Consider the following 54,788-nt stretch of genomic DNA (forward strand, 5'->3'; position numbering starts at 1 on the left):
TGCTGGATGACCAGGCCGGCGGCCAGGCTGCCGAGCCGGCCGCAATCGGCGAACGACCGGCCGGCCGTGTAGCCATAGAGGAAGCCGGCAGCATAGAGATCGCCCGCACCCGTCGTGTCGACGACGCTTGGAATCGTGATCGCATCCACCTTCGTCCGCTCGCCCTTCGTCAGGATGACCGAACCTTCCTCGCTCATCGTCACCGCCGCAAGCCGGCAATCCTGTGCAATCTTCGTCAGGGCCTCTTCGAAATCGTCTGTCTCATAGAGCGCCAGCGCTTCCGCCTTGTTCGCAAAAACGATGTCGATGGTGCCCGAGCGCATCAGGTCCAGAAACTCGCCGCGATAGCGGTGCACGCAGAAACTGTCGGACAGCGTCATCGACATTTCGCGGCCATGGGCATGGGCGATGCGGGCGCATTCGCGGATCGCATCCTTGGCACGCGGCGGATCCCAGAGGTAGCCCTCGAAATAGGTGACCTTGGCGTCCGCGACGACCTGTTCCTCGACATCCTCGGGGCCGAGCTCGACGCAGGCGCCGAGATAGGTGTTCATCGAGCGCTCGCCGTCGGGCGTGACGAAGATCATCGAGCGGGCGGTCGGCGGCGTGCCGGCGAGCGGCTTCGTCTCGAAATGCACGCCCTGGGCGCGGATGTCATGGATGAAGATATCGCCGAGCTGGTCGTTCGCCACCTTGCCGAAATAGGCGGCCTTGCCGCCGAAGCTCGCCACGCCAGAGGCGGTGTTGCCGGCACTTCCGCCGGAGGCTTCGAGCGCCGGGCCCATGCGGGAATAGAGCAGTTCGGCCCGTTCGGCGTCGATGAGGTTCATCGCGCCCTTGATGATGCCATTGTCCGTGATGAAGTTTTCGTCGCAGCGCGCGATGATGTCGACGATGGCATTGCCGACCGTCAGCACGTCGAATTTTGTCATGCGGGGTATCCGTCTCGATTGGGTAAGAGCCGGTATTCGGTCTTAACGGATTTTCCGGCAGTTGGAAGAAAAAAAGCCGCCGCGCCGTTTCCGGCGGGCGGCTTCGCTGTCCGCAATGCGGATCAGTCCTTGGCGCGCTCGACGTAGGAGCCGTCTTCCGTCGCGATGACGACGCGGGTGCCGGCCGAGATGTGCGGCGGCACCAGCGTGCGGATGCCGTTCGACAGGATCGCCGGCTTGTAGGAGGAGGATGCCGTCTGGCCCTTCACGACCGGTTCCGTCTCGGCGATTTCGAGCGTGACGTGGCGCGGCAGGTCGATGGCGATGGCGACGCCTTCATGCACCGACAGGATGACGGTCATGCCTTCCTGCAGGTAGGCCTTGAGGTCGCCGATGTCGTCGATCGACATGGTCAGCTGGTCGTAGCTTTCCGGGTTCATGAAGTGGTAGCCTTCACCATCCTCGTAGAGGAAGTTGTGCTCGCGGTCTTCGACGAAGGCGCGCTCGACCTGCTCGGTCGTGCGGTAGCGTTCGGAGACCTTCACGCCGTCGGAGATGCGGCGCATGTCGACCTGCGTGACCGGCGTGCCCTTGCCGGGGTGGAAGTTCTGCGCCGTCAGCACGACATAGAGCTTGCCTTCGACCTCGAGGACATTGCCCTTGCGGACGGAAGAGGCGATGATCTTTACCATAAGTCTTCCTTGTAAGTGAATGGTTCGCGTCGTAGAGGACCGCCTGAGGACGCTTCCCGAACGCTGAAAATGCGTATTCGGGGCCGCAACTATCCTATATCCCGGCAAAAGACCAGTCTTCCCGCCGGTAAGGCCCAAGAAACCTGTCATATGAGCGCAGCAAGCCAAAAACCCTCGCCCTGGTGGACGCCAGACGTCCATGCCGACCGTCGGCCGTTCCTGATGGCGCGGAACCGCATCCAGGCGGCGCTGCGCGGCTGGTTTGCCGCGCGCGATTTCATCGAGGTCGACACGGCGACGCTGCAGGTTTCGCCCGGCAACGAGGCGCATCTGCACGCCTTCCAGACCGAAGCCATCGGCCATTCGGGCGAAAGAACGCCGCTCTACCTGCACACCTCGCCGGAATTCGCCTGCAAGAAGCTGCTGGCAGCCGGAGAGCAGCGCATCGCCTGCTTCGCCCATGTCTATCGCAACCGCGAGCGCGGGCCGCTGCACCATCCGGAATTCACCATGCTCGAATGGTATCGCGTCGGCGAGGCCTATGACGTGCTGATGGCGGATTGCGGGGACATGCTGGCGCTTGCGGCGCAGATCACGGGTGTTTCCACGCTGACCTATCGCGGCGCCACCTGCGATCCGCAGCTCGCGCCGGAGCGGCTGACGGTGGCCGACGCGTTTCGGCGCCATGCCGGCATCGACCTGCTTGCCACGATCGATCCGGACGGGTCGACGGACCGGGAATGTCTCGCCGCGGCCATGCGGGCGGCGGGCTTGCGTGTTGCCGGCGACGATACCTGGGCCGACCTCTTCAGCCGCGTGCTGGTGGAAAAGATCGAGCCGGAACTCGGCTTCGGCCGCCCCGCCATACTGTGCGAATACCCGGCCGCCGAGGCAGCGCTTGCCCGCCCCGCGCCGCACGACCGACGCGTCGCCGAACGCTTCGAGCTCTATGCCTGCGGCGTGGAACTGGCCAATGCCTTTGGCGAACTGACGGATGCCGCCGAGCAGCGCCGCCGCTTCGAACTGGAAATGGTAGAGAAGGCACGCGTCTATGGCGAGACCTATCCGCTCGACGAGGACTTTCTCGCCGCCCTTGCCGCGATGCCCGAGGCGAGCGGCATCGCGCTCGGCTTCGACCGGCTCGTCATGCTGGCGACGGGGGCGTCGCGCATCGACCAGGTGATCTGGGCGCCCGTCGCGGAGACGGCGCCGTGACGGCCGCGCGCAGCCTCTCCACCGTGGACGAACTCGTCGCCGCCGGCCTTGTGCGGGAAGACGAGCGTGCGCGGGCGGCGGCCGTCGCCGAACGATACGCCGTGGCCGTCACGCCGTCGCTCGTCGCGCTCATCGATGCCGATGATCCATTCGATCCCGTCGCCCGCCAGTTCGTGCCCGACGCCGCCGAATTGCTGACGCTGCCGGAGGAGCGGGCCGACCCGATCGGCGATCTCGCGCACAGCCCCGTCGAAGGCATCGTGCACCGCTACCCGGATCGCGTCCTGCTGAAGGCCGTGCATGTCTGCCCGGTCTATTGCCGCTTCTGTTTTCGCCGCGAGATGGTCGGGCCGGACGGTCTTGGTACGCTGTCGCCCGCAGCGCTCGATGCGGCAATCGACTATATCGCCGGTCGCCCGGAAATCTGGGAAGTCATTCTGACCGGTGGCGATCCCCTCGTGCTCTCGCCGCGCCGCCTGCGCGACATGATGGAGCGGCTGGCCGCGATCACTCATGTGAAGATCGTGCGCTTCCATACCCGGGTGCCGGTTGTTGATCCTATCAGGATCGATGCCGCACTCATCGAGGCGTTAAGAGCCTCCGGCAAGACGACATATGTGGCGCTGCACGCCAACCATCCGCGCGAGTTCACCGCCGATGCTTGCGCCGCCATCGCCCGCATCGTCGATGCCGGCATGGTCATGATCAGCCAGACGGTTCTGTTGAGGGGCGTCAACGACGATGCCGACGTGCTGGCAACCCTGATGCGGACCTTCGTCGAGAACCGGGTGAAACCCTATTACCTGCACCATCCGGACCTTGCGCCCGGCACGGCGCATTTCCGTCTGACGCTCGCGGAGGGCCGTGCGCTGGTGGAGCGCCTGCGCGGCCGTGTTTCCGGGCTCTGCCAACCGGCCTACATTCTCGATATACCCGGCGGGCACGGCAAGGTGCGGGCGGATTCGATGGCCGTGGAAGAGGCGGATGACGGCTGTTTTCGCCTGCGCGACTTCCGTGGCGGGTCGCATCCCTATCCGCCGGAGGCGAGTTAGGCCAGACGGCCTCTCTCAGAACTCCTCCCAGTCCCCGTCATTGCCCTTGTCCTGCCGCACGCCCAGCGCTCCGGCGAGCTTTTCGCTGAGGGCAAGGGCGGGTGAGCCGACCGGGCGAGACTTGGTGGAAGCGGCCTTGATGTTCCACTGGCCCACGGATTTGCGGGTGACCGTCGCCTCCGGCACGACCGGCGGTGCCGGCGTGGAGGGGACGATGTGGAGATGCGGCGCCTGCATCGAGCGGCCGGCCGCCGTGCTGCCGCCGACATTGAAGCGGCCGATCAGCGCGTTCAGCGCCTGCACTTCCGAGGCGAGGCCGTGGCTTGCCGCCGTCGTCTCCTCGACCATGGCTGCGTTCTTCTGCGTGCCCTGGTCCATGGCGTTGACGGCCGTGTTGATCTCCTGAAGGCCGGTCGACTGTTCGCGTGCCGCCTCGACGATCGCCACGACGTGGCTGTTGATCTCCTGCACCTCGGTGACGATGGTCTGCAGCGCGCGGCCGGTATCGCCGACCAGAGACACGCCGGTGCGCACCTGATCGCCGGAAGTGTTGATCAGCGCCTTGATCTCCTTGGCCGCCTTGGCGGAGCGCTGCGCCAGTTCCCGCACTTCCTGTGCGACGACGGCAAAACCCTTGCCCGCTTCGCCGGCACGCGCCGCTTCCACGCCGGCGTTCAGCGCCAGAAGGTTGGTCTGGAAGGCGATCTCGTCGATGACGCCGATGATGCTGGTGATCTCGCTGGAGGACTTTTCGATCTCCTGCATGGCCGAAACGGCGCGGCGCACGATCTCGCCGGATTTCTCAGCCCCCGTGCGGGTGCGGCCGACCAGCGCGCCGGCCTCCTCCGCCCGCCTGGTGGAATCCTTGACGGTCGTGGTGATCTCCTCGAGTGCCGCGGCGGTTTCCTCGACGGCGGCGGCCTGCTGCTCGGTGCGGCGCGACAGGTCGTCTGCGGCCGCGCGGATCTGGCTGGCACCGGCATCGATGGCACGGGCGTTTTCACCGACTTCGCGCAGCGCATCGCTGAGGCGTGAGACCGAGGCGTTGAAATCCTCGCGCAGGCGGTCGAGATCGCCGTCGAAGGGCTTTTCGATCCGGCAGGTCATGTCGCCGGATGCGAGCTTGCCGAGCGCGTCGGCGAGGCTTGCGACGGCCTCCTGCACGCGGCCGCTGTCGCGGGTGCGCTCGGCATCGCGCGCCTGGCGCTCGCCATCGGCGCGGCGGCGATCGTCCTCGCTCTGGCGCTCCAGGCGCTGGCGGTCGGCCGCATTGTCACGGAAGACGGCGACGGTGCCGGCCATCTCGCCGATCTCGTCGGTGCGGTCGGCATGCGGAATGGTGACGGCCGTGTCGCCTTCGGCCAGCCGCTTCATCGCGGCGCCGAGAGCGTTGAGCGGCGTCACGACGCGGCGGTTGACGAGGAAGATGGCGGCAATGGCGAGGCCCATGGCCGCGGCAAGCGACGCCCAGGTCAGGGCGAAGGCCGAGCCTTCCTCGGCGCGGGCGGACAGGATCGTCTCGTCCGTCACCTTCTGGGTGCGGGCGACAAGGTCGTTCAGCGCGGCGGTGATCGCGTCGGCGCTCGCCTGCATCGCCCCCTTGTAGACTTCCAGCGCCGGCCCCTTGGCGGCGATGGCGGAGAACTGGATGAGCTTTGCGGAATCGTCGAGATAGGTCTTCAGCGTCGCCTTGATGCCGTCCACCTCCGTCTTCGTCGCCGCGTCGCCCGTATTGGCGGCGCCGTAGCTGTCGACCATGCCGGCAAAGGCGTCGCTGCGCTCTTTGATGCGCGCCTCGATACGGCCGATCTCGTCCGGATCCATCGATAGCAGGTGTTCGGAGTATGTCGCGTTCAGCTCGGAAAAGGCGTGGCTCAATTGCAGGATACGGCTCATCTGCGGCATGCGATCCGTGCCGATGCGTTCGATATGGCCGGTCATCGCCGAAAGCGAGCGAAAGGCGACGGCGCCCTGCAGGCCACCCAGCACCACCATGAGGACGAAGAGGGCGGGCAGGAGCCTGCTGATCCGAACATTACGCATGACAGTTCCCTGGCTGTTGGGGGCGACGGCACGGCTTCGTGCGGGTGCGCAAAAGTCTAGGGACGGTCTTTTAACGTCCGCTTAATGCGACGTTCCGACCTCCTGCCTTGCCGGGTGCTTTTCCACACCCTACATGCGGTGGCGAACAGGAGTTTGCGATGATCTTCGACGCTGCCAGGCTTTCGCTGGCCAATCTTTTCGCCCCGGAAACGCGCGGCGTCTTCTGGAAGGTTCTGGGCCTTACGCTGCTTGCCCTTGTCGTCATCTGGTTCGGGCTTCGCGAAACCTTCATCGCCTTTGCCTGGCCGTGGCTGCAGGGTGCCTTCATGCCCGACCTGCCCGATTGGGCTGGCTGGCTCACCATCGTCTTCGGCCTCATCGCCAGCATCGGACTGGCGCTTGGCCTTGCGCTCCTGCTCGCTCCCGTCACGGCCATCATCGCCGGCTTCTTCCTCGACGATGTCGCCGAGGTTATCGAGAAGCGCGACTATCCCACGGAAAAGCCCGGTATCGCCCTGCCGATGGGTCAGGCGATATCGGGTTCGATCAAGTTCCTCGGCATCGTCCTTCTCGGCAACCTCGTCGCACTGTTCCTGCTGTTCATTCCGGGCGTCAACCTCGTCGCCTTCTTCGCGGTCAACGGCTACTTGCTCGGCCGTGAATTCTTCGAATTTGCCGCTATGCGTTTTCGCTCGCCGGCCGAGGCACGGCTGTTCCGGTCCAAACATGCCGCGACGGTGCTGCTGGGCGGCCTGCTGATCGCGGCCTTCCTGGCGATTCCCATCGTCAACCTGCTGACGCCGCTCTTCGCGGCCGGCCTCATGGTGCATCTCCACAAGGCCCTGAGCCGCAAGGACCGGGATTTCTCAGTGCGGCAGAACTGACGCGTCGTACAGCGCCGCATAATCGGCGCTCGGCGGGATCGGCTTGATCACGTCGAGCATCACGCCGTTCGGATCGGCGGTGATGAAGTGGCGCTGCCCGAAATCCTCGTCCCTGATCTCGCGCAGGATCGGCAGGCCGGCGGCGCGCACGGCATCGTAGACGGCGTCGACATCCTCGACCTCGAAGTTGAGCAGCAGGCCGGAAACCTTGCCGCGCCCGATGGCGGGGATCGTCTCGTGGCTGCCGTCGAGCACCGCGAGCGTCACCTTGTCGTCCTCCTTCGACTGGAGATGGATGTACCAGTCGCTGGTGAAGAGGGCTTCGAACCGGAAATGCGTTTCATAGAACGCTGCCGTGCCGGCGACATCGTCGGTCATGATCACGGGATAGTAGCTGGTCGTCTTCATCTCTTTCCCTTTCGTTCGAAATAACATACAGTCTGTATGTTTTTATCAATTAACATACATTCAGTTTGTATGTAAAGAGGCGAGATGGTACGCAGCAACAAGGAACGCACCGAGGCGACGCGGCTCGCCCTGATCGAAGCGGCGCGGCGGCTTTTCGTGCAGAAGGGCTATGCGGAGACGGCGACGCCGGACATCGCGGCGGAAGCCGGCGTGACGCGCGGCGCGCTCTACCATCATTTCGAGGACAAGCGGGCGCTGTTTCGCGCAACGCTGGAGCGCGAGGCCGAGGCCGTGGCCACGCATATCGAGACGGTTTCGATGCCGGCGGGCTCGCCCCGCGAGGCGCTGCTATCGGGTGCTCGCGCCTATTTCGACGCGATGGCCGAGCCCGGCCGTACACGCCTGCTGCTGTTGGAAGCTCCTGCTGTCATCGGCTTTGACAGCACCGTCGCCATAGACCGGGAAAATGCCGAGGGCACGCTGAAAGCGGGCCTTTCCGACCTGCTCGGACCGGATGTCGGTGCCGGAAAACTCCAGGCGCTGACGGATCTGCTCTCCGCCGCCTTCGACCGTGCGGCCATCGCGATCGAGGGAGGCGCGGACCGCAAGGCCTATGAAGCGGCGATATCAGGTCTCATCGACGGCCTCAGGGCGTAGGGCCGTAAAGCTGCGGCGGCAGCTCGACGAGGGCTGCGGGCACGTCACAGGTCTTTTCCGGCGATCGACAGAGATCGGCGATGACGCAGTGCTCGCATTCCGGCCGGCGTGCCTTGCAGCAATAGCGGCCGTGCAGGATCAGCCAGTGATGGGCGTGGTAGAGATACTCGTCCGGGATGAGCTGCATCAGCTTGCCCTCCACCTCGTCGGGTGTCTTGCCCGGGGCGAGGCGCAGGCGGTTGGCGATGCGGAAGATATGCGTGTCGACCGCCATCGTCGCCTGCCCGAAGGCCATGGAGAGCACGACATTCGCCGTCTTGCGCCCGACGCCTGGCAGCATCACAAGCTCCTCGCGGGTGCGGGGCACCTCGCTGCCGAACTGCTCGACGAGCATCCGGCTGAGCGCGATGACGTTCTTGGCCTTGTTGCGGTAGAGGCCGATCGTCTTGATGTAGTCGCGCACCTTCTCCTCGCCGAGCGCGAGCATCTTCTCCGGCGTGTCGGCGACTGCAAAGAGCGCGCGCGTCGCCTTGTTGACGCCGGCATCCGTCGCCTGGGCGGAAAGGGCGACGGCAACGACGAGCGTGAAGGGGTTCACATGTTCGAGTTCCCCCTTCGGCTCCGGCCGCTGGATGGAGAAGCGACGAAAGATCTCCCTCAGATCGTCCTGCGAGTAGAGGCTTTTCGGCCGGGTTGGAGCCTTGCGGCGAGGCGTCACCGCCTTTTTGATCTTTCCGTTTTCCATGATGCTTCCGCAGGGCGCATGTCGTCGCCGCAAAACCGCTACACACTTTTGCGCGACATGCTTATAGTCTTGGCGCATGACGCAAGGCAACGCCGACATCACGATGAACGACCTGCCGGTCTTCTCCGCCGAGCTGCACCCCTACCGGTCGCTCGGGCGCAACGGGCATCGCATCTTCTTCCTCATCGCGGGCGCGCTGAGCTTCGCCCATATGGCGGTGTTCCTGATATCGGGTGCCTGGCCGGTCGTGCTGTTCTTCGGCCTCGATTTCCTCGCGCTGTTCGGCGCCTTCTGGCTGAACAACAGGGCGGCCAAGGCGCGTGAGGTGGTGTCGCTGTCGCGGACCAATATCTCCATCCGCAAGATCAGCCCGTCGGGCCGCGAGACGGAGCACATTTTCAACCCGTTTTGGGCGCGCTTCCTCGTCTCGCGCAAGGCCAAGATCGGTATCACCGCCATGCATGTATGCGGCAACGGACGCCAGACCGATGTCGGTACTTTCCTGCCGCTCGACGATCGCGAGCGCTTCGCCTCGGCCTTTTCCGGCGCATTGGCCCGCGTTAAACGCGGCTACTGAGCTTTGCGTTTCGCAATTCCGGACGCAAAACGCTTCATACCTTGGCTGGAATTGCTTGAAGGCAGGAATCGGGTGGCGAGCGCGCGTGCGCCATGCTTTTCTGGCGGCACAGGAGAAGAACGATGAACATTGCCGCGACGTTGCAAACCGACATCACCCCCGAGGGCGACGACTACACGACCGTCCGCCGGGTCATAGAGATGATCACGGACGATTATCGCGAGCAGCCGGGTCTGGAAGACATTGCAGGCCGGCTCGGCCAGTCGCCGACGCAGCTCCAGAAGACGTTTACCCGCTGGGCCGGCCTTTCGCCAAAAGCCTTCCTGCAGGCCGTGACGCTCGACCACGCCAAGCGCCTGCTGCGCCAGGAAGAGCTGCCGCTGCTCGAAACCAGCTTCGAGGTCGGCTTGTCCGGCCCCGGCCGTCTGCATGATCTGTTCGTCACGCACGAGGCGATGTCGCCGGGCGAATGGAAGGCGCGGGGCGCGGGACTGACGATCCGCTACGGCTTTCACCTGTCGCCGTTCGGGCGGGCGCTCGTCATGATCACTGACCGTGGCCTTGCCGGCCTCGCCTTCGCCGACGAGCCCGGCGGCGAGGATGCGTTCGAGGACATGTCCTCGCGCTGGCCGAATGCCGCCTATGTCGAGGACAGCGAGGCGACCGCCGCCTATGCCGAACGCATTTTCGACCCCACCCGCTGGGACCCCAAGGCGCCGCTCAGGATCGTGTTGATCGGCTCGGATTTCCAGGTGCGTGTCTGGGAGGCGCTGCTGCGCATTCCTATGGGCTGCGCCGTCACCTATTCGTCCATCGCGCAAACGCTGGGGCAGCCGACCGCCTCGCGTGCCGTGGGCGCTGCCGTCGGTCGGAACCCCATCTCCTTCGTCGTGCCCTGCCACCGGGCGCTCGGCAAAAGCGGGGCGCTCACCGGGTACCATTGGGGCCTGACGCGCAAGCGGGCGATGCTCGGATGGGAATCGGGCAAGGCGTGACAACAAAAAGGCCGGCGAAACGCCGGCCTTTTGTCTGGTCTGCCGAGAAGGCTCAGTGCGCGCCCGACATGTCGCCGAGAACGTCCTTGGTCTTGACCGTGGAATCCGCATTCAGCGTGTAGACCATCGGCACGCCGGTCGCGAGGTTGAGCTTCAGGATCTCTTCCTTGGTGAGCTTGTCCAAGACCATCACCAGCGAGCGTAGCGAGTTACCGTGCGCGGCCACCAGCACCTTTTCGCCGCGCAGCACGCGGGGCAGGATTTCCGTGAGGTAGTAGGGCCAGACGCGCGCGCCGGTGTCGCGCAGGCTTTCGCCGCCCGGCGGCGGAACGTCGTAGGAGCGGCGCCAGATATGGACCTGCTCCTCGCCCCACTTTTCGCGGGCGTCGTCCTTGTTGAGGCCGGAGAGATCGCCGTAGTCGCGTTCGTTGAGCGCCTGGTCGCGGATCGTTTCCAGGCCCTGCTGGCCGATCTCGTCGAGGATGATCGTCAGCGTCTTCTGGGCGCGCGAGAGATCGGAGGTGAAGGCGATGTCGAATTTGATGCCGGTTTCGGCAATGGCCTTGCCGCCGGTCTTGGCTTCCTCGACGCCAAGCTCCGTAAGATCAGGGTCGCGCCAGCCGGTGAAGAGGTTTTTCAGGTTCCATTCGCTCTGGCCGTGGCGAACGAGGACGAGGGTTCCGCTCATAGGGTCTGTCTCCCGATTAGCATCGTTCCGAAAAGTGGATACCGGTTTTCGGAGCAAACGATGCGCTGTTGAACAAAGGTTTCAATTGAGCCCGAGCACGTCGAGCATGGAATAGAGGCCGGGCTTTTTGTCGCGCGCCCAGAGTGCCGCCTGCACGGCGCCGCGCGCGAAGATCGCGCGATCCGTCGCGCTGTGCGACAGCGTTACCAGTTCGCCTTCGCCGGCGATCACGACCGAATGTTCGCCGATGACCGAGCCGCCGCGCAGCGTGGCAAAGCCGATCGTACCCGTGGGACGCGCGCCGGTATGGCCGTCGCGCACGCGCACGGAATTGTCCGCAAGCGAGATGCCTCGACCCCTGGCGGCGGCCTGGCCGAGCAGCAGCGCGGTGCCGGAGGGCGCATCGACCTTGTGCCTGTGGTGCATTTCCAGCACCTCGATGTCCCAGTCTGCCGGGCCGAGCGCGCGGGCGGCGGTTTCCGCGAGAACGCCCAGCAGGTTCACGCCGAGGCTCATATTGCCCGACTTGACCACACGGGCATGGCGGGCGGCCGCCTTGATCTTCTCGTCGTCGTCAGCCGAGCAGCCGGTGGTGCCGATCACATGCACGATGCGGGCCTGCGCGGCGAGCCCGGCAAAATCGACGGTCGCGGCGGGCGCGGTGAAATCGAGCACGCCTTCGGCGGCGACGAAGGCTTCGAGCGGCTTGTCGGTGATGGCAACGCCGATCGGGCCGAGACCGGCCAGTTCCCCCGCGTCACGGCCGATAAAGGGCGAACCTTCGCGCTCGATGGCGGCGAAGACTTCAGCGCCCTCGATGGCGTGGATGGTGCGGATCAGCGTCTGGCCCATCCGGCCGGCGGCGCCGACGACGACCAGCTTCATTGCGGTGCCGCTCATGTCTTGTCCCTATTCTGCATTCTTGCCGGTATTTGCCGCGGGGGCCTGCAGGCTGTTGAGGCGAGCGTAAAGACCGTTTTCCCGGTCTGCAAGCGCCTGGTGCGAGCCTTCCTCGACGACCATGCCGTCCTGCATGACGATGATCTTGTCGGCGCGCACGACCGTCGACAGGCGGTGCGCGATGACGACGACGGTGCGCCCGCTCATCGCTTCGTCCAGTGCCTTTTGCACGGCCTGTTCCGATTCGGTGTCGAGCGCGGACGTCGCCTCGTCGAGCAGCAGGATCGGTGCGTTGCGCACCAGCGCCCGCGCGATCGACAGCCGCTGACGCTGGCCGCCGGAGAGCGTCACGCCGTTTTCGCCGACGGGCGTCTCGTAGCCGAGCGGCTGGGCGAGGATGAAGTCATGCGCATAGGCGTGGCGCGCCGCCTCCTCGATCTCTGCATCCGTCGCCTCGGGACGGCCGTAGCGGATGTTGTCGCGGATCGTGCCCTCGAAGAGATAGGGCTGCTGCGAGACATAGGCGATGGCGTTGCGCAGCGACTGCTTGGTCACATGGGCGATGTCCTGCCCGTCGATCAGGATCTCGCCCTCGGCCGGATCATAGAAGCGCGGAATGAGGCTGATGACGGTGGATTTGCCCGCACCCGAGGGGCCGACGAGGGCCGTGGTTTTGCCACCCTCGGCGGTGAAGTTCAGGCCCTTGAGGATCGTCTCGGTTTCCGAATAGCCGAAATGCACATCCTTGAAGGTGATCGTGGCATCGGAGACGACAAGCGCCTTGGCATCCGGCCGGTCGGCCTGGCGGGGCGCCAGGTCGAGGATTTCGTAGATCATGCGGGCATTGACGACCGCGCGCTCCAGCGAGACCTGCAGGCGTGCAAGGCGCTTGGCCGGCTCATAGGCCATCAGGAGCGCCGTGACGAAGGAGAAGAAGGCACCGGGCAGGATGCCGCCATAGATCGAGCGGTAGGCGGCGTAGCCGAGCACGCCCGATATGGCGAAGCCTGCAAAGGCTTCCGTCATCGGCGCGGTGCGTTCCGACAGGCGGGCAATGCGGTTCGAGCGGTTTTCCGCCCGCGCGATGATGCCCTCCACCTTGTCCCTCAGCTGGGCTTCCATGGTGAAAGCCTTGACGATGGTGATGCCCTGTACCGTCTCCTGCATCGCGCCAAGCACGTGGCTGTTGAGCTCGACGGATTCGCGCGTGGCGCTGCGCAGGCGCTTGGAGACATAACGCAGGCCGATGAGCAGCGGCGGTGCGACGAAGAAGACGATCAGCGTCAGGATCCAGTCCTTCGACAGCATTACCGCAATGAGGGCGATGAGCGTCAGGAAGTCGCGCGCGACCGACGTCACCGTCATGTTGAGCACGTCGCGGATGCCGGTGACGTTCTGGCTGATCTGGGCGGCGAGATAGGCCGAGCGCGATTCCGAGAAAAAGCCGACGCTGAGCGCCATCAGATGCGAATAGAGGCGGCGCTGGTAGCGCGCGACGATATTGTTGCCGATCTTCGCGAGGATGACGGCCTGGAAATATGTCGCAAAGCCGCGCAGCACGAAGGCGACGAAGATCGAGCCGCAGATCAGGATGACGAGGTCGGCGCGTTTGTTGGCAAACGCCTCGTTGACCACCGATTCCATGATCCAGGCGGTAAAGGCCGTGGTGAGGGCGACGATCGCGAGGCTGATCACGGCAAGGCCGTAGCCCTTGATGTGGTCACGGCCGTTCTCGGCGATGACGCGCTTCAGCACGGTGGTGACGGTGTCGGAGCTGACGTGGGGGCGCTCGGGACGACTCTTATCGGCCAATAGACTGACTTTCCTGCACGATCTCGCGGGCAGCCGGCCTAAACCGGCGCTGTGGCCGCTCTATAGGGTGTCGGTCGGCCTTTGGCGAGTCCGGGAGGGCGTCGAGCACCGCCGAAGGCTTCACCTTTTCCAGTGGCGTCCCTCGGTTGCAACACCGAACCTGTCGGGCATGCGCGCAAAGGCGGCAAGGCCGGCAAGGGCCGCGACCGGATGGGTGACCACATAGGTCGGGATGGATTTGAGCAGCGCGCTGTGCGGCGCCTTGTCCTCGAAGGCGGCGCGAAATTCCGGACCGCGCAAGGCGGGAAGGATTTTCTGCGAGATGCCGCCGGCCAGGAACACGCCGCCCTTGGCCATGAAGATCATCGCCATGTCGCCAGCAACGCGGCCGAGATAGGTCGAAAACAGCGAGACGGTCTCGACGGCCGCGCGGTCGTCCTGCGCCAGCGCCCTGGCCGTCACATCGGACGGTTTGCCGAGTGTCGCATCGACGCCGTCGGCGGCGCAGACGGCGCGGTAGATGTTCATGATGCCGCGCCCGCACAACAGCTGCTCGGCGGAGATGCGACCCTCGATCGGCTCCAGGAAGGGCCAGATCCGGTAGTCGCGCTCGCTGCGCGGGCCGACATCGACATGGCCGCCTTCGCCTGGCACCGGAATCCAGCTGTGGCGGGCATAGACCAGGCCGGCGACACCAAGGCCGGTGCCGGGTCCGAGCACTGTGCGCGAGGCGGCGTTACGCTCGATACCGGGGCCGATCTTTTCCCGGTCGGTATCGCCGAGCGAGGCGACGGCCAGCGCCTGCGCCTCGAAATCGTTGACGAGCAGCACGTCCTCGAAGCCGAGATTGGCGATCATGTCGCGGGGACGCACCACCCAGGGGCAATTGGTCAGCGGCACCTCGTCGCCCTGGATGGGTCCGGCCAGCGCCAGGATCGCCGAGCGCGGCTGGACCGAGCTCGTGTCGAGGATGCATTTTTGCAGGGCGTCGTCGATATTGGCGAAGTCGGCCGTCTGAACGATCGGGAATTGCCTGGGTTCGGCAAAGGCATCCACCAGCAGCGCGAAGCGCGCATTGGTGCCGCCGATATCGCCGACGAGGATGGGGAAGGGGAGGTTGGTGTCGTTATCGCCTGGCCTTGCCATCAAGCTATCCCGTTCTTTCGCGTGCCCGTATGTGTGTGGTGGTTTTGCTTTTCGCCTATCCGGGGCAGAGAGTGCCGTCAATCGGCTGCGAAGTCGAGCAGGTGTTCCGCCGTGGCGCGGTTCAGCGCCATCGGAATGTCGTAGACGATGGCAAGCCGCATCAGGGCTTTCACATCGACATCGTGCGGCATGGGGGTGAGCGGATCGACGAAGAAGATCAGGACGTCCACCTCGCCGGTGGCAATCAGCGCGCCGATCTGCTGGTCGCCGCCGAGCGGGCCGCTCTTGAGCCTGACGACGTCGAGGCCGGGGCAGGCTTCCAGCACGCGGCCGCCCGTCGTGCCCGTCGCGACGATCTTCGCCTGCGACAGCACCTTCTCATTGCGCAGCGCGAAATCCGCCATGTCGTCCTTCTTCTCGTCATGCGCGATCAGCGCAATGCATCTGGGGCGTGACATGGGCGTTCCTCGCGGGTTCGACGGGGAAATTTAAATCGATTTGATCGCCTTATACAAAAGCGGCGGGGCCTTGAAAAGCCCCGCCGTCAGGCGCCTGCCTATTGGAAGGGGCGCGGGATGGGAATCGGCACGATAGCCGGCAGAGCTGTGTCGTTGGCAATGACCGATTCGATGCTGTTTGCCGGCGTGTCGCCGCCGCCGGAGAAAGCAAGCGCGGTTGCGGAGACGCCGCCATTGCCCTGATAGGTGACCTCCTGTTCGGAGGCCGGCGAAGCGCTGGCGAGAACCGTGCCGCAGGCCTTCGGCAGGTCGGACAGCATCATGTAGCGCGGCTTGACGGGCTTCGCATCCGCCTTGGGCTTCGGCTTGGCCCAGGGCTCCTTGGTGAACCACCAGGCGAGCGATGCGTCGCAGCCGTCGCCGGCCGCGACCTTCGCCTGCGGCTTGCAGCCGGGCGCGCCCTCCGGGCATTTGATCCGGATATGGAAGTGTTCGTCGTGGCCATAGATCGGCCGCACCTTGCCGAGCAGCGCGCGGTCGCCCTGCCAGGTGTCGCAAAGCTTCTTCTTGATCGCCGGATTGACGAAGACGCGCTCGACCTGCGGATAACTCGCCGCCTTCATGACGAGCCTGGCATGGGTCGAGGTCCAGCGGCGCGAATCGACCGTCAGGAACTTGCTCTTGTCGAGCATGGAGGTGAAGGGCAGCTTTTCGCGCTCTTCGGCCGACAGGCGGTGATCCGGCATCGGCGTGAACCAGATGTCGGCGTCGAGGCCCACCTGGTGCGAGGCATGGCCCGACAGCATCGGTCCGCCACGCGGCTGCGAGATGTCGCCGAGCAGCAGACCCGGCCAGCCGAGCTGCTGCGCGTCCTGGGAAAACTCTTCCAGCAGCGCGATCATCTGCGGGTGACCCCAGCGCCGGTTGCGCGTCAGGCGCATCGCCTGCCAGGCGGGGCCATCCGTCGGGATCGCCACGGCGCCGGCAATGCAGCCCTTGGCATAGGAACCGTAGGGGCTCGCCGCCATCTTTGCCGGCAGGCGCTTGGCGCCGAACAGTTCCTTGGCCGGCCGGTCTTCGGCGGCGGAAGGGGCGGTCAGCGCGAGGCTGGCGGCCATCAGGCACGGGATCAGGCGGGTAGGCTTGGGAGGCAGGGGCATTGTCGGGTCTCGAAGTCGCAATCGTTGCGAAAGGTTAAAGGATCATTCTTTCGCGGAAGTGAATCGTCCTGACCGATAGGGATGGCAAAAACCGCCGCTTTCATGGCAGGCCTGTCAATTGCCCGGATTTTGCCTATTCTCCGCTGCATGCTTCGGCAAACGCATTGGAAAGGGAATTGGCATGCAGGCAGCCTTCGGGAGAATTTTGGTCACGGCGGCTCTGTCGCTTGCGCTGACAACGGGTGTTGTCGCGCAGGAAACCGCAAGCCCCGTCTGGCGCAGCGGCATCTCCACCATCGGCGAGCTGAAGCGTCCAAACGGTTTCGAACGCTTCGACTACGTCAATCCCGATGCACCGAAGGGCGGCGAGCTGAAGCTGTCCGAAACCGGCACCTACGACACGTTCAACCTTATCCTCTCCAAGGGCGAGGCGGCCACGGGTGTCGGCTCGCTCGTCTTCGATACGCTGCTGAAATCGGCCGAGGACGAGATCACCGCCTCCTACGGCCTGCTCGCCGAGGGCGTCTCCTATCCCGACGACTTCTCGTCTGCGAGCTTCCGCCTACGCACGGAAGCGAAATGGGCGGACGGAAAACCGGTGACGCCGGAGGATGTCATCTTCTCCTTCGAAAAGCTGAAGGAGCACAATCCGCTCTATGCCAACTACTACCGCCACGTGATCTCGGCGGAAAAGACCGGCGAGCGCGACATCACCTTCCGCTTCGACGAGAAGAACAACCGCGAACTGCCGAACATTCTCGGCCAGTTTCCGGTCATTCCCAAGCACTGGTGGGAAGGAACGGACGACAAGGGCAACAAGCGCGACATCAGCCGCACGACGCTGGAGCCGGTGATGGGTTCCGGCCCCTACAAGATCGGCGCGTTCCAGGCCGGCGCCTCCATCCGCTTCGAGCGGCGCGACGACTATTGGGGCAAGGACCTCAACGTGAATGTCGGCCAGAACAATTTCGGCACGATCAGCTACACGTTCTTCGGCGACCGGACCGTCGAATTCGAGGCTTTCCGCACCGGCAACGTCCAGTTCTATCAGGACAACAGCGCCAGCCATTGGGCGACCTCCTACGATTTCCCGGCTGCAAACGACGGTCGCGTGGTGCGTGAGGAGATCGAGAACCCGCTGCGCGCCACCGGCATCATGCAGGCCTTCGTGCCGAACCTGCGCCGTGACAAATTCAAGGACCAGAAGGTGCGCGAGGCGCTGAACTATGCCTTCGATTTCGAGGATCTGAACCGCAGCCTCGCCTATAACGCCTTCCAGCGCGTCGACAGCTATTTCTGGGGTACCGAGCTTGCCTCCTCCGGCCTGCCTGAGGGGCGCGAGAAGGAGATCCTGGAGGAGTTGAAGGACAAAATTCCCCCAGAAGTCTTCACCACGCCCTATACCAATCCCGTCAACGGCGACCCGCAGAAGGTGCGCGGCAACCTGCGCAAGGCGCTGGAACTCTTCAAGGAGGCGGGTTACGAGCTGAAGGACCGCAAGCTCGTCAATGTGAAGACGGGCGAACCTTTCGGCTTCGAGATCCTTCTCTCCAATCCCTCCTTCGAGCGCACGGTCACGCCCTTCGTCAACAGCGTGAAGAAGATCGGTATCGATGCGCGCATCCGCACCGTCGATGCTTCGCAATATACCAACCGTACCAGAAGCTTCGACTATGACATGATCTACGGCATCTGGGCGCAGACGCTCGTTCCGGGCAACGAGCAGAGCGACTACTGGGGCTCGGCCTCGGCCGACCAGCAGGGCTCGAAGAACTATGCCGGCATTTCCGATCCGGCGATCGACGAGCTCATCCGCCGCATCATCTTCGCGCCGAACCGAGAGGAGCTGATCGCCACGACCCACGCGCTCGACCGCGTTCTACTCGCTCATCACTATGTCGTGCCCCTCTTCTATGCGAAGGCGCAGCGCATCGCCTACTGGAACGAGCTCGCCCGTCCGCAGGAGCTGCCCTATTACGGGCTCGGTTTCCCGCAGGTCTGGTGGTCGAAGAACGCCGCGAAATGAGCCGGGGCTTGCGCCGCAAAGCCGGCTGGGCTCCATATAGCGCAGCGAATCACCGCTGCCCGCAGCGGCGGCAAAACGAGAAGGTCTGGGTTTGATCGACTGGATATCGAAGCAGCGGCGTGCCGCGGATGCGCACGTCCCTCCGGCGGAGCGTCGCTGATGGGCGCGTATATCCTGCGCCGCATCCTGCTGATGATCCCGACCATTTTCGGCATCATGGCGATCTCCTTTGCGATCGTGCAGTTCGCGCCAGGCGGTCCGGTCGAGCAGGTCATCTCCGACCTCACCAACCAGGGGGCGGGCGACCGTCTCTCCGGCGGCGGCGACATGCTGCAGAATGCCGGCGGCGAGGGGGCCTATCGCGGCTCGCAGGGGCTGGATCCGGAGTTCATCGCCAAGCTGGAAAAGCAGTTCGGCTTCGACAAGCCGCCGCTCGAGCGCTTCTTCACGATGATGTGGGACTATATGCGCTTCGATTTCGGCGAGAGCTTCTTCCGCAACACGGATGTCATCGACCTCATCGCGCAGAAGATGCCGGTGTCGATCTCGCTCGGCGTGTGGATACTCGTCTTTTCCTACGCCATCTCCATTCCGCTCGGCATCAAGAAGGCGGTGCAGGACGGGTCGGCCTTCGACGTCTGGACCTCGGGCATCATCATCATCGGCTATGCCGTGCCGAGCTTCCTGTTCGGCATCCTGCTCATCGTGCTCTTCGCCGGGGGATCCTTCCTCGACTGGTTCCCGCTGCGCGGCATTGTTTCCGATAATTTCGACAGCCTCGCCTGGTGGCAGAAACCACTCGATTACATGTGGCACATGACCTTGCCGCTGATCACGCTGCTGCTCTCGGCCTTCGCCACGACGACGCTTTTGACCAAGAACTCGTTCATCGACGAGATCAAGAAGCAGTATGTCACGACGGCGCGCGCCAAGGGGCTGAACGAACGCCAGGTGCTCTACGGCCACGTCTTCCGCAATGCCATGCTGATCATCATCGCCGGCTTTCCGGGCGCCTTCATCTCGGCCTTCTTCACGGGATCGCTGCTCATCGAATATATCTTCTCGCTCGATGGCCTCGGACGTCTCGGCTACGATTCCATCGTGCGGCGCGACTATCCCATCGTCTTTGCGACACTCTTCATCTTCTCGCTGATGGGCCTCGTCGTCAGCCTCGTCTCCGACCTCATCTATACCTGGGTCGATCCCCGCATCGATTTCGACCGGAGGGACGTGTGATGAGCGCCGTCACCGATGCAAAGCCGGTCGCGCCCCCGCGCAAGGGGCTGCTCAATCCCACCAACCTGCGGCGCTGGGAGAATTTCAAGGCGAACCGGCGCGGCTACTGGTCGCTGTGGATCTTCCTGCTGATCTTCGTGCTTTCGCTCTTTGCCGAGGGCATCGCCAACGACCGGCCGATCGTCGCCTCCTACAAGGGCGAGCTGCTTTTCCCGGTCGTTATCGATTATCCGGAGGAAAAGTTCGGCGGCTTCCTGGCCGAGACCGACTATCGTTCGGACTTCATCCAGGAAGAGGTCGGCGCCAACGGCTGGATGATCTGGCCGCCGATCCGCTATTCCTACAATACGACGAACTCCAACATCCCGCATTCCGCCCCGACGAAACCCTTCTGGCTGATGTCGAAGGACGAGCGTTGCGCCGGCTATCCCGGCGGCGTGGACGATCCGAACTGCACCTTGAGCAATCTCAACTGGCTCGGCACCGACGACCAGGCGCGCGACGTGCTTGCCCGCGCCATCTACGGCTTCCGCATCTCGGTGCTGTTCGGCCTGGCGCTCACCATCGCGTCCGCCGTGGTCGGCGTGACGGCCGGTGCCGTGCAGGGTTATTTCGGCGGCTGGACGGACCTTCTGATGCAGCGCTTCATCGAGATCTGGTCGTCGATGCCGGTGCTCTACATCCTGCTGATCATCGCCGCCATCCTGCCGCCCGGCTTCTGGATCCTGCTCGGCATCATGCTGCTCTTTTCCTGGGTCGGTTTCGTCGGCGTGGTGCGTGCGGAATTCCTGCGGGCGCGCAATCTCGAATATGTCCGGGCGGCGCGCGCGCTCGGCGTCGGCAATGTCACGATCATGTACCGGCACCTGCTGCCGAACGCGATGGTGGCGACGCTGACCTTCCTGCCCTTCATCCTCTCGGGCTCGATCACCACGCTCACCTCGCTCGACTTTCTGGGCTTCGGCATGCCGCCGGGCTCGCCGTCGCTGGGTGAACTGATCGCGCAGGGCAAGAACAATCTTCAGGCGCCGTGGCTCGGCATCACCGCCTTCGTCGTCATGTCCGTCATGCTGTCGCTTCTGATCTTCGTCGGTGAAGCAACGCGCGATGCCTTCGATCCGAGGAAGACCTTCCGGTGAGCACACGCGAAATCCTCCTCTCCGTCAAAGACCTTTCGGTCGCCTTCCACCAGGGCGGAAAGACATCGCTCGCCGTCGACCGGGTGTCCTTCGACATCCACCGCGGCGAGGTCGTGGCGCTGGTCGGCGAATCCGGCTCCGGCAAGTCGGTGACGGCCAATTCCATCCTGAAGCTTTTGCCTTATCCGGCCGCCAGCCACCCTTCCGGGGAAATCCATTTCAACGGCGAGGATCTGCTGAACGCGTCGGATGCGACGCTGCGCGACGTGCGCGGCAACGACGTCACGATGATCTTCCAGGAGCCGATGACCTCGCTCAATCCGCTGCATTCGATCGAGCGGCAGATCGGCGAAATCCTGAAACTCCACCAGGGCATGGAGGCCGCCGCCGCGCGCGCCAAAATCCTGGAACTGCTCAATCAGGTCGGTATCCGCGAGCCGGAAAAGCGCCTCGCCGCCTATCCGCACGAGCTTTCCGGCGGCCAGCGCCAGCGCGTGATGATCGCCATGGCGCTCGCCAACCGCCCGGAACTCCTGATCGCCGACGAGCCGACGACCGCGCTCGACGTCACCGTGCAGGCGCAGATCCTCGAACTCCTGAAGAAACTCAAGGAAGAGCACGGCATGTCCATGCTCTTCATCACCCACGATCTCGGCATCGTGCGAAAATTCGCCGACCGGGTCTGCGTGATGACCAAGGGCAAGATCGTCGAGACCGGCCCGGTCGAAGAGATATTCTCCAACCCGCAGCACGCCTATACGCGCCACCTGCTCGCTTCCGAGCCGAAGGGCGAGCCTCGGCCGGGTGATGCCAGCCAGCCCGTCATCATCGAGGCTGACGGCGTCAAGGTCTGGTTTCCGATCAAGGCGGGCTTCATGCGCCGCGTCGTCGATCATGTGAAGGCCGTCGACGGCATCGACCTGACGCTGCGCGCCGGCCACACGCTCGGCGTCGTCGGCGAATCCGGTTCCGGCAAGACGACGCTGGGTCTCGCGTTGACGCGGCTTATCGCCTCGCAAGGCCGCATCGCCTTCGTCGGGCAGGACATTGCCGGCCACTCCTTCGCCGAAATGCGCCCGTTGCGCCGGCGCATGCAGATCGTCTTCCAGGATCCCTTCGGATCGCTGTCGCCGCGCATGTCGGTCGCCGATATCGTCGCCGAGGGACTGAAAATCCACGAGCCCTCGTTGTCGGAAGCCGAGCGCGACCATCGCGTGGCTTCGGCGCTGGAGGAAACCGGCCTCGATGCATCGACCCGCTGGCGCTACCCGCATGAATTTTCCGGTGGCCAGCGCCAGCGCATCGCGATTGCCCGCGCCATGGTGCTGAAGCCGGAATTCGTCATGCTCGACGAGCCGACCTCCGCGCTTGACATGAGCGTGCAGGCGCAGGTGGTCGAACTGCTGCGCGACCTGCAGGCGAAGCACAATCTCGCCTATCTCTTCATCAGCCACGACCTCAAGGTCGTGCGTGCGCTTGCCAATGACATCATCGTCATGCGCGCCGGGCGTGTCGTGGAAAAGGGGCCGGCGAAAGACATCATCGAGCGTCCCTCGGAGGCCTATACCAAGGCCCTCATGGCCGCCGCCTTCAATCTCGAAGCCGTCAGGGCCGAGAGCATCCACCAGTAGCGAAGAAGAGACTGCCCATGAAAAGCCCCGTCATCATCGATCTGAAATTCGATCAGGAGGAGGTCGCGGCGGCGTTGAAGGGTGCCTTTCCGGACCGCGATGTCATCAATCTCCTGCATCCGACCAACCGCAAGCGCGACCTTTCCGGCATCGACTATGCCGTGGTCTGGAAGCCGGGTGCCGATCTTTTCTCGCGAGCGATGGATCTCAAGGTCGTGTTCTCAGGCGGTGCCGGCGTCGATCATGTGCTGACGCTGCCCGGTCTGCCGGATGTGCCGCTCGTCCGCTTCGTCGACGAGACGCTGACGACGCGCATGAGCGAATGGGTGGTCATGCAGTGCCTCCTGCATATGCGCCAGCACCGGCTCTATGAGGCGCAGCGCCAGAAGCGCGTGTGGCGCGAGCTTTCGCAACCCGAGGCCAAGGATTTTACCGTCGGCATCATGGGCTTCGGCGTGCTCGGGCAGGATTCGGCGAAAAAGCTGAAGACGCTCGGCTTCAACGTCATCGGCTGGTCGAAGAGCGGCCGCAAGGTCGAGGGTTTCGAAACCTTCGGCGATAGCGGTCTCGATGCCTTCCTCGGCAGGAGCGACATCCTCGTCGGCCTGCTGCCTTTGACGCCGGACACGAAGGGCATTTTCAACACCGGCCTCTTCACGCGCCTCAGCCGCAAGGGTCCGTTCGGCGCGCCGGTCTTCATCAATGCCGGCCGGGGTGGCAGCCAGGTCGAAGCCGATATCGTCGCGAGCCTCAACGACGGCACACTCTACGGCGCTTCGCTCGACGTCTTCGAGCAGGAACCGCTGCCGCTCGAAAGCCCGCTCTGGTCGATGGACAAGGCCTTTCTGACGCCGCACGCCGCCGCCGCCTCGGATGTCGCCGCGCTCTTCCGCCATGTCGAACAACAGATCGAGCGTCTGGAAAGCGGCAAGCCGCTGGAGCATCTCGTCGATCGCAACGCGGGCTACTGAGCGCTCTATCGCTTGCCGGAAATGCTTTAGGGTCGGCGGTAGCCCGTCGGTCGGTCGTAGAGCCAGCCAATACGCTCGATGGCGGCATCCAAATTTTCGCGGGCCACGCTCATCGTGTGGCCGTTGGCGTGGAGGATGGTCGCGTCGTCCTCCATGATCGCCACATGGCCCTTCCAGAAGACGAGATCGCCGCGGCGCAGCTCTTCGCGGGCGATGGGCGTGCCAAGGCCGGCGGCCTGCATGTCGGAATCGCGCGGAGCACTGCGGCCGGCCATCATCATCGCGAGCTGCACCAGCGCCGAGCAGTCCAATCCGAAGCCGGAGCGACCGCCCCAGAGATAGGGGGTTTCCAGAAAGCGGGTGGCGACGGCGACATAGTCGTCGCTTGCCGCCGTGCCGACGGGCAGGCAATGGCCGGCGACGACGGACTGGCCGCCCGCCAGCGTCAGGTAGCGTGTGCCCCGCGTTTCGCTTTCGCCGACGACCGTTAGCCGGCTTCCGATCGAGAGCGCAAAGGCGGCGGGTGTTTTGAGGTCCGCGCCGGTATAGGCGAAGGTGCGGGGCACGGCAACGATGTGCGTAGGCGCGGCCACCTCCGGCCATACCGCGGTTTCCTCGATATAGCCGACATAACCGTCGAAATCGGATTTCACCCAAGCCCATCCATCTGCCCGGTCGAGCACCCGCACGGTTTCGCCGAACAGGATTTGCGTGTCGATGCCCGATGCCTGATCCGGCCGTCGCCGCAGGGATGCAACCGACACGGCGACACGAGCGGGCGTGCCGGAGACGTAATGCGGGGCCTCCACGGTGTCGAGCAGGGCTTCCTCGGCGAGGTCGGGGCGGTAGGCATTGAGGCGGCGGTCGGGCAGGGCGTTCATGGGCATCTCACGGAACGAGCGTATGGCCCTTCGCGATGATGAGATCGCCGAGCCGTTCGAGATAGAGCGCGCCCTCTACGGTGCGCTTGATGATGACGTTGCGGCGATCACGGTCGTCGCGCATGCGGGTAACGAGACCCTGTTCGCCCATCGTGTCAAGGGCGCGCGTGATGACCGGCTTGGTGACGCCGAGTTTTGCCGCAAGGCCACGCACGGTGTGCGGCGGCGGCACGAGGTAGATTTCGAGCAGGATGGCGAGCTGGCGCAAGGTCAGGTCGCGCCCGTCCGCATGCACCTGCTGGGTCGTCACCTCGTGCCAGAGGCCGAGCGCCTGCGATGGGGTCAGATCTACCGGCACGGCGCCTCCGGGCTTGGGCCTGACCGCCCGGCAAAGGGCGGTTCAGCTCTGTTGTCCCGCATTTGCGTTAGCGTTTCGTTACGCTACCGTATCGTTTCCTGAAAAGGAAGTTAGGCGGTCATCGTGCGTAGGTGGTGATAGAGCGCGCGGATCGCCTGTGCCTCGCCGCCGACGGGTGAATGCGGCCGTTCGGCCTGGGCCCAGGCATAGATGTCGAAATGCGCCCAGTGCTTGTTGCGCGTGACGAACCGTTTCAGGAAGAGCGCTGCCGTGATCGACCCCGCCATGCCGCCGGAAGGGGCATTGGTGAGATCGGCGATGCGGGCGGAGACATCTTTGTCGTAACCCATATAGAGCGGCATGCGCCACATCGGATCGTCGACCGTCAGGCTCGCCTCCGTGAGATCGTGCGCCAGGTCCTCGTCGTCGGTGAAGAAGGGCGGCAGGTCGGGGCCGAGCGCCACGCGGGCAGCACCCGTCAGCGTCGCCATGTCGATGATCAGGTCGGCGTCTTCCTCGTCGGCATAGGCGAGCGCGTCGGCGAGGATCAGCCGACCCTCGGCATCGGTGTTGTCGATCTGGACGGTCAGGCCCTTGCGGCTCCTGTAGATATCGCCGGGACGGAAGGCATTGGCCGAGATCGAGTTCTCGACGACGGGCACCAGGACGCGCAGGTCCACCTTCAGCTTGGCGTCCATGATCATCAGCGCGAGGCCCATGACATTGGCGGCGCCCCCCATGTCCTTCTTCATCAGGAGCATGGAGGAGGCCGGCTTGATGTCTAGGCCGCCGGTGTCGAAGGTCACACCCTTGCCGACCAGCGTCACGCGCTTGTGGCCCTTCTTCCCCCAGCGCAGTTCGAGCAGGCGCGGCGCCTGTTCGGAGGCGCGGCCGACCGTGTGCACGAGCGGGAAATTCTCCTTGAGCAGGTCGTCGCCGGAAATGACGGAAACCTTCGCCTTGTAATGCTCGCCGAGCGCGCGGAAAACGTCCTCAAGCGCATCGGGGCCCATATCGTTGGTGGGGGTGTTGATCAGGTCGCGGGCGAGAAACACGCCGGCGAGCTGGCGCTTGATGTCGGTGGCGTCGGCGTCACCCGGGATGAGCAGCGTCGCGGCTTCGGATGCGGACGCCTTGTAGCGCTCGAAACGGTAGCTGCCGAGGCCATAGCCGAGCGCCAGCCGGTTTGCCGTGAGCGGCGCGGTCTCGACGTGCCAGTCGCCGGCCGGCAGCGCGCGGGCGAGCTTGCCCGCCAGGAAGGGCGCGTCGGACGGGTTCTTGCCCAGCCCGAAGAGTGCACCGCCGAGATGACCATCCGCCGTCGGCACCATCAGCAGCGCACCGGAATCCGCCTTGAAGCCCGCCTTCTTCGCCCAGTCGAGTGCGATGGGATCGATCGTACCGGTCTCGATATGGGCCGGCGTGATCGCAAAGATCGGCAGCGTCTTTCCGTTCTTCGTGTTGAAGGGAGAGGGCCGGTCGATGAACTGGAAGGGGGCCATGGGGAACCTTTGGAGAAAGCCGCGAGAATCGGCCAATTAACACTCTGTTAGGGTTAACAGATTATTGCTGGTGCGGAGATTGCGGCGTGATTCCTAACCGCCGCATCATGCGGAAATCGCTTCGGGGACTGATCATGGCCGCTTGCCGCACGCGTTCGTCACTTCGCAAAGGGCTCCTGAGGGGCGTTGCATTCGCTGCCATCGCGGTCGCGCTTGCCGGCTGCGCCGGCGGCAAGAGCAACCTGACCACCGGTTCCATCTCAAGCGGCGGAAAGCCCGTTGCCCAGATGAACGCGACGGAGCTTCGCGGTGCCGCCGACAGCATCGGCCAGGCCTATGCGAAGAACCCGAAAGACCGCAATATCGGCCTCAACTACGCCAATGTGCTGCGCATGAACGGTCGCAACGACCAGGCGCTCGCCGTCATGCAGCAGGTCGCCATCAACTTCCCGAACGACCGTGATGTGCTCGCCGCCTACGGCAAGGCGCAGGCCGCCGCCGGCCAGCTGGAGCAGGCGCTGAACACCATCCTGCGTGCCCAGACGCCAGATCGCCCCGACTGGCGGCTGAAATCGGCCGAAGGCGCCATCCTCGACCAGCTGGGGCGCTCCGGCGAGGCCCGCCAGCGCTATCGCGATGCCCTCGACATCAAGCAGAACGAACCGTCCGTTCTTTCCAATCTCGGCATGTCCTATCTGCTCGCGAAAGACTTGAAGACGGCGGAAACCTATCTGCGCTCCGCGGCTTCCCAGCCGGGGGCGGACAGCAGCGTGCGCCAGAACCTCGCGCTCACCGTCGGCCTGCAGGGTCGTTTCCAGGACGCCGAAAACATTGCCCGGCAGGAACTGACCGCTGAACAGGCGGAAGCGAATGTCAAATATCTGCGTGCGATGCTCGCCCAGCAGAATTCCTGGAAGAAGCTCGCCGCTGACGACAGCGGCAACACGAACTGATCGGCTCGCGTCCGAAACCAAGCCTCCTTCCCAAGCATGCCTTCGCCCCGGCCGATTATTCGGACCGGGGCGTTTTGTTTCGGGAGGGGCTGCTCGTCTATTTGAACGTGTCGGAAACCTGGATGCCGGCGGGGCCGAGAATGACGGCGACCAGCACGGGCAGGAAGAACAGGATCATCGGCACGGTGAGCTTCGGCGGAAGGGCTGCCGCTTTCTTTTCCGCTTCGTTCATGCGCTGGTCGCGGCATTCCTGGGCAAGCACGCGCAGCGCCTGCGCGATCGGCGTGCCGTAGCGCTCGGCCTGGATGAGCGCCTGCCCGACCGCCTTCACGGTATCGAGGCCGATGCGCGCGCCGAGATTTTCATAAGCCGCGCGCCGCTCCTGCAGGAAGGAGAGTTCGGCTGTCGTAAGTACCAGCTCTTCCGCAAGCTCCGGAGAGGAGATGGCGATTTCGTCGGCCACGCGCTTGAAGGCGACCTCGATTGTAATGCCCGATTCCACGCAGATCAGCATGAGGTCGAGCGCGTCCGGCCAGGCGCGGCGGATCGAACTCTGGCGTTTCGACACCTTGTTGGAGATGAAGATGTTTGGCGCATAGAAGCCGAGATAGGCGCTGAGAAGCGTTGCGAGCACGCGAACCAGGAATGGTTTGTCTTCGAGGTAGCCGAGATAGAAGATATAGAAAGCGCCGATGGTGCCGAAGACGAAAGGCAGCACGAAGCGTGCGAAAAGGAAGATGTTGAGGGCGTTCTGCGAGCGGTAGCCTGCCTGGCGCAACCGGTTCATCGTATTGGCGTCGACGAGGGCTTCGCGCAGGTTCAGCCGCTCGACGACCTGGCGCACCGAGGTATTGTGTGCGGCGCGCAGCGAGGCCTTGCTCTGGACGGTTTCGGCATTGAGGCGTGCGCGCTCGCGGGCGCGCATCTGCTCGCGTTCGAGCGCCACCGATTTCATGCGCTTGTCCAGATCGCCGCGATCGAGATAGGGCGCTGCCAGCGTGTAGATGGTCGCGAGCACTGCCATCATCACGAAGGCAGACAGCAGAACGGCCGGGTCGGTGAGGCTGGTGATAAGTCCGGACATGGCCCCGCGCTCCTAGATATCGAAGTTGATCATTTGGCGCATGACGAGGATGCCGATCGACATCCAGCCGAGGCCCAGGCCGAGAATCAGGTGGCCGCGCGAATCCGTGAACAGGATCATGATGTAGTCGGGCGATGTCAGGTAGACGAGAAGGGTCACGATGAAGGGCAGGGCGCCGATGATGGCGGCCGAGGCCTTCGCTTCCATTGAAAGGGCGTTCACCTTGTCGCGCATCTTGCGCCGCTCGCGCAGCACGCGCGAGAGATTGCCGAGCGCCTCGGACAAGTTGCCGCCGGCCTGGCTCTGGATGGCGATGACGATGGCGAAGAAGTTGACTTCCTGCAGCGGAATGCTGGTGAACATGCGCGCGCAGGCTTCCGGCACGCTCAAGCCCACTTGCTGGGCCTCCACGATCTTGCGAAACTCCGTGCGCACCGGCTCCTGACCTTCCGCGGCGATGAGGCGCAGCGCGTCCGTCAGCGGCAGACCCGACTTGATGGAGCGCACCATGACGTCGAGGGCGTTGGGAAGTTCGGCAAGGAACCGCTTGAGGCGGCGCTTGATCATGAAGCCGATGAACCAGCGCGGTAAGCCGAGTGCCGCGATCACGGCAATGCCCAGGCTGATGAGCAGGCTGACACCGGCAAGGATCGAGAGCACGAAGGCGAACAGTCCGAAAACAGCGCTGTAGATATAGAATTTGGAAACCGGGATCGACAGGCCTGCCTGGACGAGCTTGGCCTTCAGGGTCGTTGCGACGCGCCTGGTTTGCTCCTGCTGCTTCTTTTCGAGATCCTTCAGCGAATCCTGCACGGATTTGCGGCGCTTCGACAGCTCCTGCATGCGGTCGCGGGCGGCCTTGGCCTTGGATTGGTCGGTCTCGGCCGCGTGAACGCGTCGTACGCGGTTTTCCGCCTTCTTCTGCGCCTCGATGCGCGAGAAGAGCAGACCATAGGTGAGCCCCGCGGTGGAGAGGGCTGCCAGCGCGAAGATCGCGACGATGGTGATATCCAGTCCGAACATCTCGCCCCCTTACGGCTTTTCCATCGCGTCGAGCGTTGCCGCCAAGCGCTTGTCCTCGTTGAAATAGCGGGCGCGATCCCAGAAATGCGGTTTACCGATGCCCGTGCCCGAATGTTTGCCGATGATGCGGCCGTTGGCATCCTCGCCATCCATTTCGAAGCGCATCAGGTCCTGGGTGACGATGACGTCGCCTTCCATGCCGACAACCTCGGTGATGTGCGTGATGCGGCGTGAGCCGTCACGCAGGCGCGAGGCCTGGATGATGACGTCGATCGAGCCGGCGATGATTTCGCGCACGGTCTTTGCCGGCAGCGTATAGCCGCCCATGGCGATCATCGATTCCATACGGGAAAGGCACTCGCGCGGCGTGTTGGCGTGGATCGTGCCCATCGACCCGTCGTGGCCGGTGTTCATTGCCTGCAGGAGGTCGAAGACCTCGGGTCCGCGCACTTCGCCGACGATGATCCGTTCGGGGCGCATACGCAGGCAGTTCTTGATGAGGTCGCGCATGGTGATCTCGCCCTCGCCCTCGATGTTGGGCGGGCGGGTTTCAAGGCGCACGACATGCGGCTGCTGGAGCTGGAGTTCGGCGGAGTCTTCGCAGGTGATGACGCGCTCGTCCCGGTCGATATAGTTGGTCAGGCAGTTGAGCAGCGTCGTCTTGCCCGAGCCCGTACCGCCTGAAATGACGAGGTTGCAACGCACGCGGCCGATGATCTGCAGGAGGGTCGCGCCCTCAGGCGTGATCGAGCCGAACTTGACGAGCTGGTCGAGCGTCAGCTTGTCCTTCTTGAACTTTCGGATGGTAAGCGCGGTGCCGTCGATGGCGAGCGGCGGGGCGATGACGTTGACGCGCGAGCCGTCGGGCAGGCGCGCGTCGCAGATCGGGCTCGATTCGTCGACGCGGCGGCCGACCTGGCTGACGATACGCTGGCAGATGGAGAGAAGCTGGGCATTGTCGCGGAAGCGGATCTCCGATTCCTGCACCTTGCCGGCGACTTCGATATAGGTCTTGCCCGCGCCGTTCACCATGATGTCGGCGATGTCGTCGCGCGCCAGCAGCGGCTCGAGAGGGCCGTAGCCCAGAACGTCGTTGCAGATATCGTCGAGCAGTTCCTCCTGCTCGGAAATCGACATCGCGAAATTCTTGATCGTGATGATGTCGTTGACGATGTCGCGGATTTCCTCGCGCGCGCTCTCGGTGTCCAGCTTGGCGAGCTGGGACAGATCGATCGTGTCGATAAGCGCGGAGAAAACCTGGCTCTTGGTGTCGTAGTAGTCCTCGGTGCGCGGTGTGCGGCGGCGCGCCGTTGCACCGGACGCCGGCGCCATCACCGGTGCGGGCGCCGGTTCGAAGACGGGTTGCGCCGGTGTGGCGGTGACCGGCCGTTCCGCCGTCACGGTCTGGGTAGAAGCGGGCATGGCATGAGCCGTCTGGCCTGCCGAGGCGCCCTTGCCTGAACCTTCATTGCCGCGTTTGCCGAACATGCCTTGTCATCCAGTCTGTTGCGTCGCCCCTCGGATCTATCTGGGAGGCTTGTTGGGGCCTACTTGCGGCCGAGCAGGCCCAGCATCTTGCCGAGGCCGGCCTTCTTGGGTTTCTTGACCGTCGAGCGGCCCGTCACGATATGGGCGAGCTGCGAGAAGGTCTCCGCCGTTGGCGCTTTCTTGTCTATTTCCGCGATCATCCGGCCGCTGTTGGAGGCCGTGCCGAAGAGCTGCGCATCGAAGGGAATGATCGCGATCGGCTGAATGCCGAGCGGCTCGCAGAAGTCTTCAGGCGCGATTTCCGGACGCTTGGGCAGACCGACCTGATTCAGCACCAGATGCGGCGGCTTGTCGTTCGGTCGCAGCTTTTTCAGGGCGTCCAGCATGTTCTTCGCATTGCGCAGGTTCGCAAGGTCGGGCACGGCCGTGATGATCACCTCATCGACCTCCGACAAGAGCGTGCGGGTCCATTCGGACCAGGCATGCGGCACATCCAGCACGGTCACGGGCGCGCTGCGCTGCAGCACCTCGACGATCGGCTGGAAGGAGCTTCGATCGAGATCGTAGGCACGGTCCAGCATGGAGGGTGCGGCGAGCAGGGACAGGTGATCCGAGCATTTGGTCAGAAGGCGGTCGAGGAAGACTTCGTCGAGCCGGTCGGGCGCGCTGATCGCTTCGGAAATGCCCTGCGGAGGATCCTGGTCGAAATCGATATTGGCCGTGCCATAGGGCAGGTCCAGATCGGCAAGAATGACTTCCGTCTGGAAGAGATTGGAAATGTCGAAGGCGCAGTTGTGCGCGATCGTCGAGGAACCGCAACCGCCCTTGGCGCCGATGAAGGCGATCGTGCGGCCGAGCGGCTCGGCGTCCGGATCGACGAAGATCGCCGCCATGGCGTTCAGCACCTCGGCCATGCCGACGGGGCCGACCATATATTCGGAAATGCCGTTGCGGATGAGGTCGCGATAGAGCGGGATGTCGTTGTAGCGGCCGACGATGACGACCTTGGTGCTCGGATCGCACACCTGGGCCAACGGCGCGAGCTCGTCCATGATGCCGCCCGGCTCTGTCGACGTTTCAAGGATCAGGAGGTTCGGCGTCGGCGCGGAGGCGAACATGTTGGCCGCCGCCGCGATGCTCGCACTCGATATACGCAGGCTCGCCTTGGCCATGCGGCGATCCTGGCCGCAGCGTTCCATCGTGCGCAGCATCGCCTCGCTTTCGCAGAAGGCATGCACGGAGATGCGCGGCAACGGGCGCACGGTCTCGATCTCGACGGGCCGGACGGCCTCGTCTGCCATACCCTCGCCAGCACGTTCAATGGTGTAGTCTACTGTGCTCATCGTCATGCCCGTTCCTGGTGTCCGGCGGACCGGAGGGAGTGGTTCCGCGTGCCTGCCGTCAGAAATCCGGCTGACCGTGATCGCGGTAATCCTGGATCACCACGTTGCGCTGCTCGGCGTCGATCGGGGTCATGCCGCGCGGCTGGACGAGATCCATCGGATTGGCGATCTGGGCCGCGAGGTTGGCCTGCGTTGCGCAGCCGAAGTTGTGATAGTTCTTGTTTTCCACCGTGTTTTCGACGAGGTCCTCCGGCCATTCGCCGCAGGGGCCTGCCTTGGCCGTGATGGCGAAGAAGGCAAGCCGGATCGGCGCCGCCGGCCCATAGCCGCTCGCGTCATAGTTCGTCTCGATCACCTGGTCGCGCTTGACGCCGGCACCGAGCAGGGTTGCGCGGATTTCCTTGCGCATGCGGTCCGCCGTCGCGGCATTGGCCGAACCGCGCGGCAGCATGATCTGCACTGCCCCGCGCGACTTTGCGGCATGGTCGGCGGCAAAGCCGCGGATGTTGTCGCGCACGCCCGTCGTCAGCGACCGGTCTCCGGTGGCGATCGGGATGTCGAGCGTCTGCGCATCCTCGGTCAGAACGATGGGATGACGCGTGCGATAGTCGTCCGGGATTGAGCCGGTGGCGTTGCGATCCGGCCGCGTGCCGCAGCTGGAAAGCGCCATGGCGGAAACGATGAGGGTTACAGTGAACGCGGCGCGCATCGGGCGGCTCCTAGCGGAAAGACGGATGGTCTGGATCGTTTCGCTCATGGGTTCGCTCGTCACTTGTAGATGAAGCCGATGGAGCCGTGGTAGTTGCCCGACGGCATCGCGTCTTCCTTGCGGCCGTAGACCTTGTTCACCCGTCCGAGGAAGAAGCTGGCAGCGTCGTTGGTCGCGTTGAAATTGTCGTCGGGACGCGAGAGCGCCGTGCGCGCGACCGGCCGCACGAGATAGGGGGTGGCGATGATCACCATTTCCGTCTCGTTGCGCACGAAGTCCTTCGAGCGGAAGAGCGTGCCGAAGATCGGGATCTTCGACAGGCCCGGCAGACCGGACATCGCCTGGCGGATATCGTCCTTGACGAGGCCGGCGATGACGATGGAGCCGCCGGAGGGCAGCTCGACGCTGGTCGTCGCCTCGCGCCGACGGATGCCGAGTGCCGTCAGGCCGGGAATGTCGCTATGGGCGAGGAAAGTGGCGGAGCCTTCGAAAGTCGGCTCGGAGACCTCCGTCTGAACGCGCAGGCTGATGCGCCCCGGCGACAGCACGACCGGCCGGAAGTTCAGCCGGATACCGTATTCGACCACATCGACCTTGCGCTTGATCGAGCGCTTGCCCTCGTCGTCGACATCGATTTCCTGCTCCGTCGCCAGGCGGAAGTCGCCGCCGACATAGAATTTGGCTTCCTCGCCGGAGATGGCGGTGAGGCTGGGTTCGGCAAGCGTGCGCATCACGCCGGCCTGTTCCATGGCGCTCACATAGCTCGCAAGAGAGAGACCGCCGATGCTGCCGGCGAGAGAGCCGCTGGAGACCCAGTCGGCTGCGCCGCCGAGATTTGTCGGGTTGCGGAAGGAGATGCCGCCGGCCGAGCCCTGGGCGGAGCCGTTGAAGCCGAGCTGCTTGAGAACCTGGCGGCTGACCTCGGCGACGGTCACCTTGAGCGTGACCTGGTCCTCGCCCTCGATCTTCAGCATGTTGACGACCTGGGAGCGCTGGCGGTCTTCGCCGAAGATCGCCGCGTCGCCATTGTTGCCCTGGGCAGTGATGTTGCGCGTCGTCGCTTCACCGCCGGTCAGGAAGATTTCGGCAAGCCGCGTCGCCTGGATGGCATCCTGCGGCGTGCGCACCGTGCCGTTCAGGACGATGTTGTCGGAGATGATCTCGACCTGGATGTCGGAGTCGGCGATGAAGCGGCGCAGATTGGCTTGCAGGCCGTCGATGTCGCGCTCGACGGTGAGGTCGATGCTGACGATCTCCTCGCCGCCGGGTCCGAAGATGAAGATGTTGGTCTGCCCGACTTCCTTGCCGAACAGGTAGATGCGGCGCGAACTGCGCGTCACGGCGTCGGCCTTGACGGGATCTGCGACGAGGATGTCGTGCGCGTCCGTCGGCAGATCCACTACGATGGCCTTGTTGAGCCCAAGCTTGACGGCCTTGCGGGTGCCCGGCCCGCTGTTGCTGATGCGGATGACAGAGGCGGTCGCCGCCTCCGCGGTTGCCACGGGTGCGAGCGGAAGACCGGAAAAGGCGAGGCAGACGCTCAGCCCGCCGGCGACAGAAGCCCGAAAAGTCCTTGCGATTCCAAACACGGTCAGCTCCTGGTCACTGCTTGGCGGCGCTAGCGCCGTTGACGATTTCACCGGTCTTGATCACCTGTACGAGCGGCACCCCGTCACCGCCGGAAAGCAGGTATTCGGCAGCGCCCGTATCGGATTCCTGGGCGTCGGCGACGCTGCGCAGCGCCAGCTGCAGCCGCTCGGCCATCTGCTGGGCGACGGTGATCACCTTGGTCTGGTCCGGCGTCAGTTCGAGCGTGGCGGTGGTGCCGATGGCCGATTTGGAACCGTCGGGGTTTTCCTGGATCTGCTGGTCGATGGCCAGCACGCGCACATTCGACAGCACGGTCTCCGTCAGGAAGGACCCGACGTCGCTCTTGCGCACCATGATCACGTCGACGCGGTCGTTCGGCAGGATGAAGCCGCCGGCGCCCGTCGCGACGGAGATTTCGGTCGCGACAGCGCGTTTGCCGGCCGGCAGCAGCGAGGACATGATGCGGTTGCTCGAATCGGCGATCTTTTCCTGGCGGATCGGCTCGCCGTTGAAGATCGGCATGCGGGCAATGGCGCCATCGAGGCTTTCCATCGCGTCCGGCCGGTTCTGATCGGTGATGAAGCCCTCGACCACAGAGCCTTGCGGCCACGCCGCCCAAGTGAGCGAATCGGCTTTGAGCCGCGACCCGACAGGCAGGCTTTCACGCGCCACAAGCACGTTGACGGTCGGCTCCCGTTCGATGACGGGATCGCTCTGGGCGATGGCCGACTTGCCGCCGCGGGCGACCTGCAGGGCGAGCAGGCCCGCTATGCCGGCCGACACGACAGCCACTGCCAGAATGATGATTCGCGCCGGTCTCATATGGATTCCCTGGTGGTGCGGACTCTTCTATCCACCCACATTGACCGGCAATGGTGTAATTATGGTTAATAAGCGCCTTACGGGTATGGTTAACGCTGCGCTAATGCGGGGAGTTTACGCTCGACATTTCAACAAATGCAAAAGCCCGGGATGCAGGACATCCCGGTCGTCTATCTTCATCGTCGAGAATATGTGCGTCAGCCGAGAGCGGCGAGCATCAGCGGGGAGGACGGATAGGCGACGAAGGCCGCCGCGCCGATCGCGATGCCGTAGGGCACCTTGCGGCCGGAAAGCAGGTGAACCGGCACGGGCAGGCCGGAAGCATGGACCATGGAGGTCTTCGCCCGCAGGATGAGGATGCCGAGCGTCAGAAGCCCGCCGAAGGCCGATACATAGATCATGTATTCCATAAGGGAGGGATTGATGCCGAACCAGACGGCACTGGCCGACAGCAGCTTCACGTCGCCGCCACCCATCGTGTTGAGCGCGAAGAGGACGAAGCCGATCGAGAACATAAGAAGGCCTGCGCCGAGGTGCATCGCGATCTCGGTGAGGCCGAGACCGGCAAGGGGGGCCGCGACGAGGAAAGCGCCAAGCAAGATGACCGAAACCCGGTTGGGAATGGTCATTGTGAAGAAATCGGAAAACGCTGCGACTGCAAGACAGAACGGAAAGATCACGAAGATCAGAGCCTGTGTCACGCGACATTCTCCCGATATCCGGCCAGTTCAGACCGGTGAGCTCCTGGAATGGAGAAGCCGCCCTCCAAGGACGGCGGCTTCCCCCTGATATGTGTGACCGCCCGATATCAACGGGTGTCGGTGAGCTGCGTGTTCAGGAAGTTGAACTGAGCGTCAAGGCCCTGGCCGAGGGCGCGGGCACCGGCGATGAGAGCGACGGAAATCAGGGCGGCGATCAGGCCGTATTCAATGGCGGTTGCGCCAGATTCGTCCTTCATAAGGCGAGCGAAAATCTTGGTCATGGTATTCTCCTAGCTCCACGAGTGTTGGTTCAGCACGTCCGCCAACTGTTTCCGTTGTTCGGATGACTGCAACCTACAGTCCTGCCATTGCCATCGGCTTAAGGAAGTCAGTTAATCTTATCCTAACGTGAGGCTGTCGAAAATATGGTCGCCAAAGGGTTAATGTCCTCACGCGCGATTCTCTCATGCTTGCGGGCGGCATCCCGGGTCGCTGTACCGTCTCGCGGCGCCGGCACGCGGAAAAGCCGTGCGCCGCCTTAAGGCTTCATTCACCATTCCCGGCGATGCTGGTCTCATAGTATCGCCGGGATGAGTGATTATGGGACGCGACTGGATTTTCGCTGCGAGAGCAGCAAGGCTGGTGACGGCCGCCCTTCTTGTGGTGTCGGTGGCGGGAGCCGCTAACGCGGAAGAGCCCTTCATGCGCGTCTACATGGATCATGCGCGGGTGCTCAAACTCGACCGGCCGGTGAGCAAGGTCATTATCGGCAACGCCAAGGTGGCCGACGCAACGGTGGCCGATGCCAGGACGATCGTGCTGACGGGCCGCAACTTCGGCACCACCAATCTCGTCCTCCTCGATGCCGACGGCAATGCCATCGTCGACGAGCGGATTCTGGTGTCGATCGACGAAGGCAATACGGTGCGCGTCTTCCGCCAGACGGATCGGTCCGTCCTGTCCTGCACGCCAAATTGCGAAGAGCACGCCACCGAGCGGCCGTCGGACGGCTGACCGCTGTTGCGCTTCGGTTGCCCAAAAGCGGGAAACCATTCAATTCTTCTGCTCCGTACACACGAAAAATAAACGGTCGGCGATCTAGTCTTTTCCCATCCAGATATGGGAACGGATCGCGATGATGCTCGATCACACGAAAAACATACGGCGACGGTCGATAAAAGGCCTGTTCCGCCGTTTTCTCGCCCGCCGCGACGGGGCGACGGCAATCGAGTTCACGCTCCTCAGCCTGCCGTTTTTCATGATCGTCTTTGCGTCGCTCGAGACCTTCGTGGCGTTCTCGGCCGAGCAGGTTCTGACCAGCGCCAACGATACCATGGCGCGCAAGATCCGCACGGGCGAGATCACCTTCAATCTCGGCAAGACCACGGATATGAGCCAGGCGCAGTTCCGCAAGGCCTTCTGCGACGAGATCGCGATCCTCATGCCCTGCTCGCCCACCGAGCTCGCGACGCCGGACAAGCTGTTTATCGACGTGCGCTCCTTCCCGAAGTTCACGGACATTCCCAAAGCGATCCCGCTGACAGGCGCGTCTCTCGACACTGCCGCCTTCAAGTTCTCCCCCGGCGGCAAGAAGTCGATCAATATCATCAGGGCCTATTACCGCTGGGACATCGTCACGGATCTTGTCCGCCCCTACGTCTCGAACATCAAAACCGCCGACGGCTCCCAGCAGAACTATCTGATGGTCGCGACCGCCGTGGTCCAGAACGAGGACTATCCGTGATGGGCAGCCTTTCCCCGCTTCCGGATGCCGACAGGAAACAGCAATCGTCCAAGGGCGGCGTGTTTCTCAAGCTGCGTCGCCTCATCGAGGACCGCCGCGGCGTCGGCGCCATCGAGTTTGCGATCGTCGCGCCGCTCCTCGTCATGGCTTATGTCGGCGCTTTCGAGATTTCCGTCGCCGTCACCATGTTGCGCAAGGTCAACCGTGCCTCGAGCACCGTGTCGGACCTTCTCACGCAAAGCCAGTCCACGAACAAGGCCACGCTCGACACGATGAAGGAGGTGACGAAGACCGTCATCGCTCCCTTCGTGCAGGATGGGTATTCGCTGAAGATCACGGGCATCGCCGTTGCCGCGGACGGCAAGGCGACGGTTGCCTGGTCGCGAGACCAGGATGCCGGCAAGCCTTATGCGGTCGGCGCCAGCGTCACGCTGCCCTCGACCCTGGAGGCCAAGAGCACGTTCATCGTGCGCACGGAACTCGTCGTGCCGCATGAGGTGCTTTTGATGATGCCCAGCTTCGCCTCGACCTTCAACAAGGTCAATCTCTCCAAGACGAGCTATTTCCGGCAGCGTACCGGTGACAAGATTTCGTGCTCCGACTGCTGAGACGAGCCTGTCCCCCGGCGCGATTTTTCTTGAACCCTTCTTGGTGCCCGTGTCATGTCTGACGGTTCATCCCCCCGCCCGGCGAGGGGATGCGGGTAGACGGCAGGTGGTCCATGGCGCGAGCCTTTCTCTTCGTTCTTGATTCCTTCGGTATCGGCGGTGGGCCGGATGCGGCGGCGTTCGGCGATCTCGGCGCCGATACGCTCGGCCATATCGCGGAATTCTGTGCGGCCGGCGTCGCCGACCGGCCGGGCTTGCGGCAGGGGCCGCTGAAGCTGCCCAACATGTCGGCGCTCGGCCTGCTGCACGCCGCCCGCGCCGCGACCGGTCGTTTTCCCGAGGGCATGGACGTGCCGCAGCGCGTCTTCGGCTATCATGGTGCGGCAAGCGAAGTCTCGAACGGCAAGGACACGCCGTCGGGTCATTGGGAGATCGCCGGCACGCCGGTCACGTTCGACTGGGGCTATTTCCCGTCGGAGGGCGATGCTTTCGAACCGGAACTCGTCGAGGCCATCTGCACCGCCGGCAACGTGCCCGGCATCCTCGGCAATTGCCACGCCTCGGGCACCGATATCATCGCGCGCCATGGCCTTGAGCATAGGCGCAGCGGCAAGCCGATCTGCTACACGTCGTCGGACAGCGTCTTCCAGGTCGCCGCGCATGAAGGCACGTTCGGGCTCGACCGGCTGCTTGCCTTTTGCGAGACCGTGCGAAAGATCCTCGACGAACGGCCGGGCGGGCGCATCGGCCGCGTCATCGCCAGGCCTTTCACCGGCAGCACGCCCGAGACGTTCGAGCGCACCGGCAACCGCCGCGATTATTCCGTCCTGCCGCCGGAACCCACATTGCTCGACCGCCTGACGGACGCCGGCCACACGGTGCATGCGGTCGGCAAGATCGGCGATATCTTCGCCCATCAGGGTATCGGCACGCTCACCAAGGCGAATGGCAACATGGCGCTGTTCGACGCGACGCTCAGGGTCATGGACGAGGCCAAGGACGGCGATCTCGTTTTTGCCAATTTCGTCGATTTCGACATGCTCTACGGCCATCGGCGCGACGTCGCCGGTTATGCCGCAGCGCTGGAAGCCTTCGACCGGCGCCTGCCGGAGGTGGACCGCAAGCTGAAGCCCGGCGACATCGTCATCCTCACCGCCGACCACGGCTGCGATCCCACCTGGCGCGGCACGGACCATACGCGCGAGCGTGTGCCGATCCTGAGCTTTGGCCCGGGCCTGCGCTCGCGCCTTATCGAAACCCGAACGACCTTCGCCGATATCGGCGAGACTGTCGCGCGCCATCTCGGTATCGCGCCCGGCCCGAACGGAAGGAGCTTCCTGTGACCAGGACCATGCCCAAGGCGGAACTGCACTGCCATATCGAAGGCGCGACCCCGCCGGCGCTTGCCGCCGCCCAGGCCAAGCGCTACGGCATCGACACGTCTGACTTCATCAAGGATGGCGCCTATTCGTGGCAGGATTTCACCAGCTTCGTGCAAAGCTATGACGCGACCGCCAATCTCTTCCGCACCGAAGAGGATTATGCGCTGCTCACCGAAACCTATCTGACAGAGATCGCCGAGGCCGGGGCGATCTATAGTGAGCTGATCGCCTCGCCGGATCAGGGCGATGCCGTGGGCATCGGCGCGGATGCCTATATGCGCGGTCTTGCCGAGGGTGCCGAGCGTGCCAGGGCGAAGACCGGAATAGAGACCCGCATCCTCGTCGTCGGCATCCGCCATTTCGGGCCTGAGCGCGTGGTGAGGGCGGCGGAATATGCAGCGCGCCGGCCGCATCCGCTCATTACGGGCTTCAACCTTGCCGGCGAGGAGCGCATGCATCGCGTTGCCGATTTCACCCGTGCTTTCGATATCGCCCGTGATGCCGGCCTCGGCATCACCATCCATGCCGGCGAATTGTCGGGCGCCTTCAGCGTGCGCGATGCGCTCGACCATGTCCGTCCGTCGCGCATTAGCCATGGCGTGCGTGCGATCGAGGATGCCGATCTCGTGAAAAGACTGGCGGACGAGGGCACGGTGCTGGAAGTCTGCCCCGGCTCGAATGTCGCGCTCGGCGTCTTCGAGAATTTCGAGAACCATCCGCTGCGGCCCCTGCACGCGGCTGGCGTGCGCGTCACGCTCAATTCCGACGATCCCCCCTTCTTCCATACCTCGCTTGCCCGCGAATACGAGATCGCCTCCACCGTCATGGGCTTCAGCGACGATGAGATTCTTGGAATGACCCGGATGGCCATCGAAGCGGCGTTCGTCGACGAACCGACGCGGCAAAAACTGCTTTCACGCCTTTGAGAGGCAAGCCGGCTGTGGGGATGTTGCCCCCGGCCGGCTCTCTTCTCTTGCAGGCCCCTGCCGTTCCATGGAAAAAGAGACGTTTACTCGATTTCGGAAGGTTGGCCATGGACGGCGTTACAGTCATCAATCACCCGCTCGTGCAGCACAAGCTGACCATCATGCGCAAGGTGGAAACCTCCACGGGTAGCTTCCGCCGCTTGCTGCGTGAAATCTCGACTCTGCTCTGCTACGAGGTGACGCGCGACCTGGAACTCACGACGGCGCGCATCCAGACGCCGCTCGAAGAGATCGACGCGCCCGTCCTCGAAGGCAAGAAGCTGGTCTTCGCCTCGATCCTGCGCGCCGGCAACGGCCTTCTCGAAGGCATGCTGGAACTGGTGCCCTCCGCCCGCGTCTCCCATATCGGCGTCTACCGCGATCACGAGACGCTGGAGGCGGTCGAATATTTCTTCAAGGCGCCCGACAGCATCGACGAGCGCCTCGTCATCGTCGTCGATCCGATGCTGGCGACCGGCAATTCGGCGATTGCCGCCATCGACACGCTGAAGAGCCGCGGTGCGACGAACATCCGCTTCCTCTGCCTGCTCGCCGCGCCCGAGGGCATCAAGAGTTTTCGCGCGCACCATCCTGACGTGCCCGTCTATACTGCGTCCATTGACCGCCAGCTCAACGAAAAGGGCTACATCGTGCCCGGCCTCGGCGATGCCGGCGACCGCATGTACGGCACGAAGTGAACCGTTAACCGGTCATTCACCAAGTGGATCGAAGATCGTGGAGAGGGGAGCCTCCGGGCGCCCCTTTTGCCGTCCGTTAGTCGGAAGCGTGTTATTTCGGGACAGATTCTCCGGAGACCTGTCCATGTTCGTTCGCAGCCTCGTTCTTGTCGTTGGTTCCGTCGTTGCCGCCGCCGCCTTCGTGCCCGGCGTGGCGACCCGCTATCTCGACGCGACAAGCGGCAAGGCATCGGAAGAAGCAAGGATCGAGAAGGCCTCCGTGCCGGCAGGACAGGATGCGGCGCGCTACACCGGCAATCGCAGCGCCGTCATCAGTGCCGATGCCAACGGTCATTTCAGCGGCCTTTTCTCCATCAACGGTCGCAAGGAAGAAGGCCTCATCGATACGGGCGCCAGCATGATCGCGCTCAATGTCACGACCGCCCAGCGGCTCGGCATCGACAAGGCCGACCTCAACTTCCGCTATGCCGTCGAGACGGCGAACGGCAAGGCCCGGGCGGCCTATGTCCGTCTCGACAAGGTCGAGATCGGTCCTGTCAAGGTCGTGAATGTCGGCGCCATGGTGATGGACGACAAGGCGCTTTCAGGTACGCTGATCGGCATGAGCTTTTTGAAGGGGCTCGCCTCCTACAAGGTCGAAGACGGCCGCATGCATCTCACGCGCTGATGCGCGTCAGGATATCGGGCGGGAGAGCCGGCGCTTCCGGTGCAATCGGATAGAACGCTGCCAACCGTTGTGCCGCCCGCCCCGCATCTTCGGTATTCGCCGCATGCACACGGCCGATCTCGTCTCCCTTTTCCACCCGCGTACCGAGCGGCAAAAGCCGGTCGAAGCCGACGCGATGGTCGATGGTGTCGTCCGGTCGGCTGCGCCCGCCACCGAGTTCGATAACGGCGAGGCCGACGCCACGCGTATCGCAGACACTCAGATAACCGGACTGCGCGGCGATGACCTGTCGGATGACCGGTGCCGACGGAAGATAGGCGTCGGCGTTCTCGATAATATCGGAGGGGCCGCCAAGCGCGTGCACCATGCGTGCGAAGACGTCGGCCGCCGCGCCGCTGGCGAGCGCCTTTGCCGCTTTCGCGTCGGCGCGCACGCGGTCCGTTTCCGCGCCTGACAGCACCAGCATTTCAGCGGCGAAAGCGAGCACGAGGCGCTCCAGCCGCGTCCCTGCTTTCTCGCCTTTCAGGAATGCGATGCAATTGGCGATCTCGACGGCATTGCCGGCGGCATCCGCCAGCGGCTGGTTCATGTCCGTGATCAGGGCGGAGGTTTTCACGCCCGCGCCGTTTGCCACCTCGACCAGAGAACGGGCAAGCGTTTCGGCTTCAGCGGCATCCGTCATGAAGGCGCCGTTGCCGACCTTCACGTCGAGCACCAGCGATTGCAGGCCCGCTGCAAGCTTCTTGGAGAGAATGGAGGCGGTGATCAGCGGCACGGAATCGACCGTCGCCGTCACGTCGCGGATCGCATAGATGCGCTTGTCGGCTGGAGCGAGGTCCGCCGTCTGGCCGATGATGGCGCAGCCGACATCTTTGACCGTGCGGCGGAAGAGGTCCGCCGAGGGCATGATCGTGTAACCGGGGATCGCTTCCAGCTTGTCGAGCGTTCCACCGGTATGACCGAGGCCGCGGCCCGAGATCATCGGTACGGCAAGCCCGCATGCGGCGGCGACCGGCGCGAGCATGAGCGAGACATTGTCGCCCACGCCGCCGGTCGAATGTTTGTCGGCGATCGGCCGGTCGATATCCGACCAGGCGAGCACATCGCCCGAGTCGCGCATGGCCAGCGTCAATGCCACCGTCTCGTCGCGCGCCATGCCATTGAACCAGATCGCCATGGCGAAGGCGGCCACCTGTCCCTCCGAAACGCCGCCATCCGTCACACCGGCGATGAAGCGGGCGATTTCATCAGAGGTGAGGGTTTCTCCGCTGCGCTTGCGGCGGACCGTCTCCTGCGGCAGCATTTCAGTAGCTCGCGGGCGCCGATGGTGCGGATTGGCCGTCGAGCACGGAGAGGATGTCGCCAAGCAGGCCCGACGCACCGAAGCGGAAGGTCTTGGGCGTCGCCCAGCCTTCGCCGAGGATCGAAGCGGCCAGATCGAGATATTCGCGCGCATCCGTCACCGTGCGCACCCCGCCCGCCGGCTTGAAGCCAACGGGCTTTCCGCTGGCCTTGATGGCATTCAGCATGATCTCGGCGGCTTGCAGGGTGGCGTTGACGGAAACCTTGCCGGTCGAGGTCTTGATGAAGTCTGCGCCCGCGGCAATTGCAAGGTCGGAGGCCTCGCGGATCAATGCCGGATCCTTCAGTTCTCCGGTTTCCAGAATGGTCTTGAGAATGACCGGCGGTGTGCAGGCCGCTTTTACCGCCTCGACCATCTCGGTCACGGCCGCTTCGTCGCCGGCAATGAAGTCGCGGTAGGGGATCACGAGGTCGATCTCGTCTGCGCCGTCGGCAATCGCTTGTTTCGTCTCGGCAATCACCTCGGCAACCGTCAGATTGCCGGAGGGGAAGTTGACGACGGTGGCGATCTTCACCGCATGGCCGGCGCCGAGAATGCCGCGCGCCTGCGCAACGAAACGCGGCCAGATGCAGATGGCGGCCGTCGTGCCGAAGGGCGTCTGGGCCTGCGCGCAGAGCTTTTCGATCGCGGCTGCGTCGCAGGTATCCGTGAGATCGGTCAGGTCGAGCAGCGTGAGCGCTTTCCTTGCGGTGTCCTTAAGCATGGTCGGTGCCTCCGCCCGCGATCATTTCGGCGAGGATGGCGGCAAGCCGCTTTCCGCCGATCGGGGCCATGTCCTTGGTTTCGTGATGGCTGAGTTCGCCGCCCGTCATGCCGGCGCCGAAATTGGTGATGACCGAGGCCGCCGCAACCTTCAGGCCGAGATGGCGGGCGATCAGCACTTCCGGAACGGTGGACATGCCCACGGCATCCGCACCGAGGACGCGCGCCATGCGGATTTCCGCCGGCGTCTCGAAGCTCGGGCCGGAGAACCACATGTAGACGCCCGATGAAAGCGGGATATCCAGCGTCTTTGCGGCTGCGTCCATGCGGGCGGCAAGATCGGTGTCATAGGCATTGGTCATGCCGACGAAGCGATCGTCGCTGTCCAGGCCAACAAGCGGATTGGTGCCGGAAAAGTTGATGTGGTCGGAAATCCGCATCACCGAGCCGGGCGGCATGTCCTCGCGCAGCGATCCGGCGGAATTCGTGAGGATCAGCGAAGTGACGCCGAGCCCCTTCAGCACCTCGATCGGTGCGCGCATCGCATTCGCGTCGCCGCTTTCATAGTAGTGCACGCGGCCGGACAACATGATGACGGGGATAGCGCCGAGATAACCGATAACGAGTTCGCCGGCATGGCCGGAGACCGTGCTCACCGGGAAGCTCGGCAGGTCGGCATAGGGAATGCGCAGCGGGTTCTGCACGGCCTCCACCAGGGAGCCCAGGCCGGAGCCGAGCACGATGCCGTAGCGCGGCAGCACGCCGGCGAGACGGGAAATCAGGAAGTCCGTGGTTTGAACGCTCATCCGAGAATATCCGTCGCAAAGCTGTGCGGCAAAAGCTCGTCCATCGTCATGGTCTTCTTCACGCCGGTCTCGTCGCACAGATAGATCGGCGTTTTCGCGGTGGCGAATTCCGCGATCTTCTGCCGGCAGCCGCCGCAGGGCGGGCAGAGCGGCAGTTTTTCGGCGATCACGGCCATTTCGACGATCTTCTTGTTGCCGGCCATGATCATATGGCTGATCGCGGTCGGCTCGGCGCACCAGCCTTGCGGGAAGGACAGGTTTTCGATGTTCGCGCCGGCGTAGATTTTTCCATCCTCGGCGCGGATGGCGGCGCCGACCGGAAACTTGGAATAGGGCGCATGCGCGAAGGCCATCGCCGCGCGGGCCGCCTCGAAGAGATCGTGGGACATGTTATCGTTCCTTGACGTAGGGCACGCCGCCGGCCTTCGGCGGAATGGCCTTGCCGATGAAGCCCGCAAGCAGGATCACGGTGAGGATATAGGGCAGGGCCTGCATCAACTGTACCGGCACCTTGCCGATCAGCGGGAAGGCAAAACCCTGGTAGCGGATGGCGAAGGCATCGAGGAAGCCGAAGAGCAGGCAGGCGAAGAGGATGTTCTTCGGCCGCCACTTGGCGAAGATGAGGGCGGCAAGCGCGATGTAGCCCTTGCCCGCCGTCATGCCCTTGGTGAAGCCGGCGCCGGCCGAAAGCGACAGATAGGCGCCGGCAATGCCGCAGAGGATGCCGCAGCAGATGACGGCGCGATAGCGCAGCCAGATGACCGAAATGCCGGCGGTATCGACGGCACCCGGATTTTCGCCGACGGCGCGAAGCCTGAGACCGAAACGGGTGCGATACAGGATCCACCAGCTCGCCGGCACCATCAGGAAGGCGAGGTAGGTCAGCGGCGAATGGCCCGACAGCAGGCCCGAATAGATCTGGCCGAGGATCGGCACGTCACGCACGGCATCCGCGAAGGGAAGCTGGATCGCGCCGAAACGGCCGCTTTCGGAAAGCGCCGGCGTGCGGCCGCCCTGTCTGAACCAGGCCTCGCCGAGGATGACGGTGGAGCCGGCGACCACGAAATTGATCGCAACGCCCGAGACGATCTGGCTGCCGCGCTGGGTGATCGAGGCGTAGCCGTGCACCAGCGAGAGCAGCACGGAGACGAGGATGGCGGCGAGCAGGCCCATATAGACCGATTGCGTTATATACGCGACGCAGCCGGCGGCGAAGGCCGCGCCCAACATCTTGCCTTCCAGCCCGATGTCGAAGACGCCGGCACGTTCGGTGAAGAGGCCGGCAAGGGCGGCAAGGATCAGCGGCGTCGAGAGGCGGACGGTGGACTGGGCAAGCTCGATGAAGACCTGAAAGAAATCCATGGCTCAGGCTCCCTTGGTGGCCGCGACGTCGCGCGTCTTCGGCGAAAGGCCGATGACGAGACGGGTTATGGCCGGACGGAACATGTGTTCGAGCGCGCCGGCAAACAGGATCACCAGACCCTGGATGATGACGATCATGTCGCGCGAGATGGACGGCATCTCGAAGGAGATTTCCGCCCCGCCCTGGTAGAGCATGCCGAAGAGCAATGCCGCCGGGATGATGCCCGCCGGATGCGACCGCCCCATCAGCGCCACCGCGATGCCGACGAAGCCGGCGCCCTGAACGAATTCGAGCTGCATGCGGAACTGTTCGCCCATGATCGGGTTGAGCGCCATCATGCCGGCAAGGCCGCCGGAGATCATCATGGTGATGACGATGATCTTGGCTTCCTTGATGCCGGCGTAACGCGCGGCGGCGGGGCTATGGCCCATCGTGCGCATCTCGTAGCCGAGCTTCGTGCGCCAGATCAGCACCCAGACGCCGAAGGCGGCAACCAGCGCCAGCAGGAAGGAGATGTTGAACGGTGCGTTGCCGACGGAAAGGCCGAAGATCGACATCAGCCAGTCCAGCTTGGGCAGCTGGCCGCCTGCCTCGAAGGTGCGGGTTTCAAGCGACATCGAGCCGAGCGGCTTGAACACCTTGTTGAGCAGGTAGTTCATCAGGCTTGCGGCGATGAAGTTGAACATGATCGTCGTGATGACGATATGGCTGCCGCGTTTTGCCTGCAGCCAGCCGGGAATCATCGCCCAGAGCGCGCCGAAGAAGGCGGCGCCCAGGATGGCGATCGGAAAAACGAGATACCAGGGCAGCGTCCGGTCGAGCGCAAGGCAGGCGAGCGCCACGCCGATGCCGCCGACATAGGCCTGCCCTTCGCCGCCGATATTGAACAGGCCGGCATGGAAGGCGACGGCGACCGCAAGGCCGGTGAAGATGAAGGTCGTCGTGTAATAGAGTGTGAAGCCGATATATTCGCCACGGCCGAAGGCGCCGTTGATCATGTGGTAGGCGGCTTCCAGCGGGCTTTCGCCGACGATCAGAACGACAAGGCCGGAAATCAGGAAGGCGACGGCGAGGTTGACCAGCGGGATCAGGCCATATTCGGCCCAGGCCGGCAGTTTTGCGTGAGGGACACTCATTCCGCGGCCTCCTTCGGGCCTTCCACACCGGCCATCAGCAGGCCGAGTTCTCCTTCAGTTGCGTCAGGCGCGCGCTCGCCGACGACGCGGCCGGCGAACATCACGAGAATTCGGTCGGACAAAGCACGGATTTCATCGAGCTCGACGGAAACGAGCAGCACGGCCTTGCCCTGGTCGCGCATCTCGATGATGCGCTTGTGAATGAATTCGATGGCGCCGACATCGACGCCGCGTGTCGGCTGGCCGATGATCAGCACGTCAGGGTTCCGCTCCATCTCGCGGGCCAGAACGATCTTCTGCTGGTTGCCGCCGGAGAAGTTGGCGGTCTTGAGCCTCGGGTTCGGCGGACGGATGTCGTAAGCCGCGATCTTCTCCTCGGCTTCGGCCCTGATGGCGTCGATATCGAGGGTAAAACCCTTCCGGTACTTTGGGTCGTCGTGATAGCCGAGAATGGCGTTCTCGCTCTCCTCGAACTTCAAGACGAGGCCGACATGGTGGCGGTCTTCGGGCACATGGGCGAGGCCGCATTTGCGTAAGTCTGCCGGGTCGGCATTGCCGGTCACATCGACGGGGCGGCCGTTGAGCAGCACGGTGCCGGATTTGGCGCGGCGGATACCGGAAATCGCCTCCAGGAGCTCCGACTGGCCATTGCCGGCCACACCGGCAATGCCGACGATCTCGCCGGCGCGCAGGTCGAAGGACACGTCGTCCACCATGGTCACGCCACGGCTGTCGCGCACCGTGAGGTTTTTCACCGAAAGCTTCACGTCGGCGGGCTTGGCTGCGCCCTTTTCCACGCGCAGCAGTACGCGACGGCCGACCATCAGCTCGGCAAGCTCCTCGACGGAGGTCTCCTTCGTCGTGCGCGTCGCCACCATCTCGCCGCGGCGCATGACGGAGACCTCGTCGGTGATCGCCATGATCTCGCGCAGCTTGTGGGTGATGAGGAGCACGGTTTTGCCCTGATCCTTCAACTGGCCGAGAATGCGGAAGAGGTGATCGGCCTCGGCCGGCGTCAGCACACCCGTCGGCTCGTCGAGAATGAGGATATCGGCCTTGCGATAGAGCGCTTTCAGGATTTCCACGCGCTGCTGGATACCGACGGGCAGTTCCTCGATCACGGCGTCCGGATCGACTTCCAGCGCATATTCCTTCTCGAGCCGCTTCAGCTCGGTACGCGCCTTGGTGATGCCGGCATTGAGGATCTGGCTTTCCTCCGCGCCGAGCATGATGTTTTCCAGCACCGTGAAGTTTTCGACCAGCATGAAGTGCTGGTGCACCATGCCGATGCCGGCGGCGATCGCCGCGTTCGGATCGCGGATGTTGACCTTCTGGCCATTGATCAGGATGTCGCCATGATCGGCCTGGTAGAAGCCGTAGAGGATCGACATGAGAGTGGATTTGCCGGCGCCGTTTTCGCCGATGATACCGTGAATGGTGCCCTTGCGGACCTTCAGGTTGATATTCCGGTTGGCGTGGACGAGGCCGAAGCTTTTGTCGATGCCCTGCAGTTCGATTGCCAGTTCGCTCATGACGATCCACTCTTACGGGGATTTAGGGCCGACGGGCCGTTTTTCGGCCTGCCGGGTCGCAGTCTTGTTGCTTCCAGAGCACTTGTCCAGTCCGATTGCGGGCTGGGGGCTGCGCCGCTATAGCTCGTTGCGGCCGCACGAAGCGACGAGGACACCATGACCGATCTTCCCGAAGATACCGACGCCGAGCGCATCGCGCGCCTGGAAGAGCATGTCGCCCACCAGGCTCATACGATCGAGGAACTCTCAGACCAGCTCGCCGAACAGTGGCGGGTGGTCGAGCAGGTCAGGACGAAGCTCGACCGGCTGACGGAACGGTTTCTCTTGCTGGAAGAAGGGGCTGGTGAAGCCCCGGCCGTCACCCGCCCGCCGCATTACTGAGCCAACAGCGCCGCAGGACGGTTTGTCCGGAAAACGGAATCGGCCCGTCTGCTTTCGCAAACGGGCCGTCAATCCGCTTAGTAAGGGCAGGTCTCGTCCGTCATGTAGTCGTGGACCTTCACCGTGCCGGCGATGATGTCGGCGCGCGCCTTGTCGATGGCGGCCTTCATTTCCGGGGTGATCAGTGGTGCATTATTGTCGTCCATGGCAACATCGACGCCGCTTTCCTTCAGGCCGAGCACGTTGATGCCAGGCTGGAACTTGTCGTCCTTGGCCGACATGAAGGCATCGTAGACGGCGACGTCGACGCGCTTGACCATCGAGGTCAGGACCTTGCCCGGATGCATGCCATTCTGGTTGGAGTCCACGCCGATGCCGAGCTTGCCGGCGTCGGCCGCAGCCTGGAGAACGCCAACACCCGTGCCGCCGGCTGCGTGGTAGACCACGTCCGAACCCTGGTCGAACTGCGACTTGGCGATTTCGCCGCCCTTGACCGGGTCGTTCCAGGCGTCCGGCGTCGTGCCCGTATAGGCTTCGAGCACCTTCATGTCGGAACCGAGCGACTTCGCGCCGCCGATATAGCCGCAGGCGAATTTGTGGATGAGCGGGATGTCCATGCCGCCGACGAAGGAGACGGTCTTCGACTTGGAGGCCATGCCGGCGAGGATACCGGCGAGCCAGCCGCCTTCCTCTTCCTTGAACACGACCGAACGGACGTTCGGCTTGTCGACGACCATGTCGATGATGGCGAACTTGGTGTCGGGATATTCGGCGGCGATCTTCTCAAGCTGTGCTGCCCAGGAGAAACCGGCCATCACGATCGGGTTGTTGCCGTCGCCGGCGAAGCGGCGCAGCGCCTGCTCGCGCTGGGCGTCGTTGGCGATTTCGAAGTCGCGGTATTCGATGCCGGTTTCGGCCTTGAATTTTTCCGCGCCGTTATAGGCCGCTTCGTTGAACGACTTGTCGAACTTGCCGCCGAGGTCATAGATGATCGCCGGCTTGATATCCGCGGCGAAAGCGCTGGCCGACATGGCAGCCGTGGCAAGAAGAGTGAGAAGGGTTTTTTTCATTGTGCAGCCCTGTTCGCTATTGATCTTATAGGGACCTTCCGAGCAGCGCTTGAAGAAGCGCACGACGGAGCCACCGACCCGTTCCCTTGGGTCAGGCTGGCGGCATCCTTGCATGCCTCCGGGAAAAATTCACCAGAAATTTTTCAGTTGGTAAAAAATAGAAACCGCCGCAAACGAGGCTGGAGAACCCTGTTCGCGACGGCGCGCATTTCACAGAATTGCCGGCGTCGTCAGCCGATGGCGCAGGCCACGCCCGTGCCGCGCAGGCCGCAATAGCCGCCGGGATTCTTGGCGAGATATTGCTGGTGCACGTCCTCGGCGAAATAGAACGGCCCGGTCCTGGCGATCTCCGTGGTGATGCGGTCGGTGCGGCCGGCTGCGGTCAGCGCCGCCTGGTAGGCGTCGCGAGCGCGCCGCGCCGTTGCCAGGTCTGCCTCATCGTCGAGATAGATCGCCGAGCGGTAGGTCGTGCCGATATCGTTGCCCTGGCGCATGCCCTGCGTCGGGTCATGCGCCTCGAAGAAGGCCTTCAGCAGCGCTTCGAGCGTCACCTTGGCGGGGTCATAGACGACGAGCACGACTTCGGTATGGCCGGTCAGGCCCGTCGTCGTCTCGTGATAGGTCGGATTGGGTGTGAAGCCACCGGAATAGCCTGATGCCGTTACCCAGACACCCGGTATTTTCCACAGGAGCCGCTCGGCGCCCCAGAAGCAGCCCATGCCGAACAGCACCGTCCTGAAGCCCTCGGGATAGGGACCCTGCAGCGGGTTTCCGTTGACGAAATGCGCCTCCGATGTGGGGATGGGCTGGTCGCGGCCGGGAAGCGAGGCCTCCGGAGCGGGCATGACGGTCTTCTTGTTGAACATGTCGATCAGGAACATGAATGGCCTCCTGGCCGGGCCGCGCAATCCGGCGGCGGTTTCGTTTCTCAGGCGGTGAAGCGGCCTGCAACGCGCGGGCGCCGGTAGGCGATCACCCAGAAGAACAGCGAGACGGCAAGCAGCACGGCGAAGGCCGGCTGCGACAGCACCCACATGGCCGCCGGATCCCAGGCATAAGGGAACTTGCGCATGATGCCGTCAGCGACGAGCGCGATCGTATCCGGGCTTGCCGTGCTCCAGGCGACGGCAAGCGGGGTCAGCACCGGCTCGGAGGCCGAGACCGACTGGATCGCGTCGATTGTGCCCGCCATGACGGCGACGACGAGGGCGAAAAGACTGATAGCCTTCAGGATGAACCGTATCATCGCACCCTCCCGGTGCCTGCCGGGAGCCGAATTCCGCTCCCCTTCCTTGCTGCCTATAGATAGGAAGACGGCCGACCTTGCGCAATCCTTCGCGGGCTTGCGGCATATCCTTCAAAAAACTGTCAGAAAGCGGTTGATCCTGCGTGAAACCTCGGTATATATCGCGCCGTCTCGCCGGAATGGAAACAGGAAAGCGACCGCGCCGGACTGACCACCGGCTGCGAGCGGACGGACAGGTGGCCGAGTGGTTGAAGGCGCACGCCTGGAAAGTGTGTATAGGGGAGACTCTATCGCGGGTTCGAATCCCGCTCTGTCCGCCATTTTATCTATTAGTTAGCTGTTTTTATTGAAGTAATTTCCGAGGCGCTCGCTGTGCCCCTTAAATTACCCAACATTTTAAGTCTGCAAGATTGGACTTGTCATTTGACGAGTCGATTGTGTCATCAAGCTGCGTGCCTTCCACTCATTCGTCATGGCATATCTGCTGACTCGATTTGTCGACGCTGTGCCAGCCTTCCTCGAATGCGATTGTCCAACTTCGCCAACTCGGTCTTCTCAGCTTCGGTTTTTCGTTGTTGCACCAGTTAGCCAGCTTCTTCAGTTGTCGATTAGGAAGCTTTAATTTTCCATTTCGCACGATCACTCCGGTAATGTCGGCCGGGGTTCCAATCAGACTATGTTCCTTGTCTGTTTTAAGCTTGAAGCCGTTTTGTGTTGATCTGCTTTATCGCCCAAACCAGCTCACCGGGGACGTTGATCCCAGAGATTGTTATATCATCCACGTAGACGCTGAGAAGGCATTGTGCCTCATCGACAATCCGTGAAATGTCGCCCCACATTCTCATATTCGAGCAGTAAGCTAATATCGGGCTACATGGAGCGCCCTGTGGTAGTTGGCCTGCCCCCTGAAAAATAGTCCTTCTTGAAGTTGGCTTATGAGCCGAAGAGGGACATTGAAATGGCAGCGAAAAGACACCGGGCAGAAGAGATCATCACGAAGCTTCGTCAGGTCGACGTGCTGAATGCGCAGGGCAAATCGATGGCGGATGCGATCCGGTCGATAGGTGTAACGGAAGTTACATATTACCGCTGGCGGGCAGAATACGGTGGCCTTAAGGGCGATGAGGTGAAGCGCCTGAAGGAATTGGAGGCCGAGAACGCTCGCCTCCACCGGGCAGTTTCCGATCTGACCTTGGACAAGATGATCCTGGCGGAGGCTGCCAGGGGAAACTTCTAAGCCCCGCCCGCCGCCGCGCCTGTGTGGACCATATGACCGCAGAACTGGGCGTGTCCGAACGACGAGCATGCCGGGTTCTCTGCCAGCATAGTTCTCCACAGCGCAAGGTCGCAAAGACACCGGATGACGAGGCGGCATTGACCGCCGACATCACCGCGCTCGCTCTCCAATATGGCCGGTATGGCTATCGCCGCATCACGGCGATGCTGCGCCAGACGGGTTGGATCGTGAACGTCAAACGGGTCGAGCGGATATGGCGACGGGAGGGGTTGAAGGCTCCCTACAAGTAACCCAAGCGCAATCGGCTCTGGTTGAACGAAGGCTCATGTATCCGGCTTCGGCCGGAATACCCCAACCATGTCTGGTCCTACGATTTTGTCGAAGACCGCACCCACAGCGGCAGAAAGCTACGCATGTTGAATGTGATCGACGAGTTCACACGGGAATGCATCGCGATCAGGGCCGGGAGAAAGCTGAAGGCTGTCGACGTCATCGATGTGCTCTGCGACCTCTTCATCCTGCGCGGCGTTCCGGCACATATTCGTTCCGACAATGGTCTCGAATTCCTTGCCAAGGCTTTGAGGGAATGGATCGCGCTGGTCGGTGCCAAGACGGCCTACATCATGCCGGGCAGCCCGTGGGAGAACGGCTACTGCGAGAGCTTCAACTCGAAACTCAGGGACGAACTGCTCAACGGAAAATTTTCTACACGCTCAAGGAGGCAAAGATCATCATCGAGAGTTGGCGGCTGCACTACAACAGCGTGCGTCCGCACTTATCACCGAACTACAAGCCACCAGCACCCGAAGCCATCGTGTGGCCGCGCCAGAACGGACCGGCATCAACTCCGGCGGTAGCGGCCAGACCCAGCATGCACTAACATTAAACCCGGATCACCCAATCGGGGCAGGCCAACTCCATCCAGGGCATCATGAAGCGCATCAAGGCGAAGGGCATTCCGGTCATCGTCTACGAGCCGGATTTCGAGGAGGACACGTTCTTCCGCTCGGAGATCGTGCGCGACCTCGACGAATTCAAACGCCGCGCCGACCTCATCATAGCCAACCGCCGGTCCGCAGACCTCGACGATATCCGGGACAAGGTTTACACGCGCGACGTCTTCGGGCGGGATTGACGCCTCAAGCGAGCCAGGCCGGCAGGCGCGGCGGAACGCGGCCGGTGAGCGTCGCCTCGATGCAGTCGGCGAGATTGCCGAAGCGCACGGTGCGGCCGGAAAGGCCCGGGCCGTAATGGGCATATTTGCCGGAATTGGTGATCAGCGTGCGCGTCTTCGTCGGGAAGACGGGTTCGGAGATCGAGCACCAGCAGAGATCCGGCAGGACCTGAACGCCGCTTTCCCTTAGCCGGGTCAGGACATCGCCCGATTCAGCCATGATATCGCGGCCGGCGGTGACGATCACGGTGACGTCCTTGTGTCGCTTGCGGCCGCCAAGCGCATCCGCCAGCGCCCGGCATTCGGAGGCCGAGGCGTGGGGGCTGCCGATGGCGACAAGCTCGACCTCGGCGGGGCCATCGTTGAACATCGTCCAGACGTCGATCATGTCGTTGCGGGTGATGGTGGCGTGGTCGGCATCGTCAGCCGCAATGCCATCCGCCTCGGGCGTCACGCCCTCGATATGCAGCATGGGGGCGGCGGAGGTGGTGCCGAAGGCGGCGCAGAGCGCCTTCAGGTCGTCCTGCGACGGCTTGGCCGCGGCAAGGCCGCGCAGCAGGGGGATGCGGTCGGGCGCGGCGCGACCGGCGAGATAGCCGACGATCGGCCAGAAGGCGTCGTCCACATTGTCGGGCAGTTCGATGTCGATGACACGTCGCGCTTTGCGATGCGCATCGAGATAGACGCCGGACAGCGGCGCGCGGCCGGTGAGCGCGATGCAGAGGTCGAGAAAATCGGGGTGCTTGGCCGTGCGGGCGCCGAGCACGGTGTTGGCAAAAATCACGGCGTTGGACTCGGCCCAGGCGATGGCTTCGCCCGTCTTGGGCGCGCTGTCGAGCAGGTAGGGCGAGCAGGTGAAGGTCGGGCGACAGCCCATGCGCACATAGGCATCG

At 63.7% G+C, this 54,788-nt stretch carries 55 protein-coding genes, 1 tRNA gene and 1 pseudogene (2 of these 57 cut by a window edge); 23 read left to right on the plus strand and 34 right to left on the minus strand.

The window, feature by feature from the left end; all coding sequences use genetic code 11:
* Both MUO32_RS15870 and efp read right to left on the minus strand, forming a co-directional pair.
* Nucleotides 1-932, minus strand: partial view of an adenosine kinase gene (locus tag MUO32_RS15870; protein WP_257949335.1) — the 5' portion only. It extends 61 nt beyond the left edge of the window; only the first 932 of its 993 coding nucleotides appear in the window; it begins with the start codon at nt 930-932; the stop codon falls past the left edge of the window.
* Nucleotides 933-1,054: 122 nt separating this feature from the next.
* Nucleotides 1,055-1,624 carry an elongation factor P gene (gene efp / locus MUO32_RS15875; protein ID WP_257949336.1) on the minus strand — a complete coding sequence of 190 codons (570 nt, stop codon included), beginning with the start codon at nt 1,622-1,624 and terminating at the stop codon, nt 1,055-1,057.
* Between the two features lie 150 nt (nt 1,625-1,774).
* Between efp and epmA the strand changes: the two genes are divergently transcribed.
* Both epmA and MUO32_RS15885 read left to right on the plus strand, forming a co-directional pair.
* The gene (epmA, locus tag MUO32_RS15880) at nt 1,775-2,839 is read left to right on the plus strand and encodes an EF-P lysine aminoacylase EpmA (RefSeq protein WP_257949337.1); all 1,065 of its coding nucleotides are present in this window, start codon (nt 1,775-1,777) and stop codon (nt 2,837-2,839) included.
* Entirely contained in the window at nt 2,836-3,891 is a 1,056-nt protein-coding gene (locus MUO32_RS15885) for a lysine-2,3-aminomutase-like protein (RefSeq protein ID WP_257949338.1), read from the plus strand. Before epmA ends, MUO32_RS15885 begins: the two co-directional genes overlap by 4 nt.
* Before the next feature lie 15 nt (nt 3,892-3,906).
* Here the strand turns inward: MUO32_RS15885 and MUO32_RS15890 are convergent, their stop codons facing one another.
* Entirely contained in the window at nt 3,907-5,934 is a 2,028-nt protein-coding gene (locus MUO32_RS15890; protein WP_308311297.1) for a methyl-accepting chemotaxis protein, read from the minus strand.
* Between the two features lie 158 nt (nt 5,935-6,092).
* Between MUO32_RS15890 and MUO32_RS15900 the strand changes: the two genes are divergently transcribed.
* Nucleotides 6,093-6,818 (plus strand): sulfate transporter family protein, encoded by a 726-nt coding sequence (locus MUO32_RS15900; RefSeq protein WP_257949339.1) that lies wholly within the window; start codon nt 6,093-6,095, stop codon nt 6,816-6,818.
* On the opposite strand, the gene MUO32_RS15905 is transcribed toward MUO32_RS15900, so the two are convergent.
* A complete protein-coding gene (locus MUO32_RS15905) occupies nt 6,801-7,226 on the minus strand; it encodes a VOC family protein (protein WP_257949340.1) in 426 nt (141 codons plus the stop codon). The genes MUO32_RS15900 and MUO32_RS15905 overlap by 18 nt on opposite strands.
* An 84-nt stretch (nt 7,227-7,310) precedes the next feature.
* On the opposite strand from MUO32_RS15905, the gene MUO32_RS15910 reads away from it, so the two are divergent.
* On the plus strand, nt 7,311-7,883 hold the full coding sequence (locus MUO32_RS15910) for a TetR/AcrR family transcriptional regulator (protein WP_257949341.1): 573 nt from the start codon (nt 7,311-7,313) through the stop codon (nt 7,881-7,883).
* On the opposite strand, the gene nth is transcribed toward MUO32_RS15910, so the two are convergent.
* Nucleotides 7,873-8,628 carry an endonuclease III gene (gene nth, locus MUO32_RS15915; protein WP_257949342.1) on the minus strand — a complete coding sequence of 252 codons (756 nt, stop codon included), beginning with the start codon at nt 8,626-8,628 and terminating at the stop codon, nt 7,873-7,875. The genes MUO32_RS15910 and nth overlap by 11 nt on opposite strands.
* A gap of 76 nt (nt 8,629-8,704) precedes the next feature.
* Here nth and MUO32_RS15920 point away from each other — a divergent pair, with 76 nt between their 5' ends.
* Together MUO32_RS15920 and MUO32_RS15925 are read left to right on the plus strand one after the other, a co-directional pair.
* Entirely contained in the window at nt 8,705-9,205 is a 501-nt protein-coding gene (locus tag MUO32_RS15920; RefSeq protein WP_257949343.1) for a DUF2244 domain-containing protein, read from the plus strand.
* Between the two features lie 122 nt (nt 9,206-9,327).
* Nucleotides 9,328-10,200 carry a bifunctional helix-turn-helix domain-containing protein/methylated-DNA--[protein]-cysteine S-methyltransferase gene (locus tag MUO32_RS15925; RefSeq protein ID WP_257949344.1) on the plus strand — a complete coding sequence of 291 codons (873 nt, stop codon included), beginning with the start codon at nt 9,328-9,330 and terminating at the stop codon, nt 10,198-10,200.
* Between the two features lie 52 nt (nt 10,201-10,252).
* Here MUO32_RS15925 and MUO32_RS15930 read toward each other — a convergent pair whose 3' ends face one another.
* The 6 genes from MUO32_RS15930 to mepA form a co-directional block, all read right to left on the minus strand.
* Nucleotides 10,253-10,888, minus strand: coding sequence for a 2,3-bisphosphoglycerate-dependent phosphoglycerate mutase (locus MUO32_RS15930; RefSeq protein ID WP_257949345.1), 636 nt, complete (start codon nt 10,886-10,888; stop codon nt 10,253-10,255).
* Between the two features lie 81 nt (nt 10,889-10,969).
* Nucleotides 10,970-11,788 carry a 4-hydroxy-tetrahydrodipicolinate reductase gene (dapB, locus tag MUO32_RS15935; protein ID WP_257949346.1) on the minus strand — a complete coding sequence of 273 codons (819 nt, stop codon included), beginning with the start codon at nt 11,786-11,788 and terminating at the stop codon, nt 10,970-10,972.
* A 9-nt stretch (nt 11,789-11,797) separates the two neighbouring features.
* The gene (locus MUO32_RS15940; protein ID WP_257949348.1) at nt 11,798-13,600 is read right to left on the minus strand and encodes an ABC transporter ATP-binding protein; all 1,803 of its coding nucleotides are present in this window, start codon (nt 13,598-13,600) and stop codon (nt 11,798-11,800) included.
* A 120-nt stretch (nt 13,601-13,720) separates the two neighbouring features.
* Nucleotides 13,721-14,746, minus strand: a complete 1,026-nt coding sequence (locus MUO32_RS15945; protein ID WP_257949349.1) for a glucokinase — start codon at nt 14,744-14,746, stop codon at nt 13,721-13,723.
* A 77-nt stretch (nt 14,747-14,823) separates the two neighbouring features.
* A complete protein-coding gene (locus tag MUO32_RS15950; protein WP_257949350.1) occupies nt 14,824-15,204 on the minus strand; it encodes a methylglyoxal synthase in 381 nt (126 codons plus the stop codon).
* Nucleotides 15,205-15,302: 98 nt separating this feature from the next.
* Nucleotides 15,303-16,322 (minus strand): penicillin-insensitive murein endopeptidase, encoded by a 1,020-nt coding sequence (gene mepA / locus MUO32_RS15955; protein WP_257949946.1) that lies wholly within the window; start codon nt 16,320-16,322, stop codon nt 15,303-15,305.
* Between the two features lie 223 nt (nt 16,323-16,545).
* On the opposite strand from mepA, the gene MUO32_RS15960 reads away from it, so the two are divergent.
* From MUO32_RS15960 to MUO32_RS15980, 5 genes are all read left to right on the plus strand, one after another.
* Nucleotides 16,546-18,390 carry an extracellular solute-binding protein gene (locus MUO32_RS15960; RefSeq protein WP_257949351.1) on the plus strand — a complete coding sequence of 615 codons (1,845 nt, stop codon included), beginning with the start codon at nt 16,546-16,548 and terminating at the stop codon, nt 18,388-18,390.
* A 159-nt stretch (nt 18,391-18,549) separates the two neighbouring features.
* The gene (locus MUO32_RS15965; RefSeq protein ID WP_257949352.1) at nt 18,550-19,626 is read left to right on the plus strand and encodes a microcin C ABC transporter permease YejB; all 1,077 of its coding nucleotides are present in this window, start codon (nt 18,550-18,552) and stop codon (nt 19,624-19,626) included.
* Entirely contained in the window at nt 19,626-20,765 is a 1,140-nt protein-coding gene (locus tag MUO32_RS15970; RefSeq protein WP_257949353.1) for an ABC transporter permease, read from the plus strand. The genes MUO32_RS15965 and MUO32_RS15970 overlap by 1 nt, the downstream gene beginning before the upstream one ends.
* Nucleotides 20,762-22,396, plus strand: coding sequence for an ABC transporter ATP-binding protein (locus MUO32_RS15975; RefSeq protein ID WP_257949354.1), 1,635 nt, complete (start codon nt 20,762-20,764; stop codon nt 22,394-22,396). Before MUO32_RS15970 ends, MUO32_RS15975 begins: the two co-directional genes overlap by 4 nt.
* Nucleotides 22,397-22,407: 11 nt before the next feature.
* Entirely contained in the window at nt 22,408-23,367 is a 960-nt protein-coding gene (locus MUO32_RS15980; RefSeq protein WP_257949947.1) for a glyoxylate/hydroxypyruvate reductase A, read from the plus strand.
* 26 nt (nt 23,368-23,393) lie between these two features.
* Here the strand turns inward: MUO32_RS15980 and MUO32_RS15985 are convergent, their stop codons facing one another.
* The 3 genes from MUO32_RS15985 to MUO32_RS15995 form a co-directional block, all read right to left on the minus strand.
* Entirely contained in the window at nt 23,394-24,248 is an 855-nt protein-coding gene (locus MUO32_RS15985; RefSeq protein ID WP_257949355.1) for an NlpC/P60 family protein, read from the minus strand.
* Between the two features lie 7 nt (nt 24,249-24,255).
* Nucleotides 24,256-24,606, minus strand: coding sequence for a helix-turn-helix domain-containing protein (locus MUO32_RS15990; RefSeq protein WP_257949356.1), 351 nt, complete (start codon nt 24,604-24,606; stop codon nt 24,256-24,258).
* Nucleotides 24,607-24,716: 110 nt separating this feature from the next.
* The gene (locus MUO32_RS15995) at nt 24,717-26,108 is read right to left on the minus strand and encodes a M17 family metallopeptidase (protein ID WP_257949357.1); all 1,392 of its coding nucleotides are present in this window, start codon (nt 26,106-26,108) and stop codon (nt 24,717-24,719) included.
* A 134-nt stretch (nt 26,109-26,242) separates the two neighbouring features.
* Between MUO32_RS15995 and MUO32_RS16000 the strand changes: the two genes are divergently transcribed.
* Nucleotides 26,243-27,061 carry a tetratricopeptide repeat protein gene (locus tag MUO32_RS16000; RefSeq protein ID WP_257949358.1) on the plus strand — a complete coding sequence of 273 codons (819 nt, stop codon included), beginning with the start codon at nt 26,243-26,245 and terminating at the stop codon, nt 27,059-27,061.
* A 97-nt stretch (nt 27,062-27,158) separates the two neighbouring features.
* Here the strand turns inward: MUO32_RS16000 and MUO32_RS16005 are convergent, their stop codons facing one another.
* The 9 genes from MUO32_RS16005 to MUO32_RS16045 form a co-directional block, all read right to left on the minus strand.
* Nucleotides 27,159-28,145 carry a type II secretion system F family protein gene (locus tag MUO32_RS16005; RefSeq protein ID WP_257949359.1) on the minus strand — a complete coding sequence of 329 codons (987 nt, stop codon included), beginning with the start codon at nt 28,143-28,145 and terminating at the stop codon, nt 27,159-27,161.
* Nucleotides 28,146-28,157: 12 nt separating this feature from the next.
* Complete coding sequence (locus tag MUO32_RS16010) at nt 28,158-29,168, minus strand: type II secretion system F family protein (RefSeq protein ID WP_257949360.1); 1,011 nt, start codon at nt 29,166-29,168, stop codon at nt 28,158-28,160.
* A gap of 9 nt (nt 29,169-29,177) precedes the next feature.
* A complete protein-coding gene (locus MUO32_RS16015) occupies nt 29,178-30,656 on the minus strand; it encodes a CpaF family protein (protein WP_257949361.1) in 1,479 nt (492 codons plus the stop codon).
* 59 nt (nt 30,657-30,715) lie between these two features.
* Entirely contained in the window at nt 30,716-31,999 is a 1,284-nt protein-coding gene (locus MUO32_RS16020) for a CpaE family protein (RefSeq protein WP_257949948.1), read from the minus strand.
* Nucleotides 32,000-32,057: 58 nt separating this feature from the next.
* Nucleotides 32,058-32,708 carry a CpaD family pilus assembly protein gene (locus MUO32_RS16025; protein WP_257949949.1) on the minus strand — a complete coding sequence of 217 codons (651 nt, stop codon included), beginning with the start codon at nt 32,706-32,708 and terminating at the stop codon, nt 32,058-32,060.
* A gap of 59 nt (nt 32,709-32,767) precedes the next feature.
* Nucleotides 32,768-34,297 (minus strand): type II and III secretion system protein family protein, encoded by a 1,530-nt coding sequence (locus MUO32_RS16030; RefSeq protein WP_257949362.1) that lies wholly within the window; start codon nt 34,295-34,297, stop codon nt 32,768-32,770.
* A 13-nt stretch (nt 34,298-34,310) separates the two neighbouring features.
* Nucleotides 34,311-35,120, minus strand: coding sequence for a Flp pilus assembly protein CpaB (cpaB, locus tag MUO32_RS16035; protein WP_257949363.1), 810 nt, complete (start codon nt 35,118-35,120; stop codon nt 34,311-34,313).
* A gap of 197 nt (nt 35,121-35,317) precedes the next feature.
* Complete coding sequence (locus tag MUO32_RS16040; protein WP_257949365.1) at nt 35,318-35,821, minus strand: prepilin peptidase; 504 nt, start codon at nt 35,819-35,821, stop codon at nt 35,318-35,320.
* Between the two features lie 107 nt (nt 35,822-35,928).
* A complete protein-coding gene (locus MUO32_RS16045; RefSeq protein WP_257949366.1) occupies nt 35,929-36,102 on the minus strand; it encodes a Flp family type IVb pilin in 174 nt (57 codons plus the stop codon).
* Nucleotides 36,103-36,421: 319 nt separating this feature from the next.
* Here MUO32_RS16045 and MUO32_RS16050 point away from each other — a divergent pair, with 319 nt between their 5' ends.
* The 7 genes from MUO32_RS16050 (at nt 36,422) to MUO32_RS16080 (ending at nt 41,885) form a co-directional block, all read left to right on the plus strand.
* Nucleotides 36,422-36,835, plus strand: a complete 414-nt coding sequence (locus MUO32_RS16050) for a pilus assembly protein N-terminal domain-containing protein (protein ID WP_257949367.1) — start codon at nt 36,422-36,424, stop codon at nt 36,833-36,835.
* A 121-nt stretch (nt 36,836-36,956) separates the two neighbouring features.
* Entirely contained in the window at nt 36,957-37,565 is a 609-nt protein-coding gene (locus MUO32_RS16055; RefSeq protein ID WP_374708670.1) for a TadE/TadG family type IV pilus assembly protein, read from the plus strand.
* Nucleotides 37,565-38,173 (plus strand): TadE/TadG family type IV pilus assembly protein, encoded by a 609-nt coding sequence (locus tag MUO32_RS16060; protein WP_257949369.1) that lies wholly within the window; start codon nt 37,565-37,567, stop codon nt 38,171-38,173. Before MUO32_RS16055 ends, MUO32_RS16060 begins: the two co-directional genes overlap by 1 nt.
* A 113-nt stretch (nt 38,174-38,286) precedes the next feature.
* On the plus strand, nt 38,287-39,516 hold the full coding sequence (locus MUO32_RS16065) for a phosphopentomutase (protein ID WP_257949370.1): 1,230 nt from the start codon (nt 38,287-38,289) through the stop codon (nt 39,514-39,516).
* Nucleotides 39,517-39,524: 8 nt separating this feature from the next.
* Nucleotides 39,525-40,481 carry an adenosine deaminase gene (locus MUO32_RS16070; protein WP_374708680.1) on the plus strand — a complete coding sequence of 319 codons (957 nt, stop codon included), beginning with the start codon at nt 39,525-39,527 and terminating at the stop codon, nt 40,479-40,481.
* 107 nt (nt 40,482-40,588) lie between these two features.
* Nucleotides 40,589-41,218: a uracil phosphoribosyltransferase gene (gene upp / locus MUO32_RS16075; protein WP_257949372.1), complete on the plus strand. Its 630-nt coding sequence runs from the start codon at nt 40,589-40,591 to the stop codon at nt 41,216-41,218.
* Nucleotides 41,219-41,342: 124 nt separating this feature from the next.
* Nucleotides 41,343-41,885 (plus strand): TIGR02281 family clan AA aspartic protease, encoded by a 543-nt coding sequence (locus tag MUO32_RS16080; protein WP_257949373.1) that lies wholly within the window; start codon nt 41,343-41,345, stop codon nt 41,883-41,885.
* On the opposite strand, the gene deoA is transcribed toward MUO32_RS16080, so the two are convergent.
* The 7 genes from deoA to MUO32_RS16115 are packed head-to-tail and all read right to left on the minus strand — an operon-like array spanning nt 41,875 to nt 48,787.
* Nucleotides 41,875-43,188, minus strand: coding sequence for a thymidine phosphorylase (gene deoA / locus MUO32_RS16085; protein ID WP_257949374.1), 1,314 nt, complete (start codon nt 43,186-43,188; stop codon nt 41,875-41,877). The genes MUO32_RS16080 and deoA overlap by 11 nt on opposite strands.
* Nucleotide 43,189: 1 nt before the next feature.
* Nucleotides 43,190-43,951, minus strand: coding sequence for a deoxyribose-phosphate aldolase (gene deoC / locus MUO32_RS16090; RefSeq protein WP_257949375.1), 762 nt, complete (start codon nt 43,949-43,951; stop codon nt 43,190-43,192).
* On the minus strand, nt 43,944-44,756 hold the full coding sequence (locus MUO32_RS16095) for a purine-nucleoside phosphorylase (RefSeq protein ID WP_257949376.1): 813 nt from the start codon (nt 44,754-44,756) through the stop codon (nt 43,944-43,946). Before MUO32_RS16095 ends, deoC begins: the two co-directional genes overlap by 8 nt.
* Nucleotides 44,753-45,145 (minus strand): cytidine deaminase, encoded by a 393-nt coding sequence (locus MUO32_RS16100; protein ID WP_117367381.1) that lies wholly within the window; start codon nt 45,143-45,145, stop codon nt 44,753-44,755. The genes MUO32_RS16095 and MUO32_RS16100 overlap by 4 nt, the downstream gene beginning before the upstream one ends.
* A gap of 1 nt (nt 45,146) precedes the next feature.
* Nucleotides 45,147-46,118 carry an ABC transporter permease gene (locus MUO32_RS16105; protein ID WP_257949377.1) on the minus strand — a complete coding sequence of 324 codons (972 nt, stop codon included), beginning with the start codon at nt 46,116-46,118 and terminating at the stop codon, nt 45,147-45,149.
* 3 nt (nt 46,119-46,121) lie between these two features.
* The gene (locus tag MUO32_RS16110) at nt 46,122-47,255 is read right to left on the minus strand and encodes an ABC transporter permease (RefSeq protein ID WP_257949378.1); all 1,134 of its coding nucleotides are present in this window, start codon (nt 47,253-47,255) and stop codon (nt 46,122-46,124) included.
* A complete protein-coding gene (locus MUO32_RS16115; protein WP_257949379.1) occupies nt 47,252-48,787 on the minus strand; it encodes an ABC transporter ATP-binding protein in 1,536 nt (511 codons plus the stop codon). The genes MUO32_RS16110 and MUO32_RS16115 overlap by 4 nt, the downstream gene beginning before the upstream one ends.
* Nucleotides 48,788-48,943: 156 nt before the next feature.
* On the opposite strand from MUO32_RS16115, the gene MUO32_RS16120 reads away from it, so the two are divergent.
* On the plus strand, nt 48,944-49,168 hold the full coding sequence (locus tag MUO32_RS16120) for a SlyX family protein (protein WP_257949380.1): 225 nt from the start codon (nt 48,944-48,946) through the stop codon (nt 49,166-49,168).
* Between the two features lie 77 nt (nt 49,169-49,245).
* Here MUO32_RS16120 and MUO32_RS16125 read toward each other — a convergent pair whose 3' ends face one another.
* From MUO32_RS16125 to MUO32_RS16135, 3 genes are all read right to left on the minus strand, one after another.
* Nucleotides 49,246-50,238 carry a BMP family protein gene (locus tag MUO32_RS16125; protein ID WP_257949381.1) on the minus strand — a complete coding sequence of 331 codons (993 nt, stop codon included), beginning with the start codon at nt 50,236-50,238 and terminating at the stop codon, nt 49,246-49,248.
* 230 nt (nt 50,239-50,468) lie between these two features.
* Entirely contained in the window at nt 50,469-51,119 is a 651-nt protein-coding gene (gene msrA / locus MUO32_RS16130; protein WP_257949382.1) for a peptide-methionine (S)-S-oxide reductase MsrA, read from the minus strand.
* 47 nt (nt 51,120-51,166) lie between these two features.
* Complete coding sequence (locus MUO32_RS16135; RefSeq protein ID WP_257949383.1) at nt 51,167-51,484, minus strand: hypothetical protein; 318 nt, start codon at nt 51,482-51,484, stop codon at nt 51,167-51,169.
* A gap of 230 nt (nt 51,485-51,714) precedes the next feature.
* Here MUO32_RS16135 and MUO32_RS16140 point away from each other — a divergent pair.
* From MUO32_RS16140 to MUO32_RS16150, 3 genes and pseudogenes are all read left to right on the plus strand, one after another.
* A tRNA-Ser gene (locus MUO32_RS16140) sits at nt 51,715-51,804 on the plus strand.
* 638 nt (nt 51,805-52,442) lie between these two features.
* Nucleotides 52,443-53,601: pseudogene (locus MUO32_RS16145) on the plus strand (IS3 family transposase).
* A 51-nt stretch (nt 53,602-53,652) separates the two neighbouring features.
* Entirely contained in the window at nt 53,653-53,856 is a 204-nt protein-coding gene (locus tag MUO32_RS16150) for a hypothetical protein (protein ID WP_257949384.1), read from the plus strand.
* Nucleotides 53,857-53,860: 4 nt separating this feature from the next.
* On the opposite strand, the gene MUO32_RS16155 is transcribed toward MUO32_RS16150, so the two are convergent.
* Nucleotides 53,861-54,788 carry the 3' portion of an aconitase X gene (locus MUO32_RS16155; protein WP_257949385.1) on the minus strand. Its footprint extends 755 nt past the window's final position, so 928 of the gene's 1,683 nt are visible here — the last part of the coding sequence; its start codon lies off the right edge, out of view; the stop codon is at nt 53,861-53,863.

Origin of the sequence: Shinella sp. CPCC 101442 (assembly GCF_024704725.1) — a bacterium.
Lineage (GTDB): Bacteria > Pseudomonadota > Alphaproteobacteria > Rhizobiales > Rhizobiaceae > Shinella.

What these genes read in the sequence shown, in the direction of transcription:
- efp (WP_257949336.1), bottom strand. Translation starts at nt 1,624, where the DNA reads ATGGTAAAGATCATCGCCTCTTCCGTCCGCAAGGGCAATGTCCTCGAG.
- epmA (WP_257949337.1), top strand. Translation starts at nt 1,775, where the DNA reads ATGAGCGCAGCAAGCCAAAAACCCTCGCCCTGGTGGACGCCAGACGTC.
- MUO32_RS15890 (WP_308311297.1), bottom strand. Translation starts at nt 5,934, where the DNA reads ATGCGTAATGTTCGGATCAGCAGGCTCCTGCCCGCCCTCTTCGTCCTC.
- MUO32_RS15900 (WP_257949339.1), top strand. Translation starts at nt 6,093, where the DNA reads ATGATCTTCGACGCTGCCAGGCTTTCGCTGGCCAATCTTTTCGCCCCG.
- MUO32_RS15905 (WP_257949340.1), bottom strand. Translation starts at nt 7,226, where the DNA reads ATGAAGACGACCAGCTACTATCCCGTGATCATGACCGACGATGTCGCC.
- MUO32_RS15910 (WP_257949341.1), top strand. Translation starts at nt 7,311, where the DNA reads ATGGTACGCAGCAACAAGGAACGCACCGAGGCGACGCGGCTCGCCCTG.
- nth (WP_257949342.1), bottom strand. Translation starts at nt 8,628, where the DNA reads ATGGAAAACGGAAAGATCAAAAAGGCGGTGACGCCTCGCCGCAAGGCT.
- MUO32_RS15920 (WP_257949343.1), top strand. Translation starts at nt 8,705, where the DNA reads ATGACGCAAGGCAACGCCGACATCACGATGAACGACCTGCCGGTCTTC.
- MUO32_RS15925 (WP_257949344.1), top strand. Translation starts at nt 9,328, where the DNA reads ATGAACATTGCCGCGACGTTGCAAACCGACATCACCCCCGAGGGCGAC.
- MUO32_RS15930 (WP_257949345.1), bottom strand. Translation starts at nt 10,888, where the DNA reads ATGAGCGGAACCCTCGTCCTCGTTCGCCACGGCCAGAGCGAATGGAAC.
- dapB (WP_257949346.1), bottom strand. Translation starts at nt 11,788, where the DNA reads ATGAGCGGCACCGCAATGAAGCTGGTCGTCGTCGGCGCCGCCGGCCGG.
- MUO32_RS15945 (WP_257949349.1), bottom strand. Translation starts at nt 14,746, where the DNA reads ATGGCAAGGCCAGGCGATAACGACACCAACCTCCCCTTCCCCATCCTC.
- MUO32_RS15950 (WP_257949350.1), bottom strand. Translation starts at nt 15,204, where the DNA reads ATGTCACGCCCCAGATGCATTGCGCTGATCGCGCATGACGAGAAGAAG.
- mepA (WP_257949946.1), bottom strand. Translation starts at nt 16,322, where the DNA reads ATGGCCGCCAGCCTCGCGCTGACCGCCCCTTCCGCCGCCGAAGACCGG.
- MUO32_RS15960 (WP_257949351.1), top strand. Translation starts at nt 16,546, where the DNA reads ATGCAGGCAGCCTTCGGGAGAATTTTGGTCACGGCGGCTCTGTCGCTT.
- MUO32_RS15965 (WP_257949352.1), top strand. Translation starts at nt 18,550, where the DNA reads ATGGGCGCGTATATCCTGCGCCGCATCCTGCTGATGATCCCGACCATT.
- MUO32_RS15970 (WP_257949353.1), top strand. Translation starts at nt 19,626, where the DNA reads ATGAGCGCCGTCACCGATGCAAAGCCGGTCGCGCCCCCGCGCAAGGGG.
- MUO32_RS15985 (WP_257949355.1), bottom strand. Translation starts at nt 24,248, where the DNA reads ATGAACGCCCTGCCCGACCGCCGCCTCAATGCCTACCGCCCCGACCTC.
- MUO32_RS15995 (WP_257949357.1), bottom strand. Translation starts at nt 26,108, where the DNA reads ATGGCCCCCTTCCAGTTCATCGACCGGCCCTCTCCCTTCAACACGAAG.
- MUO32_RS16000 (WP_257949358.1), top strand. Translation starts at nt 26,243, where the DNA reads ATGGCCGCTTGCCGCACGCGTTCGTCACTTCGCAAAGGGCTCCTGAGG.
- MUO32_RS16005 (WP_257949359.1), bottom strand. Translation starts at nt 28,145, where the DNA reads ATGTCCGGACTTATCACCAGCCTCACCGACCCGGCCGTTCTGCTGTCT.
- MUO32_RS16010 (WP_257949360.1), bottom strand. Translation starts at nt 29,168, where the DNA reads ATGTTCGGACTGGATATCACCATCGTCGCGATCTTCGCGCTGGCAGCC.
- MUO32_RS16015 (WP_257949361.1), bottom strand. Translation starts at nt 30,656, where the DNA reads ATGTTCGGCAAACGCGGCAATGAAGGTTCAGGCAAGGGCGCCTCGGCA.
- MUO32_RS16020 (WP_257949948.1), bottom strand. Translation starts at nt 31,999, where the DNA reads ATGAGCACAGTAGACTACACCATTGAACGTGCTGGCGAGGGTATGGCA.
- MUO32_RS16025 (WP_257949949.1), bottom strand. Translation starts at nt 32,708, where the DNA reads ATGCGCGCCGCGTTCACTGTAACCCTCATCGTTTCCGCCATGGCGCTT.
- cpaB (WP_257949363.1), bottom strand. Translation starts at nt 35,120, where the DNA reads ATGAGACCGGCGCGAATCATCATTCTGGCAGTGGCTGTCGTGTCGGCC.
- MUO32_RS16045 (WP_257949366.1), bottom strand. Translation starts at nt 36,102, where the DNA reads ATGACCAAGATTTTCGCTCGCCTTATGAAGGACGAATCTGGCGCAACC.
- MUO32_RS16050 (WP_257949367.1), top strand. Translation starts at nt 36,422, where the DNA reads ATGGGACGCGACTGGATTTTCGCTGCGAGAGCAGCAAGGCTGGTGACG.
- MUO32_RS16055 (WP_374708670.1), top strand. Translation starts at nt 36,957, where the DNA reads ATGATGCTCGATCACACGAAAAACATACGGCGACGGTCGATAAAAGGC.
- MUO32_RS16060 (WP_257949369.1), top strand. Translation starts at nt 37,565, where the DNA reads ATGGGCAGCCTTTCCCCGCTTCCGGATGCCGACAGGAAACAGCAATCG.
- MUO32_RS16065 (WP_257949370.1), top strand. Translation starts at nt 38,287, where the DNA reads ATGGCGCGAGCCTTTCTCTTCGTTCTTGATTCCTTCGGTATCGGCGGT.
- MUO32_RS16070 (WP_374708680.1), top strand. Translation starts at nt 39,525, where the DNA reads ATGCCCAAGGCGGAACTGCACTGCCATATCGAAGGCGCGACCCCGCCG.
- upp (WP_257949372.1), top strand. Translation starts at nt 40,589, where the DNA reads ATGGACGGCGTTACAGTCATCAATCACCCGCTCGTGCAGCACAAGCTG.
- MUO32_RS16080 (WP_257949373.1), top strand. Translation starts at nt 41,343, where the DNA reads ATGTTCGTTCGCAGCCTCGTTCTTGTCGTTGGTTCCGTCGTTGCCGCC.
- deoA (WP_257949374.1), bottom strand. Translation starts at nt 43,188, where the DNA reads ATGCTGCCGCAGGAGACGGTCCGCCGCAAGCGCAGCGGAGAAACCCTC.
- deoC (WP_257949375.1), bottom strand. Translation starts at nt 43,951, where the DNA reads ATGCTTAAGGACACCGCAAGGAAAGCGCTCACGCTGCTCGACCTGACC.
- MUO32_RS16095 (WP_257949376.1), bottom strand. Translation starts at nt 44,756, where the DNA reads ATGAGCGTTCAAACCACGGACTTCCTGATTTCCCGTCTCGCCGGCGTG.
- MUO32_RS16100 (WP_117367381.1), bottom strand. Translation starts at nt 45,145, where the DNA reads ATGTCCCACGATCTCTTCGAGGCGGCCCGCGCGGCGATGGCCTTCGCG.
- MUO32_RS16105 (WP_257949377.1), bottom strand. Translation starts at nt 46,118, where the DNA reads ATGGATTTCTTTCAGGTCTTCATCGAGCTTGCCCAGTCCACCGTCCGC.
- MUO32_RS16110 (WP_257949378.1), bottom strand. Translation starts at nt 47,255, where the DNA reads ATGAGTGTCCCTCACGCAAAACTGCCGGCCTGGGCCGAATATGGCCTG.
- MUO32_RS16115 (WP_257949379.1), bottom strand. Translation starts at nt 48,787, where the DNA reads ATGAGCGAACTGGCAATCGAACTGCAGGGCATCGACAAAAGCTTCGGC.
- MUO32_RS16120 (WP_257949380.1), top strand. Translation starts at nt 48,944, where the DNA reads ATGACCGATCTTCCCGAAGATACCGACGCCGAGCGCATCGCGCGCCTG.
- MUO32_RS16125 (WP_257949381.1), bottom strand. Translation starts at nt 50,238, where the DNA reads ATGAAAAAAACCCTTCTCACTCTTCTTGCCACGGCTGCCATGTCGGCC.
- msrA (WP_257949382.1), bottom strand. Translation starts at nt 51,119, where the DNA reads ATGTTCCTGATCGACATGTTCAACAAGAAGACCGTCATGCCCGCTCCG.
- MUO32_RS16135 (WP_257949383.1), bottom strand. Translation starts at nt 51,484, where the DNA reads ATGATACGGTTCATCCTGAAGGCTATCAGTCTTTTCGCCCTCGTCGTC.
- MUO32_RS16150 (WP_257949384.1), top strand. Translation starts at nt 53,653, where the DNA reads ATGAAGCGCATCAAGGCGAAGGGCATTCCGGTCATCGTCTACGAGCCG.